This window comes from Pseudomonas huaxiensis, from assembly GCF_003231275.1.
Taxonomy (GTDB): domain Bacteria; phylum Pseudomonadota; class Gammaproteobacteria; order Pseudomonadales; family Pseudomonadaceae; genus Aquipseudomonas; species Aquipseudomonas huaxiensis.
The window spans coordinates 1-46555 of sequence record NZ_QKVL01000042.1; the positions used below are offsets into that span (position 1 = coordinate 1).

Annotated in this window: 35 protein-coding genes and 1 pseudogene; 15 read left to right on the forward strand and 21 right to left on the reverse strand. The window is 64.0% G+C overall.

Going from position 1 to position 46555, the window contains the following annotated elements; translation table 11 throughout:
* Positions 1 to 94: 94 nt before the first annotated feature.
* The 9 genes from DM374_RS27230 to DM374_RS27270 form a co-directional block, all read right to left on the reverse strand.
* Positions 95 to 2188, reverse strand: coding sequence for an HlyD family efflux transporter periplasmic adaptor subunit (locus DM374_RS27230; RefSeq protein ID WP_110972675.1), 2094 nt, complete (start codon positions 2186 to 2188; stop codon positions 95 to 97).
* A complete protein-coding gene (locus DM374_RS27235; protein WP_177431612.1) occupies positions 2189 to 3535 on the reverse strand; it encodes an efflux RND transporter periplasmic adaptor subunit in 1347 nt (448 codons plus the stop codon). It lies immediately after the preceding gene.
* Positions 3522 to 4280, reverse strand: coding sequence for an efflux RND transporter periplasmic adaptor subunit (locus tag DM374_RS27240; protein ID WP_110972677.1), 759 nt, complete (start codon positions 4278 to 4280; stop codon positions 3522 to 3524). The genes DM374_RS27235 and DM374_RS27240 overlap by 14 nt, the downstream gene beginning before the upstream one ends.
* A complete protein-coding gene (locus DM374_RS27245; protein ID WP_110972678.1) occupies positions 4261 to 5796 on the reverse strand; it encodes a TolC family protein in 1536 nt (511 codons plus the stop codon). The genes DM374_RS27240 and DM374_RS27245 overlap by 20 nt, the downstream gene beginning before the upstream one ends.
* A 161-nt stretch (positions 5797 to 5957) precedes the next feature.
* Positions 5958 to 17261: a VCBS domain-containing protein gene (locus DM374_RS27250; protein WP_110972679.1), complete on the reverse strand. Its 11304-nt coding sequence runs from the start codon at positions 17259 to 17261 to the stop codon at positions 5958 to 5960.
* A gap of 307 nt (positions 17262 to 17568) precedes the next feature.
* Positions 17569 to 17988 (reverse strand): hypothetical protein, encoded by a 420-nt coding sequence (locus DM374_RS27255; RefSeq protein WP_110972680.1) that lies wholly within the window; start codon positions 17986 to 17988, stop codon positions 17569 to 17571.
* Positions 17989 to 18148: 160 nt separating this feature from the next.
* Positions 18149 to 18568, reverse strand: coding sequence for a hypothetical protein (locus DM374_RS27260; RefSeq protein WP_110972681.1), 420 nt, complete (start codon positions 18566 to 18568; stop codon positions 18149 to 18151).
* 304 nt (positions 18569 to 18872) lie between these two features.
* On the reverse strand, positions 18873 to 19181 hold the full coding sequence (locus tag DM374_RS27265; RefSeq protein ID WP_157969756.1) for a hypothetical protein: 309 nt from the start codon (positions 19179 to 19181) through the stop codon (positions 18873 to 18875).
* Between the two features lie 402 nt (positions 19182 to 19583).
* Positions 19584 to 20468, reverse strand: a complete 885-nt coding sequence (locus DM374_RS27270; RefSeq protein ID WP_110972683.1) for a DMT family transporter — start codon at positions 20466 to 20468, stop codon at positions 19584 to 19586.
* Between the two features lie 267 nt (positions 20469 to 20735).
* Between DM374_RS27270 and DM374_RS27275 the strand changes: the two genes are divergently transcribed.
* Positions 20736 to 21224 (forward strand): GNAT family N-acetyltransferase, encoded by a 489-nt coding sequence (locus DM374_RS27275; RefSeq protein ID WP_110972684.1) that lies wholly within the window; start codon positions 20736 to 20738, stop codon positions 21222 to 21224.
* Positions 21225 to 21263: 39 nt separating this feature from the next.
* On the opposite strand, the gene DM374_RS27280 is transcribed toward DM374_RS27275, so the two are convergent.
* From DM374_RS27280 to DM374_RS27290, 3 genes are all read right to left on the reverse strand, one after another.
* Positions 21264 to 21548, reverse strand: a complete 285-nt coding sequence (locus tag DM374_RS27280) for a DUF6555 family protein (protein ID WP_110972685.1) — start codon at positions 21546 to 21548, stop codon at positions 21264 to 21266.
* 81 nt (positions 21549 to 21629) lie between these two features.
* The gene (locus tag DM374_RS27285) at positions 21630 to 22103 is read right to left on the reverse strand and encodes a hemerythrin domain-containing protein (protein WP_110972686.1); all 474 of its coding nucleotides are present in this window, start codon (positions 22101 to 22103) and stop codon (positions 21630 to 21632) included.
* Positions 22104 to 22312: 209 nt separating this feature from the next.
* Positions 22313 to 22705, reverse strand: coding sequence for an NUDIX hydrolase (locus DM374_RS27290; protein WP_110972687.1), 393 nt, complete (start codon positions 22703 to 22705; stop codon positions 22313 to 22315).
* Positions 22706 to 22936: 231 nt separating this feature from the next.
* Here DM374_RS27290 and DM374_RS27295 point away from each other — a divergent pair, with 231 nt between their 5' ends.
* From DM374_RS27295 to DM374_RS27305, 3 genes are all read left to right on the forward strand, one after another.
* Positions 22937 to 23821: a LysR substrate-binding domain-containing protein gene (locus tag DM374_RS27295; protein WP_110972688.1), complete on the forward strand. Its 885-nt coding sequence runs from the start codon at positions 22937 to 22939 to the stop codon at positions 23819 to 23821.
* Between the two features lie 90 nt (positions 23822 to 23911).
* The gene (locus DM374_RS27300; protein ID WP_110972689.1) at positions 23912 to 24838 is read left to right on the forward strand and encodes an AEC family transporter; all 927 of its coding nucleotides are present in this window, start codon (positions 23912 to 23914) and stop codon (positions 24836 to 24838) included.
* Positions 24839 to 24977: 139 nt separating this feature from the next.
* A complete protein-coding gene (locus tag DM374_RS27305; protein WP_110972690.1) occupies positions 24978 to 25505 on the forward strand; it encodes an Ltp family lipoprotein in 528 nt (175 codons plus the stop codon).
* Positions 25506 to 25660: 155 nt separating this feature from the next.
* Here DM374_RS27305 and DM374_RS27310 read toward each other — a convergent pair whose 3' ends face one another.
* Both DM374_RS27310 and DM374_RS27315 read right to left on the reverse strand, forming a co-directional pair.
* The gene (locus DM374_RS27310; RefSeq protein ID WP_110972691.1) at positions 25661 to 26347 is read right to left on the reverse strand and encodes a retron system putative HNH endonuclease; all 687 of its coding nucleotides are present in this window, start codon (positions 26345 to 26347) and stop codon (positions 25661 to 25663) included.
* A gap of 6 nt (positions 26348 to 26353) precedes the next feature.
* Positions 26354 to 27679, reverse strand: a complete 1326-nt coding sequence (locus tag DM374_RS27315; RefSeq protein WP_110972692.1) for an AAA family ATPase — start codon at positions 27677 to 27679, stop codon at positions 26354 to 26356.
* 167 nt (positions 27680 to 27846) lie between these two features.
* On the opposite strand from DM374_RS27315, the gene DM374_RS27320 reads away from it, so the two are divergent.
* Together DM374_RS27320 and DM374_RS27325 are read left to right on the forward strand one after the other, a co-directional pair.
* Positions 27847 to 28491, forward strand: a complete 645-nt coding sequence (locus tag DM374_RS27320; RefSeq protein WP_110972693.1) for an MBL fold metallo-hydrolase — start codon at positions 27847 to 27849, stop codon at positions 28489 to 28491.
* Between the two features lie 105 nt (positions 28492 to 28596).
* The gene (locus tag DM374_RS27325) at positions 28597 to 29292 is read left to right on the forward strand and encodes an OmpA family protein (RefSeq protein ID WP_110972694.1); all 696 of its coding nucleotides are present in this window, start codon (positions 28597 to 28599) and stop codon (positions 29290 to 29292) included.
* Between the two features lie 106 nt (positions 29293 to 29398).
* Here the strand turns inward: DM374_RS27325 and DM374_RS27330 are convergent, their stop codons facing one another.
* From DM374_RS27330 to DM374_RS27340, 3 genes are read right to left on the reverse strand one after another with little or no spacing between them, the layout of a single operon-like run.
* On the reverse strand, positions 29399 to 30292 hold the full coding sequence (locus tag DM374_RS27330) for an acyltransferase (RefSeq protein WP_110972695.1): 894 nt from the start codon (positions 30290 to 30292) through the stop codon (positions 29399 to 29401).
* 3 nt (positions 30293 to 30295) lie between these two features.
* A complete protein-coding gene (gene pta, locus DM374_RS27335; RefSeq protein ID WP_110972696.1) occupies positions 30296 to 32392 on the reverse strand; it encodes a phosphate acetyltransferase in 2097 nt (698 codons plus the stop codon).
* A 32-nt stretch (positions 32393 to 32424) separates the two neighbouring features.
* Positions 32425 to 32751: a DUF3565 domain-containing protein gene (locus DM374_RS27340; protein ID WP_110972707.1), complete on the reverse strand. Its 327-nt coding sequence runs from the start codon at positions 32749 to 32751 to the stop codon at positions 32425 to 32427.
* On the opposite strand from DM374_RS27340, the gene DM374_RS27345 reads away from it, so the two are divergent.
* From DM374_RS27345 to DM374_RS27355, 3 genes are all read left to right on the forward strand, one after another.
* Positions 32720 to 33205 (forward strand): FKBP-type peptidyl-prolyl cis-trans isomerase, encoded by a 486-nt coding sequence (locus DM374_RS27345; RefSeq protein WP_095158582.1) that lies wholly within the window; start codon positions 32720 to 32722, stop codon positions 33203 to 33205. The two genes, DM374_RS27340 and DM374_RS27345, sit on opposite strands and share 32 nt — an antisense overlap.
* Before the next feature lie 146 nt (positions 33206 to 33351).
* Entirely contained in the window at positions 33352 to 33834 is a 483-nt protein-coding gene (locus DM374_RS27350; protein WP_110972697.1) for a glutathione peroxidase, read from the forward strand.
* A gap of 153 nt (positions 33835 to 33987) precedes the next feature.
* On the forward strand, positions 33988 to 35091 hold the full coding sequence (locus DM374_RS27355) for an NADH:flavin oxidoreductase (RefSeq protein ID WP_110972698.1): 1104 nt from the start codon (positions 33988 to 33990) through the stop codon (positions 35089 to 35091).
* Here DM374_RS27355 and DM374_RS27360 read toward each other — a convergent pair.
* Positions 35060 to 36277, reverse strand: coding sequence for a glycosyltransferase family 4 protein (locus tag DM374_RS27360; RefSeq protein ID WP_110972699.1), 1218 nt, complete (start codon positions 36275 to 36277; stop codon positions 35060 to 35062). The two genes, DM374_RS27355 and DM374_RS27360, sit on opposite strands and share 32 nt — an antisense overlap.
* A gap of 269 nt (positions 36278 to 36546) precedes the next feature.
* Here DM374_RS27360 and DM374_RS34535 point away from each other — a divergent pair.
* Together DM374_RS34535 and DM374_RS34540 are read left to right on the forward strand one after the other, a co-directional pair.
* A pseudogene (locus tag DM374_RS34535) lies at positions 36547 to 37233 on the forward strand (PAS domain-containing protein); the annotation flags it as partial.
* Positions 37234 to 37362: 129 nt separating this feature from the next.
* The gene (locus DM374_RS34540; RefSeq protein ID WP_371929317.1) at positions 37363 to 37770 is read left to right on the forward strand and encodes a methyl-accepting chemotaxis protein; all 408 of its coding nucleotides are present in this window, start codon (positions 37363 to 37365) and stop codon (positions 37768 to 37770) included.
* 48 nt (positions 37771 to 37818) lie between these two features.
* Here the strand turns inward: DM374_RS34540 and cysZ are convergent, their stop codons facing one another.
* Complete coding sequence (cysZ, locus tag DM374_RS27370; RefSeq protein ID WP_110972701.1) at positions 37819 to 38547, reverse strand: sulfate transporter CysZ; 729 nt, start codon at positions 38545 to 38547, stop codon at positions 37819 to 37821.
* A 338-nt stretch (positions 38548 to 38885) separates the two neighbouring features.
* Between cysZ and trxB the strand changes: the two genes are divergently transcribed.
* Positions 38886 to 39848 (forward strand): thioredoxin-disulfide reductase, encoded by a 963-nt coding sequence (gene trxB, locus DM374_RS27375; protein WP_095158575.1) that lies wholly within the window; start codon positions 38886 to 38888, stop codon positions 39846 to 39848.
* 60 nt (positions 39849 to 39908) lie between these two features.
* Here the strand turns inward: trxB and DM374_RS27380 are convergent, their stop codons facing one another.
* Together DM374_RS27380 and nadC are read right to left on the reverse strand one after the other, a co-directional pair.
* Complete coding sequence (locus DM374_RS27380; RefSeq protein WP_110972702.1) at positions 39909 to 41303, reverse strand: amino acid permease; 1395 nt, start codon at positions 41301 to 41303, stop codon at positions 39909 to 39911.
* Between the two features lie 352 nt (positions 41304 to 41655).
* Positions 41656 to 42504: a carboxylating nicotinate-nucleotide diphosphorylase gene (gene nadC, locus DM374_RS27385; RefSeq protein WP_110972703.1), complete on the reverse strand. Its 849-nt coding sequence runs from the start codon at positions 42502 to 42504 to the stop codon at positions 41656 to 41658.
* Positions 42505 to 42759: 255 nt separating this feature from the next.
* On the opposite strand from nadC, the gene DM374_RS27390 reads away from it, so the two are divergent.
* From DM374_RS27390 to ampE, 3 genes are all read left to right on the forward strand, one after another.
* Entirely contained in the window at positions 42760 to 44949 is a 2190-nt protein-coding gene (locus tag DM374_RS27390; protein ID WP_110972704.1) for a DUF1631 domain-containing protein, read from the forward strand.
* Between the two features lie 80 nt (positions 44950 to 45029).
* Complete coding sequence (ampD, locus tag DM374_RS27395) at positions 45030 to 45590, forward strand: 1,6-anhydro-N-acetylmuramyl-L-alanine amidase AmpD (RefSeq protein WP_110972705.1); 561 nt, start codon at positions 45030 to 45032, stop codon at positions 45588 to 45590.
* A 2-nt stretch (positions 45591 to 45592) separates the two neighbouring features.
* On the forward strand, positions 45593 to 46426 hold the full coding sequence (gene ampE, locus DM374_RS27400; protein ID WP_110972706.1) for a regulatory signaling modulator protein AmpE: 834 nt from the start codon (positions 45593 to 45595) through the stop codon (positions 46424 to 46426).
* The last annotated feature ends 129 nt before the right edge of the window (positions 46427 to 46555 follow it).

Here is a 46555-nt window from a genome sequence, read left to right on the forward strand (position 1 = left end):
CAGTGAGGTTGCGACCAGCGCTTGCCATACGGCCGCTGCGCGCGGTCCTTCGCAGGCTGCGCCAGCTCCTACAGGGCGATGTCAGATAGGCTATTCAGAACCCACCCTCCCGCAACCCAACCCCCGCCACCCACCGCCCGAAGTCCCCCAGCAAACTTCGCCGCTCCCCCTCGATCTTCAACCGCCCCCGCGTTTCCCGCACTTGCTCCAGCGGTGCATCCAGCGCCACCAGCACCTGGAACAGCGCGCTGCTCGGCACCATCTGCTCCTGCGCGGTGACTTGCACCGGGCCGCCGAAGTGCGCTGACAACATGCGGTGCGCCAGTTGCCCGGCGCGGGTGCTGCCGATCGCCAGCACTCGCCCGCTAACCGGTGCGGTGTGGCCTTCGGGGTAGAAGCGCACCGGGTCGCCCACGGCGATGCGGTGCACCTGGTCTTGCGCGACGTAGGCGTCGATCTGCCAGTGCCGCGGGTCGATGAGGATGCCCAGCGGCTCCTGGCGGTTGACCCACTGGCCCGGCTTCCAGTCGGGGTTGAGGTCGAGCCAGGTGCCGGCGAACGGCGCCTGCAGGTTCAGCCGGGCAATTTCGGTGCGGGTGGCGCGGGTTTCTTCGATTTGCACATTGAGGCGCTGGCGGGTGGCGGCGTCTTCGGCGAGGCCCGAAGGGTCGGCCAGCAGGCCGGACAGCCGCGCTTCATAGCTGCGGGCATTGGCTTCGCTGCTACTCAGGCGCGAGGTGAGGTCGGGCTCGTCGAGGGTGGCCAGCACTTGCCCGGCCTCGACCGTGGCGCTGCCGTGCACCGATTGCAGCCGCGCCGGATAAGGCGCGTAGACCCGCCACTGGTGTTCGGCGCGAGCCACGCCAACGGCGTCGATCTGGCTGTGCCAGGGAATCGCCAGCCCGGCCAGCCCCAACAGCAGCAGGCCGTTGAACAGCACTTTGCGCAGGCGCGGGATGCGTGCGCGTTCGCGCCACCAGTGGCCCAGTTCGCGCATCACGGGCAGGGCGATGAACCACGACAGTTCGACCATGAACAAAATGATCCCCAGCAGTTTGAAGAAGAACAGGTACACCGCCACGGCGATGCCGAGAAACAGCACCAGGCGGTACAGCCAGGTGACGATGGCGAAAGCCACCAGCGCACGCCGCTGGCCGGTCGGGAATGGCTCCGGCCAGGGCTCGTCGAGGCCCAGCAGGTTGCGCCGCAGGGCGACCCGGGCCAGCGCCGAGGCGCGTTCGTGCAGGTTGGGAAAGTCCAGCAGGTCGCTGAGGATGAAGTAGCCGTCGAAGCGCATGAACGGGCTGGCGTTCAGCGCCAGCGACAACAGCCAACTGGTGGTGGCGAGGTAGAGCAGGGCGTTGCGCAGGGCGCCGGGATCACACAGCGCCCAGCCTAGGGTGGCCAGGCCCGCCAGCGACAGCTCGGTGATGATCCCCGCCGAGGCGATCGCCAGGCGCTGGCGCGAGCGTTGCAGTTTCCAGCTCTCGCCGGTGTCGGTGTAGAGCATCGGCCAGAGCACGACGAAGGCGATGCCCATGTGCCCGACCCGCAAACCGAGGCGGGTGGCGACCAGGGCGTGGCCGAGTTCGTGGAGGGTCTTGGCGACGATCAAGGCCAAGGCGAAGCTGAACAGGCCTTCGGTGGAAAACGACTCGACCACGGCATGGGTGAAGCTGTCCCACTGCTGCATCACCAGGATGATGCCGATCACGCTGAGGACGATCACCAGCAACCCGGTCAGTGGATGGAACACCCAGCTCAGGGCGTCGGCCAGGCGTTGCAGGCCGGCTTGCGGGCGCAGCAGCGGGATGCGGAAAAACAGGTAGTGATGCAGCCACCAGCGCCAGCTCGACCAGATGCGTTCCTGGCTTTTCGCTTGCAGCCGCGCCAGTTGCGCGGGGCCGGGGCGCAGCAGTTGGTGCTGGTCGAGGAACTGGCGGAAGTCGAGGACTTGTTCGACATCGGGCTTCAATGCGGTGTCGTCGGCGATCTTCTGGCTGATCTGCCGCGGCGTGCCGCCCCAGCGCAGCAGGCATTCGAATTCCAGCCAGCCGATGCGGTAGAAGCGGTTGAGCACGGTGTCCTGGATCACCCAGGCCGGCTCGCCGCTGCTGCCGTTGGCGGCTTCGCTCAGGCGCAGGTCTTCGCGCAGCGGCGGCAGGGGCTGGTCGGCGGGTTCGAGCATTTACCAGCCGCTCCAGGCACGCAACGTCGCTAGCGGACGGCGCAGCAGGTAGTAACCCAGCAGCACGTGGCCGCTGTAGAGCTTGGCCGTGCCGTGCAGGCCAAGGCGGGCGTGCTCGGGGTGTCCGTCGATGCTCGCCAGCAGGCGATAGGCAACCACGCCTTCGTCACTGGGGCGGGCCTGGTAGCTGGTTTCGAGGATCGTGCCCTTGAGCGGGCTCAGTGGGTAGGCGGTGAGGAACAGCGTCACCTCGGCGCCCGGCTCCAGGGCGATGGCGTCGGCCACCGCGAGCTGGATCTGCATGGCCGGTTGCGTCGGGTCGGCGACCTGCATGATGCGCTCGCCGGTCACCACCGGTTTGCCCAGCCAGTCGTTGGGGTCGCTGAACACCGCGACCCCGGCCCGTGGCGCCAGTACCTGGGTGCGGCGCAACTGCGCTTGCACGGCAGCGAGTTCGGCGCGGCGTTGCTGGGCACGGCCGTCGAGCAGGGTCAGTTCGCCCTTGCTTTGCGGGTTGTCGAAGGCGCGCTGGCTGGCGGCGAGCAGCTCGGCATCGGCTACTGCGACTTCTTTGCCGAGCACGTCGGCGCGGCTGCGCAAGGTAGTTTCGTCAAGGCTGAACAGCGGCGTGCCGGCTTCCACCGGCTGGTTGGGGCGGACCTGGATCTGCGCGATCACGCCGTCGATCGGCGAGCTGATGATCTGCGCCTGACGCGAGACGATCTGCGCCGGCGCCAGTGCGGTCTGTCGTACCGGAATCAGCAGCACGCCGACCAGCACCAGCAGGCCCAGCAGCAGGCGCTTGCGGTCCAGGCGCCAGCGACCCAGGCGCTTGCGCCGGGTCAGCGCGCTCCAGCAATAGGCCCACGTGCCGGCCAGGCCGCCGATCTGCTGGCGCAGCACTTGCGGGGGCGGCTCGTCGAGCAGCAGCAGGAGCACGCCGAGGCGGCGCTCTTCGCGGTCGTGCACGGGAATGCACCAGACGCCCGCCGGCCACCATTCGCTCCAGCCGTCGCCGATGTCTTCCGGGGGCTGGGTGGTTTCGGCGGTGAGCCACGCGGGCTCGTGGCCGGGCACCTGCTCGGCGATCCAGCGGCTGGCGCGGTTCAGCCACACCAGGTACGGCGAGTCTTCGGTGGGTCGGGCGAGGCCCGAGACGCTGAGCAGTTCCAGCGTCTTGTCATGGCAGGCGAACACCAGTGCCTGGTGAAACGGCAGGATCGGGTAGAGGTCGTTGGCCATGCTGAACGCCAGGGCGTTCAGTGAATCAGCGGCCTGGGCCTTGTCGCGCAGGGAGTCGAGTTGCAGCAGCAGGTGCGGGTGGGGCAACGGCTCATTCATTGTCATGGTTGAACCGCGCGGTGCCGCTCATGCCGGCCATCAGGTCGGGGTATTTCTCGTCCAGCCGCGCTTCCAGCTCCACGGTCTGGGCCACAGCGTCGACCCGGGCGTTGATCACGCTGACCTTGGCCGGGTAGGTCTTGCCGGTTTCATGGATGGTGACTTGCAGGGGCAGCCCAGGCTTGAGGTTTTTCAACTGGCTGGAGGGCACGTTGAGACGCACTTTCAAAGCGCCGTCGCTGACCAGGTCGAACAGCGGCGTGCCGGCGCTGACGGTCTGGTAGGGTTTGACGTAGACCTTGGCGACATGCCCGGAAAACGGCGCCAGCACCTGGCAATAGCCGCTCTGCGCATCGCCCATGGCGCGGGCACCGTCGGCCTTGAGCACTTCGGTGTTGGCCATGGACACTTCGATATCGCCGACGGCGTCGAGTTTGCGCAGTTGTTTTTTCGCTTCCAGGTTTTGCTTCGCCATCGCAAGTTCTGCGGCGGCGACTTTGCTGCGGGCCTGGGCTTCGTTGCAGTTGAAGCGGGCGAGCACGGCGGACTTGCCGACGTGCTCGCCAAAACCGGCGCTGAGTTCGCCGAGGGTGCCGTTCATCTGGCTGGAGAGGGTGGTTTCCAATTCCGCCGCCAGCAGCACGCGGACGGTGGGCGCGGCAGCAGCGGGTATTTCGTCGGCCTGGACGCCGAGGCTGGCCAGGGCCAGCAACACGGCGAGACTGCGAGGATCAGCGACCGGCTTGGGCATTCGGGATTCCTTGTTGGCTAATGAGCAGGCGCTGGCGCTCCTGGTCATTGAGGGTGTTCTGGATTTCCCGGGCGAGGGTCTTGATGTCGTGTTTGTCGATTTCGCTAGGTAGCACGTCCAGGCCCACCGAGTTGTACAGCCGGCCCCAGGCTGCCTGGGCGCTGGAGAACGCGGCTTCGCGCTGGTAGCGGGCGAGCAGGTAGCGGCCTTCGGCGCGGATCACTTCCAGCTCCGAACCGAGGGCGCCGGTTTTCGCTGCGGTGGCGTAATCCAGCAGGCTGCGGTCGACCCGCAGGCTGTCGTCGGTGAAGGCCACTTCCTGGCGCGCCAACTGGTAGCGCAGCGCGCCGACCCGCACCTGGGTGAGGATCGCCATCGACAGGGCGACGCGGCGGGCGTCGTCGGTTTCGCTCTGGGACTTGGCGGCGTTGTTGATCGACGGCAGTTGCAGCAGGCGCAACAGGTTCATCGAGACTTGCAGGCCGGTGCCCATCCAGTCGCTGTTGTAGAGGTATTTGTTGGAGTCGTACTTGTAGCCGAAATCGACGCTGACGTTCGGCCACAATTGCGCCTTGGCGATGTCCAGGTCTTTCTGGTTGACCCGCTTGCGGTACCACTCTTCCATGATTTCCGGGCGGTTCTGCAGCGACAGTTGCTCAAGCTGCGCCATGCTCTGGTGCAGTTCCGGCAACGGTGCTTCGGCGGTGTCGGCCAGGACCATTTTCGAGCCCGGTGGCAGCGACATCAGTGCGGCCAGTTCGGCGTTGGCAAACTCCAGGTCCTGGCGGCGCACGGTCAGCAGGTAGATGGAATCGAGCAGGGCGCGCTGGTAGGCGAGGATCTCCTGACGCGGCAGCAGGCCCTTGTTTTCCGCTTCCCGGGCCGAGGTCAGGGCGCGGTGGGTGCGCATCAGCAGCTTGTCGACTTCCGGCATCAAGCGCTGGGCGCCGAGGGCGCGCCAGTAGGCGTTGCGCACGTCTTGCAGGACGTTCTGCGCGACCTTGCGGCGGCGTTCTTCGGCCATCAGGATCTGGTCGGACTTCTGCTGGGTGCGGTAATAGGCGACGCCGAAATCCAGCAGGCTCCAGCTCAGGCCCAAGCCGTAGAGTTCGCGGTAGCGTTCTTCTGAGGTGGACGGCCGCAGGCTGACCTGGCGGTCCTCGATGCCGATGGAGGTGCCGCCGGAATCGTTGTTACGTCCGGCGTAACCGGCGGAGGCCACCAGGCGCGGCAGCATCTCGTGGCTGGAGACGTCGCGCAGGTCGGAGGCCAGCGCGCTTTCCATCAGTTTGAGGCGGTAGTCGAGGTTGTACTTCAGTGCGCGGGCGGCCGCTTCGTAGAAGGTGATCGGTGCCGTGACCGGCTCCTGTTCGCCATACATGCGGGTCTGGTCGGCGAGGATGCGCTGGCGGTTTTCTTCTTCACTGGGCGGCTTGGTTTCCAGCGAGGAGCAGGCGCTGAGCAGCAGCGCCGACGCGAGGGCGGTGACGTAAAACCGGGCTGCGGGTTTTGGCATGTTCAATCCTTTGCGATCACCAAAGACGGGTTTTTTGAGCGGGTTGGGGCAGGGACGGCCCTTCGCGAGCAAGCTCGCTCCTACAGGATCGGCGGCGATAAACCTGCAGGAGCGAGCTTGCTCGCGAAGGGCTTGAAGCCGCCCCAAAAAATACAGATTCATCAGCGCCCCCCCTTGTGCTTGCGCTCGGCAGCATTACGCAATTGCGCACTGAAGCCGCGAGCAGGGCGGGGCTGTTCAGGTTCGACGTGGGACGGGTTGTGGGTCATTTCCGTGATGTCGCTGGCAAACAGCGACGGGTCGCTCAGCAACCCGTCGGCGCTGAGTCCGGTGCGGCCTTCGCGGCCCATGATCCAGGCCATGTCCTGGTCGCTGGCGGTGCGGCTGTCGCGGACCGACTGGGACACGAACTGGCCGGGTGTCAGGCCCAATCCTGCGCCCAGCGATTCGCTCTGCATCGCCATCACGCTGGACAGGCGCATGCGGTTGCCGTCGGTGCCCCACTCGGCCACCTTCTGCAGTTCTTCGTCGCGCTCCACCACCGGGGTGATGAAGATCGCCGGGGTGCGGTCGAATAGCGCCGGGTTCGGCGTGCGCGGGAGCTCCTGGTACGGGAAGTTATCCACACCCGGCGCCGGGATGAACGGCGTGGCGATATCAAGGGTGATCACCAGCTCGGCCTGGTCGGTGGCGCCGGCGAGGTCCTGCACGGTGTAGGTGAACACGTCGCGCAGTACCTGGCCGAGACCGGCGGCGGCGAGCACTTCCGGGTTGTTCTGGTCGATGCTGTAGGTGTAGCTGCCGTCGGCATTGAGGATCAGGGTGCCGTAGCGGCCCTGGATCGGCTGGCCGACCACGCCGGCATTGCCGGTACCCGCCTCGGCGCCGGTACGGATTTCCGAGACGTGCAGGCCATCGCCGCCATCGACATCGCTGTCGTTGGGCAGCACGTTGCCGCTGGTTTGCGGCGCTGGCGTCTGGTCGCTGGCGACGTTGCTGTCATCGCGGGCCACCGGGGCGTCGTTGGCACCCTGGATGATGATGGTCAGGCGGGCGTCGGCGGTGGCGCCGGCGGTGTCGCGCATGCGGTAGTTGAAGGTCTCGCGCAGGGTTTCACCCGCCGTGCGCAGCGCCTGGACCAGCGGGTTGGCATTGTCGAGGGTGTAGGTGTAGCTGCCGTCGGCATTGAGCAGCAGTTGCCCGTAACGACCGATCAGCATCTGGCCGGCCGCCGCTGACTGGCCGCTATCGTTGCTGACGCTGACCACCTGTTTGCTTTCGCCGTTGGCGACGCTGTCCACATCGGTGTCGTTGTCCAGCACGTTGCCAGTGGCATTGCTGCCCGGCGTGCCGTTGGCCACGCCACCGGCTTCGACGGCGGTGCCGCTGTCGTCGCGGGCGACCGGGGTGTCGTTGCGGCCATCGATGGTGATGTGCAGTTCGGCCTGGCTGGTGTCGTTCCAGCGGTCGGCGAGGGTGTAGCTGAACACTTCGCTGAGGGTCTGGCCGCTGACGCGCAGGGCCTGCACTTCGGCGAGGCTGTTGTCGACGGTGTAGGTCCAGCTGCCGTCGGCGTTGATCACCAGTTCGCCATAGCGTCCGCGCAGCACATTGCCGAGACTGCCGGTGGTGCCGCTTTCGTTCAGTGCGCCGGTACGGATTTCGGTGACGTGCAGCGGATCGAACTCGGGGTCGGTGTCGTTGGCCAGCACGTTGCCGCTAGGGTTGAGCCCCGGCGTGCCGTTGTTGCTGCCGCCGGCCTCGATGGCGGTGGCGCTGTCATTGACGCCGGTTGGCGCGTCGTTGACGCCGCGCACGAAGATATGGATCTGCGCCAGATCGGTGAGCCCGCCGCGGTCGGTGACCTCATAGGTGAAGTACTCGTTGAGCAGTTCCACCGGGCCGAGGCTGCGCACCAGCGGGTTGCTCGAGTCGACGATGTAGGTGTAGCTGCCGTCGGCGCCGATGATCAGTTGCCCGTAGAGGCCGTTGACCAGGGTGCCGTTGGTGTTGGTGGTGCCGCTGTTGACCTTGTCGAGCGTACCGCCGGCGGCTTCGGTGCCGAAGCGGATGCCGGTGATCTGCAGTGCATCGCCCTGGTCCACGTCCGTGTCGTTTTCCAGCGCATTGCGGGTCGGGTTGACGCCGTTGTTGCCGCCGTTGTCGGCCACGGCGACGGTGGTGTCATCGCGGGCGACCGGGGCGTCCCAGGCGCCGTCGATGCGGATGCTCAGTTGCGCCACATCGGTGGCGCCAGCGGTGTCGCGCATGCGGTAGGTGAAGGTTTCCACCAGGCTGTCGCCGACTTTCAGCGCCTGCACCGTGGCCAGGTCGTTGTTGAGCACGTAGCTGTAGCCGCCGTTGGCGTTGATGGTCAGGGTGCCGTACAGGCCGGCGATGCTCTGCCCGCCGCCGAGGGTGGTGAAGGTGCCGCCCGCAGCTTCGCTGCCGGTGCGGATGTCGGTGACGGTCTTGCTGTCGCTGGCATCCACGTCGCGGTCGTTGGTCAGCACGTTGCCGGTGGGGTTGACGCCGGGCGTGCCGTTGCCGGTGCCGCCGGCTTCGACGGCGACGGCGCTGTCGTCCACGGCCAGCGGGTTGTCGTTGGCGCCACGGATGACCACGGTCAGGGTCGCCGAACTGCTGGCGCCGGCCAGGTCGCGGATCTGGTAGGTGAAGACTTCCCGCAGGATTTCACCGCTGGTGCGCAGGGATTGCACCAGCGGGTTGTCGTTGTCGACCACGTAGCTGTAGGTGCCGTTGGCATCCAGGGTCAGGGTGCCGTAGAGGCCCTTGAATGGTGTGCCGACGGTTCCGATCTGGCCGCTTTGGCGCACGCCGGTGACTTGCAGTACGTCATTGCCATCGACGTCGAGATCGTTGGCCAGCACGTTGCCGCTCGGGTTGGTGCCGGCGGTGCCGTTGTTCAGGCCGCCCGCTTCGACGGCGATGGCGGTGTCGTTCTGCGCCACCGGCGTGTCGTTGCGGCCCTGGATGTTGATGGTCAGGGTGGCGCGGTCTTCGGCGCCGGCGGCGTCGATCACCGTGTAGCTGAAGTCGTCGACCAGGCTGTCGCCGTCGCGCAGGGCCTGGACCGCGGCCATGGCGTTGTCGAGGCGGTAGCTGTAGCTGCCGTCGGCATTGAGGGTGAGCCAGCCGTAATTGCCGCGCAGTTCCTGGCCGAGAATACCGTCGGTGCCGCTGCCGGTTTCCGCGCCGGTGCGCACCGAGGACACGGCGCGGGTCTCGCCGTAGTCGTGGTTGGGCAGGTCGCCCGGCACTTCGCCGCCGTCGACATCGGTGTCGTTGTCCAGCACGTTGCCGCGCGGATCGACGCCGGGCTGGTTGTTGTTCAGGCCGCCGGCCTCGATGGCGGTGGCGCTGTCGTCGTTGGCCACCGGGGCATCGTTGCGCCCGCTGATGAGTACGATGATTTCCCCGGCATCGAACTGCGCCGGCGAGCCGTTGTCGGCCTGGGTGTAGGTGAAACGCTCCAGCAGCAGGTCGCTGGCCACGCGCAGGGCCTGCACATCCGGGTGATCGTTGTTGAGCACGTAGGTGTAGGTGCCGTCGGGGTGGATGGTCAGGCTGCCGTAGCTGCCGAACACCTGGGTCCCGCCCGGCGCCACGCCGATGGCCATGCCCGGCTCGTTGATCCCGCCGGACTTGATCAGCACCACGCTGATGGGGTCGCCCTCGGGGTCGTGGGTCACGGCGGTGACGTCGCCGCTGGGGTTCAGGCCTGGCGTCTGGTTGTTCACGCCGCCGGCCTCGACGGCGACGACGATGGTGTTCTGGGCCACGGGTGGGTCATTGACGCCGTAGACGGTAATCACCAGTTGCGCGGTATCGGTCAGGCCGGTGGTGTCCACCACGCGGTAGGTGAAGTACTCGGTGACGGTCTGCCCCGCCGCCAGCGACTGCACGATCGCGTTGGTGCTGTCGACGTCGTAGGTGTAGGAGCCGTCGGCCCCGAGGACCAGCCGGCCATACAGACCGTTGACTACCACGCCACCGACCAGGCTGCTGCCCGGAGGCACGGTGATCAGTACGTCGGTCTGCGGGTTGTAGGTGGCTTCGCTTTTGTTGATGACACCATTGACCTGCAGCCGGGTATTGGGCCGGTCGTTCTGGTCGACGTCGCTGTCCACACCGTTGCCGCCCGGCTGGCCAGGCGTGCCGGGACGACTGGGGAACCAGATCACGTTGCCGGCCGGGTTGCTTTCGGCAGCGTTGCCATTTGAGCTGGCTGCCTGCGCCCGGGCGGCATCGTCACTGGCCACCGGGTTGTCGTTGGCGCCCTGGATGACGATGCGCAATTGCGCCACATCGTCCAGGCCGCCGGCGTCGGTGACGCGGTAGCTGAACACTTCGCTCACCTGCTGGCCGGCGCTGAGCCGTTCCACCACGGTGTTGTCGTTGTCGACCACGTAGCGGTAGCTGCCATCGGGGTTGATGGTGAGGGTGCCGTACTGGCCGGCGATCACCGTGGCGCCGCTGACCTGAGTGAAGCCGCCGGGGTTGAGTTCGGGGGCTGGGCGGATGCCGGTAACGGTCTTGGTCTCGCCATTGGCCACGCTGTCGACGTCGGTGTCGTTGGTCAGCACGTTGCCTGTGGCGTCGCTGCCCGGCGTGCCGTTGAGTACGCCACCGGCTTCGACGGCGGTGCCTTCGTCATCCACCGCCACCGGGGTGTCGTTGGCGCCGCGGATGGTCACGGTGAGGGTGGCGCTGTCAGTGGCACCGGCGATGTCGCTGACCACGTAGTCGAAGCGCTCGACGAGGGTTTGTCCGTTCAGGCGCAGGGCTTCTACCGCCGGATTGCTGTTGTCCACGCGGTACTGATAGGAACCGTTGCTGCCGACGATCAGGTTGCCGTACTGGCCGGTGATCACCACGATCCCGACATCCGGCAGGCTGGTGGCGTTGCCGTTGGCCGGGCCGACCGAGACCACGTGCAGGCGGTCGGCGTTGGTGGCGATATCGACGTCGGTGTCGTTGCTCAGCAGGTTGCCGCGCGGGTCGATGCCTAGGATGTTGTTGCGGGTGCCGCCGGCTTCCTGTGCGGTGATGACGTCGTCCACGGCAATCGGCGCGTCGTTCACCGGGGCGAGGATGATCTGCAAACTGTCGGTGTCGGTCAGGGCATCGGCGGCGGTGCCGGGGATGCCGTCGCCGTTGGCGTCGCCGTAGTTGCCGAGGTCATTGCTGACCACGGTGAGGGTGTCGGTGCCGTTGAAGTTGGCGTTGCCCAGGTAGCGCAGGCTGGCGAGTGCGGCGTTGAGGTCGGCCAGATTGCCGGTGAGGGTCAGGCTGGCGCTGTTGGCGCCTGTCACGCTGACGCCCGGCAGGCTGTTGGTCAGCGACAGGGTGCCGTGGAGCACGGTGAGGGTGACGCTGATGGCGCGCCCGGCGACGTCCGGGTCGCGGTTGGCGTCGATGTCGGCGACGCTGATGCCGCCGATTGCCAGCGGTACGTCCTCGAAGCCGTTCTGGGTGCCCGGCAGGCTGTTGACCGGCGCGTCGTTCTGCTCGACGTAGCCGGCGTTGGCGCTCTGCGCATCGGCGTCACCCAGGCTGATGATGATCTGCCCGAGGGCGCCGCCGTCACTGTCGATGCGTACCCGCAAATCGCCCAGCGGTTGTGGATAACTGACCAGGCCGGCGGGCGCGTCGATGCGGTACACGCCCAGCGGCAGCACGCCGAAGTGGTAGCGGCCGTTGGCGTCGGTGACGGTGCTGAATTGCAGGTTGTCAGCGGTGGTACCGAGGTTGCCGTCGAGGCCGGCCCAGGTCAGGGTCACGGTCTGTCCGGCCAGGCCCGGGCCATCGGGAGTGGTGCTGGCGGTGGCCGAGGCGGTGTCGTCCCACAGGGTGCCGCTGATGATGCCGAGGCCCGCGTTGTCGCGCAGGATGTAGCGGTTGGGGCCGACGCCGCTGCCGGTGCGTTCGCCGTCGATGCTGCCGTCGCTGCCCACCGCCGAGCCGCCCCAGCCGGTGAAGGTTTCCGGCAGGCTGGTCCAGGTCAGGGTGGCGTCGCTGCTGGCGGTGACTGCGGCGTTGGTCAGGGTCACCTGGTAGCGCACGCTGACCTGGTCGCCGACGTTGAGTTGGGCGAAGTCGACGCTGATGCCGCCGCTGGTGCTGAAGCTCACACCGGCCGGCAGGTTGCCGGGACCGTAGGCGACGCCGTTGATGCTGATGCTGAACACGCGGTAGTCGGTGCCGCCGCCGAAGCTGTCGCGCAGTTGCGCATCGTAGGCCGGCAGGCCGCCATTCTGGGTGAAGTTCAGTTGCACGGTGGCGGTGCCGGTGGTGCCGCCGGGGTTGGGGTCGAAGCCGACGATCTGTTTGTCGAGGCCGTTGAAGGACGGCTCGACGATGCGCTCGAACAGGGTGTCGCTGCCGGCCCGGGCGATGCCGTTGACGTGCTCGCTGGCCTGCACGCCGAGCACGGCGCCGGCGCTGTTGCTGGCCTGGTTGTTGACCCGCACGTTGAATTCCAGCACCACGCTTTCGAGGTCGTCGTCGAAGCCGTTGCCGTTGACCACGTTGCCGAGGTTGAAGGTCACCAGCTGGCTGCCGTCGCTGTTGGTCACCACGCTGACCCGCGTCGGGTCGAACACGCCTTGCGGCGCCAGGCCGGTCAGGCCCGGAGTAATTGGCAGGGTTTCGCTGCTGTGTTCGTTGCCGTCGATGTTCAGGCTGCCGCCGACGATCAGGTTGGCGTCGCTGATCAGCCCGCCGTTCGAGACGAAGGCGATGCGCAGGGCATTGCTCAGGGCGTCGGGGCTGATGAATTGCAGGCCGTTGGCCAGGGTGACCTGCACCGAGTAATTGGGGTTGTTGCCTTCGGGCACCACCACCACTACGCGGTAGCGGATCACCTCGCCGATGGTCACCGCCTCCTGGGCGGCGGTGGTGGGCGAGGGCGCGGGGGTATCGGTGAGGCCGCCAACGCGGGAGATCTGGATCGCCTGGGCCACCGGGATCACCAGTGCCGAGAGGTTGCGGTAATCGTTGAGCACGCCGCTGTTGAGCAACCCGTCAACGCCATTGCGCTCGCCACTGTTGCCGCCGTCGAGGCTGGTCCACTGCACCGTGGCGATGTTGCTGAACGATGCCTGGGACGCGGCGGTGGCATTGACCACGCCGGTCAGGTTGAGAACGATGCTGCCGCCCTTGGCGATGTCGATATTGGCGCCGCTGGCGGTGCGCAACTGGCCGCCGACAATCTCGAAATCCACCCCGCCATTGTTGGTGGCGCCGTTCTGGTAGAGCACGCCGGTGAGGGTGACGTTATTCAACTGGCTCGGCAGGTTGTCCAGCAGGCTGATGTCGAAGGCATCGAAATCGTTGCCGCTGTTGCCATTGCGCAGGGTGATGGTGAAGGTCACCACGTCGCCCTGGTCGTAGCCGCCCTGGCCGGCGGTGGAGGTCAGCACCTGGCTGATCTGCAGCGTCGGTTCGCGCAGGGTCACGGTGGGCTGGCCGCCGCTCAGGGCGACGGTGCGGTCTTGCGCGGCGCTGCCGTTGGGCGTGTCGCCGTCGGGGTCGCTGTAGAACAGTTGCGCGCTGTTTTGCAGCGACTTGTTGGCCTGGTTGCCGATCACGTTGCTGGCGACCAACTGCACGCGAATGACGAAGCTGTTGTTGTCGGTGCGGTTGTCGGCAGCCGCGCCGGCGGCGCTGAAGGTCCAGCGCGCATCCGCGCCATCGTCGCCGAGGGCGCCGCCCTGGCCGGCGAAGGTGCCGACGGTGACGCTGCCGGCGAAGTCCGCGGCGAGGCTGCCGCTGCCTGCGCGGGTGGTGATCAGTTGGTAACCCTGGCCGCCGTTGAAACTGGTGTCCAGGCGCAGGCCGGGCGGAATCAGGTCTTCGATGCGCAGGGTCTGGGTGGTGCCTTCGGGCAGGGTGATGAGGATGTCATAGCGCATGCTCTCGCCCACCACCAGGTCGCTGCCGGTGGTGTGGCTGGCGCTGGAGTCGCCATTGTCGAGGCTGCCGTCGGCGAAATTCTTGCTGATGACCGGCGCGGCGATCTGCTGGCTGGCGAGGTCGGTGAGGTCTACCGGGGTGAAGTCGCTGCCGCCGTTGACGCTGGCGTAGTTGCTCAGGGTCGCGGTGCTTTGCAGGCTGCGCCCGGCATCGATGCTGTCGCTGACCACGACGTCGTAGCTGATCACCACCAGGTTGGCGCCACTGCTGTCGGCGGCGGTGCCGTTGCGTCCGGCCAGCAGGGTGGCCTGGCCACCGGCGTCGAGGAAGGTGATCTGCTGGCCGTTGACGCTGTAGTCGACCCCGGCCACCAGCGCGGTGCCGTCGCCCCGGTAAATTTGCAGGTTGGCCGCGGCCAGGCTGCCGCCGACGAAACTCAGGCCCGCAGGCAGGGTGATGCCGGTGGTGACGTCGTAGGCGCCGCCGCCACCGCTGTTTTCGATAGCGGTGGCCAGGCGCAGGCGGTCGCCGCCGTCGATGCCGCTGACGTTGCCGTCTACCGCTGCAAGGTCGGTGACGCTGCCGTTGAACGGCCTGCCGCTGGTGCCCGGTGGGTTCCAGCTTCCGGTGGTGTTGCTGACCGTGCCGTTGGACGACGACACCACGCCGTGCTTGATCGACAGCACCGGCTCGGCGATGGAAACGATCACCGCCACGTCCGAGGAAATCAGCGTGCGGTCGGTGAGGGTGGTCTGCTGGCTCGACTGCGCGAGCACGTCCAGCGAGCGCTGGTCGGCGAACGGCTGGTCGCCCACTTGCAGGGTGAAGCGCACGACGATGCGGCTGCCGTTGGTGTCGGCGGTGACATGGCTGCCGAAGTCGAAGGTGACCGAGTTGCCGATGCCGCTGGTGACACTCACCAGGCTGCCGCCGTTGGTGTTGCCGGGGCCGATCTGCCATTGCCCGGCGTTGTCGCCGACGCTCCAGTTGACCGCGGAAACGTTGAACAGCGGCAGCGGCAGGTAGGCGGTGAGCTTGAACTGCTCGTAGTCGCCGGTGACCAGATCGTAGCTGAGTTCGAAGGTGACTTCATCGCCGGGGCGCAGTTCGCCGTTGGCGGGCGGCGTGCCGTTATTCACTTCCACCAGTTCGATATCGACGGTGTTGGTCGGGATCACGCTGGTGCTGGTGGAGTCGTCGGTCTGGCTCTGGCCGGTGAGGTTGAAGATGTCGTGCAGCAGGGTGCCTTCGACCACGGCGCTGTTGCCCAACTCGTCGCCTTCGTTGATCTCGTTGTGCGGTGCGCCAGCCGGTGGCGTATAGGCCTGGCCGACCACGGCGGAATAGCTGAGCACGGCCAGCACCGCGCCTTCGCGGCGGTCGTCGAAGGCCAGGTCGCCATTGAGCCAGCCGCGCAGGTTGGAAAACGCATTGCGCAGCGACTGGGCAATATCGAAGGCCATCGCGGTGCTGCCGTCGGCGTTGGTCACCACGCTGGTGACCAGGGCAATGGTCTGCGGTACGCCGGCCAGGGTCACGGTGATGGTCGGGGTGCCGCTGAGCGTCTGGCCGTCGCTGAGCAGGTCGCGGACGATCAGTTGCCCTTCGTTGAAGAAGTCGCGGCCAAAGGCGAAGTAGTCGGAAATCGCCAGGGTCAGGTTGTAGCGCAGGGTATCGCCGGGGGTGATGCCGGTCTGGCCGATATCGGTCTGCAGGTTCACCTCTTTGAGCAGGGTGATGGACTTGGCGATGAAATCGGTGGGCCGTCCGGTGCCGGTGAAATCGATGTTGTCACCGGGAGTGGCGACGTCACGCGGGTCCAGCGGCACCCATTCGCCGGCGGCGGTGGGCGCGCCCAGGGTGATGGTGCGCGGCGCGCCGGTGACCGGATCGAGCACGGGCTTGCCGGTGGCGTCGACGTCCGGCACATAGAAATTGACCACGGTGTCGGTGGCTGCGGCGAGGCTGTCGTACTCGACGCTGAAGCTGCTGATGAAAATATCGTCGGCGGCGATCAATGAGGCAATGGCGGTCGGGTCGGTGACCACGGTGCCGTCGTTGAGGGTGATGGACGTCAGCCGCCCGCCGGCGCCGGGGGTGATGGCGGTGACCTGGACGTTGTCCGGCAGCGGCTGGGTGACCACCACATGGGTGAGGGTCTGGCCCGGTGCCGGGGTCACGGTGACGGTCAGGGTGCGGCCGTAGTTGGGGCCGGTGGCCGTCTCGCCCTCGGGGGTGGTGAGGGTCTGGTCGAGGGTGATTACCGTCGGGTGCACGACGAACGCCGACGAGCCGCTGCCGATCAGGCTCGGGTCGTTGGTCGGGTTGTCCAGCGCGTCGTTGCCGAACTGGAAGCCGCCGCTGGCGCGGATGGTCAGGTCGGGGTTGCCGTTGGAGAAGTTGGTGTCGGCCAGGTTGCTCAAGCTGGCGGTGACCTGCACCGGGATCACCGGCTGGTTGGTCGAGACGCTGGCGAACGGCAGTTCGACCACCACCAGTTGGTCACCGGCGCGCAGGCCGAAGGTGCTGGCGTTGATCAGCAGGGCGTTGCCGCTGGCGTCCTTGGCCAGCGGGTGGGTGGCATTGCCGGCGGCGTCGAAGGTGACCACGTGGGTCACCAGCGTCTGGCCCAGATAGCTGGCTGAAATGAATTTGACGCCGTCGTCGCCATCCTTGCCGGTGCTCGGCATGAACAGGTTGATGAACGGCGCGTAGCCTTCCTGGCCGGAGCTGTTGGTGAAGTTCACGGTGAAGGTGAAGGTATCGCCGAGCAGCACGTCGCTGCCGCCGCTGGGCAGGCTGACGGTGGGCGCGGCATCGGCCAGCAGGCCGTCGAAACTGGCCAGGGCGGTGGCGCTCAGGGCGATGTCCTTGTCGATCACGCCGACCCGGGTTTCCAGGGTCCAGTCGCCACCTGCGGCGGCGCTGCCGGTGTCGTTGCTGGAGGCGGCGACGTCCGCGCCGGTCCAGCGCGCCAGTTCGCTAACCAGGGTCTTGCCCGCCTCGCCGGCACCGACGCTGCAGCCGTAGAGCTGGATATCGGCGCCGGCGCTGAGGTGGTCGCTCCACTGCTGCAGGGTCTGGCCGAGCGGGTCGATGTTGTCGGCGCTGACCGTGCGGTTGCCGAGGGTGAACTGCCCGGCGGCGCCGTGGGACAGCACCTGCACCGAGTCGACCTGGCCCAGTTGCGCCAGGGCCGCGGAAATCGCCGCCAGCCCGTCCTCGTTGCTGTTGACCACCAGCGCACTGACGTTGTCGGGCAACTGGGCCAGCAGTTGTTCCTTGTTCTCGATCCGGCTGTCCAGCACCAGCAGGCTGCGCGCCGCTGACGGCGTGGCTTCGCTGGCGGGACGGGCTTCGGTCTGGGTGGCGTGCGGGCTGGTGTCGTCGGGGCGGGCCGGGTCGCTGTGCTGCGAATCGGAGGCCGCAACTGCGGCTGCGCCATCGAAGAGAATCCGCGGTTCGAGCGCCAGGGCCTGGCGTTGCGGACGAAAATGCAGCGACGTGGAGCGAGAGGAACCTGGCATAGGACAAGTCTCAAAAAAGCGTGGTAATACATTCCGTTGTAAACACAGCCCACTCTGGACCAGATGAGACTAGGAGTATTTCCGCAAATTTCCAATGACTTGGCGCACGATTCTGGTGCGCGTGAGAACGGGTGCTCAATTTGGCTGCGAGGCCCGTGGCGTGGCGGTTTTGGACGAACGAGTGAGTTCAGGATTTAGGGTGGGGCGGGGGAGATTTTTTGTCTCGTTATGAGAGGGGGTTGGTGGAAGGCGCTTGTTAAAAGAGCGAGTAAGGCCACCCTTCGCTCGCCGACAGGTGGCCTTCCTGCTACTTCGAGTGGTCCGTGTCTTGTCCGCCAAAGATATTGGAACGGCTGATGGAACTGGTGCCGTCGCTGTTGGTGGTGTCTTGCCCGCGGAAGGTGTTTTCGCGGCTGGTTGAACGGCGTCCGTCGCTGTAATCGGTGTCTTGCCCGCCAAAGATGTTGGAGCGGCTGATGGAGCTGGTGCCGTCGCTGTTGGTGGTGTCCTGCCCGCCGGAGGCGTTTGCGCGGCTGGTTGAACGGCGTCCGTCGCTGTAATCGGTGTCGTGCCCGCCAAAGATGTTGGAGCGGCTTATGGAACTGGTGCCATCGCTGTATACACAGTCCTGTCCGCCAGAGGTGTTCGCCCGACAGGTGTCGGCGAACGCCTGGGACAAAGGCGAGGCGAGCAGGACTGCACTCAACAGCACAACCTTGAGTTTCATCGGTGTTTCCTTACGAGGGGCTCTGGATCAATGGGAGGTTTTCAGGACCGTGAGAGCCATGGGCGAGGGCTCTGTTTCTCGCTTCATGACCACGTTGCGCCAAGTGTATCGAGTGAATGACGGCCTGCCGGGAGCAATGCGGCAGGCCGTGGGCAGACCGCTACTTGGAGTGGTCCGTGTCTTGTCCGCCAAAGATATTGGAACGGCTGGTCGAGCTGCTGCCGTCGCTGTTGGTGGTGTCTTGCCCGCCGAAAATGTTCTCGCGGCTGGTTGAATGGCGCCCGTCGCTGTAATCGGTGTCTTGCCCACCAGAGATATTCGACCGGCTGGTGGAGCTGGTGCCGTCGCTGTTGCTGGTGTCCTGCCCCCCGAAGATGTTTTCGCGGCTGGTTGAACGGCGCCCATCGCTGTATTCGGTGTCTTGCCCGCCAAAGATGTTGGAGCGGCTGGTGGAGCTGGTGCCATCGCTGTACTGACAGTCCTGTCCGCCGAAGATGTTCTCCCGACAGGTGTCGGCGAACGCCTGGGACAAAGGCGAGGCGAGCAGGACCGCACTCAACAGCACAACCTTGAGTTTCATCGGTGTTTCCTTACGAGGGGGCTCGTGATTTACGGGAGGTTTTCGGGCTCGCGCAGGTCATTGGCGAGGGCGCTGCCGGAGCGGAAGTGGCAGCTTGCTATTACAGACTGGGATGTCGGAAACAAGTTTCTGCGGGCGGGAGGTTTTTTTGCTGGGGAGATGCGCTAGGCGATGGTCTTGTGATGCCAATGCCGGCCTCATCGCCGGCAAGTCCGGCTCCCACAGGTATTGAGTCCGGCCTTGAGAGTGCGGCTGGCCCGAACCTTGTGGGAGCTGGCTTGCCAGCGATTTGGCCGACGGCGATTTATCGGCCGGCATCCCCTCGGCCAACCACCTGCTGCACTGACTCCAGCACCGCCTGCGCCGCTTCCAGCATGAATTGGGTGTTCCAGATCAATGGCTCGGCCCGGCAGTCGGCTTCTTCACTGGCGTGGTAATTGGACTCGGTCGCCGAGCGCAGCAACCTCGACAACTGTTGCAGGCCGTTTTCAACATCGGAAGGGGGGCAGGCGACGATCTGCGGGATCTTCATATCCACAGAGGCATCGGCAGGCGGCGGCTGGGTGGTTTGATGGAGGACAAGAATAGGTGGATCTGGAACGATCTTTTTCATTGGATATATCTCGCAGTGGCGCTACCACGAGTTGCTGTCAAACAAACAGGTGGCAGCTATACGCGGGTTGACAGACCGGAGCGAGACAACCCGGCGCGCACGAATGCGCCCCGCGTACAGCCGCCATAACACGGTGCTCAGACGTAATACGCCTTGCAGGTGAAATTGCCACTGAAGGATGTTCGCTGTCGGTCTGTCAAAACCGGTCGTTGGGAGTCAACGACGGGGCAAGACTAGGCAGTGATCCCCCAGCACGCAATGGCAGATAAGGCGCGGGAGTATGCTTGGGAAATCACCTACGAGAAAGTCGGAAATTGCGCTCTTAACGCTGCGTCATGCATCACTGTTCGAAGGAAAAAGCCGTTGCCGCCGGGGCATTGGTTTTCGCCACCTGAATGCTCGTCAGCCTCGCTGCCTCCCAGCCAACGCCAATCCGACACCCCCCAACACCACCACCGACGCCCCCACCAACCGCAACGAAACCGGCTCACTCAACACCATCACCCCGCCCAGCGCAGCAATCACCGGCACGCTCAACTGCAGGGTCGCCGCCTGTTGCGCGCTGATCTGTTTGAGGACGCCGTACCACACCGCGTAGCCAGCGCCCGAGGCGAGGATGCCGGAGCCGAGGGCATACAACAGGCCGGCGGAGCCGATCCGCAGATGCCCGGCTAACACCGCCGCCAGCGCCGGCACCAGCAGCAGTGGCAGGGCGCGGGTGAAGTTACCGGCGGTGTCCCTCACCGGGTGGGTCGAGCCCTTGCCAATCAGCGAGTAGGCGCCCCACGCCATGCCCGATACCACCATGGTCAGTGCGCTGACCGGCGCAGGGGCATTGGCGCCGGGCAGGAGCAGGGCAGTCAGCCCGGCAAAGGCGATGAGCATGCCCAGCAGCACCCGCGGGGCGACACCGTCACCCCGCAGCCAGGAGACCGCGAACATGGTGATCTGCACCGCGCCGAACAGGATCAGCGCCCCAACGCCAGCGCCGAGTTGCACGTAGGCAATGGAAAACAGCCAGGCATAGAGAAACAGCGCCAGCGCACCTTTCCAGCTACCGCCCAGTGGCGTGCCGGGGTGGCGCAGCCTGACCAGCAGCAACAGGAAGGCCGCACCGCTGAGCAGGCGCACGGCGGTGAAGCTGTGCGGGTCGATGGCGTCGTTGACCAGGGCCAGGCGGCAGAAGATCGAATTGGCGGCGAAGGCCAGCAGGGCGAAAGCCGCAGGGCCGATCCAGTGGGTGGAGGCGGGGAGGGCTACAGCGTCCGTCGTCTTGTTGTTATTCATCTGAACGGGTCGGTCCTGTTGCATTGAATGCATCGAATGCCTGTTTGTCAGGCGCTTCGTGCAATTGATAGCGGACATTCGCGACGCTTACAAAGAAGTTTTTCGTCGTCGGCCACAGCACTTTCCTGCCGATAGTGCTTTGGTCGCAGGAGTGCGGGAGCGGCGCCAGCGCCGGCAAATCTGTATGGCAGGCGGGTCGCTGATCTGTGTCTAACGCCCCAGGGCAAGCTGCGCGAGAATCGGTAACTCCGACCAAGGTACGACGCGATGAACGACATTCCCGGTGATCTCGATTTCTCTGGTTTCACGGTGCGCCGGCTTGAACCGGGTGATCGCGAGATGGTTTGCCGTCATCGCGAAGCGATGTTTCTCGAGGCCGGCGGCGATGCGCAGAACCTGCGGCGGATGACGGAGCACTTTCGGCCCTGGCTGGAACCACGCCTGGCGGACGGGCGCTATTACGGGTTCGTGGTGCTGGACGGCGGTGAGCCGGCGGCGGCGATCGGGTTGATGAGCATCGATTGGCCGCCGCATCCGGCGCACCCGACTGTCGATCAGCGCGGGTATGTGCTCAATGTCTACGTCGAGCCGGAGTATCGGCGCCGTGGGCTGGCGTCGAAGTTGATGCGGCTGGGAGAGGCGGAGTTCGCGCAGCGCGGGCTGGGGTTTGCGATTTTGCATGCCACCGAGGCGGGGCGGCCGCTGTATCAGGCGCTGGGCTGGGCGGGGACTGCGGAGATGGCGAAGGGGTTGTGATGAGGGCCGCGTGGCGGCCCTTCGCATGCTATGCGTTGCTCAATCCGACTCGGCGAATTTCTTCGGGTCGACCGGCGTTGGTACGAATTCCTGGCCCTGGCCGGAAACCCGCCACCTGACATTGGCGATGCCGTAGCGCTCGGCCATGGGCCGGCTGACTTTCTTGATCTTCTGCTGACCAAAACGCGGGATCACACCCACCCCGGCATCGCAGCTCGCCCAGTGCCAGGCCTCGACGTTGTCCATGTGCTCAAGGCGGATGATGAATGAGCGCTGCTGTCCCTGAAGCTCGTAGTCGATGACGTACAGTTGCGGTCCTGCCATTGAAATCCCCTCCATTGTCTCTGCCCGTGAGCCAGGGACTCACGGGGCATTTCAAGTTCGAATCCCTGCGAAGCGAACGCTCTAGGCCGAGGCCTGGCTGCGGAAGGCTTTTTTGTACTCTGCCTTCATTGCTTCCATCTGCGCACCCAGCTCATCCAGCTTCGCCTTGCCCAGCAGCTTGCGGGCCTGCGGGAACATCTCTTTTTCCTCTTCCTCGATATGGTGTTCGAGCAGTTCCTTGACGACCTTCACCCGCCCGGAAAACTCCAGCGTGCCCGGGTCGGTCTGCTTCAGGTCGGGCAGCACCAGGGAGTCCACGGTGCGGTGTTCTTCCTTGGCTTCGTAGTACATGACGTCTTGTTCCTTGCCGCCCTCGGACTTGAACGCCGGGTAGAGGATTTCTTCTTCGAGCTGAGTGTGCAGGGTGATTTCCCGCTCCAGTTTGGCCAGCAGCTCGGTGCGCTTCTTGACGCCGCGCTCAGTGGATTCGCTCAGTTCGGTCAGCAGGGCCTTGACCCGTTGGTGATCGCCTTCCAGCAAGTCGATGGCATTCATGTTTTTCTCCAGGCATAAGACTGGCACCGGCGAGGGTGGCGTCGGTGCTGGGTTATCCTTGGGGGTGTTGCGAAAGCCGTGCCGCTTTCGGCTGCGAACTTATCTATTGAAAATCATGGGGTTACAGATAGATGGCGAAATGCCGCGTCTGCAATTTGCATGACTGACCGCCAGGCCACCGTGCAAAGTGCAGCGCGCGACCCGCTCGATCAGACGGTCAGGGCGGGGAGCTGGCGGCTCATCAACGCGGAGGCGGTTGGCGTTAGCAGGGTGGCGGTGAGGGCATCGCGCCGGACCCACTTGCAGGCGACGATTTCGTTGTCGGCCACCGCGTCGGCGTAGTCGCCGAGCTGGGCGGTGAAGATGTGATGGAGGACGCCGTCGACTTCCAGGGTGCAAAGCTGCAACAGGCCCAGGCTGCGGATAGAGGTTTCCTCTTTCAACTCGCGGGCGGCGGCGTCGATGGGGTGTTCGCCGGACTCGATCGTGCCCCCGGGAAAATTCCACTTGCCGCCTTTTTTCCGCACCAGCAGCACCCTGCCGCTGCGCAGGCAAATGATGGTGGCTCTGGCCTTGAGGCTTCTGCGGTTTTTCCCTGGCATTGGCGTGTCCCGTTTGGCGATTTTCCGGGACGGGATGTCACTCACACGTCAAGCACCACCCGTCTTCTGTCGAGACTTTCATTGAGCATAGCGAGTTCAAATCAATCGTCACGATTCTGAGCGACGTATCGCATGCCAATTCGCGACAGCCGGTAGGACAAAGACGCGCAGCGCAGACGCATCGCCAGTGGATTGCTAACCTGTAGCGACTTTTCCCACGGACCTTTTCCCATGTCATTGCGTGCCCTGCGAACCCTGGTTGCCATCGCCCAGCACGGCTCGTTCGCCCGCGCCGCCGACGCGGTGCACCTCACGCAATCGGCGGTAAGCCTGCATATCCGTGGGTTGGAGGAAGAGTTCAATGCGCCGCTGTTCGACCGCTCGCGGCGCTTGCCGGTGCTGACCGAGGCCGGGCACCTGGCCCTGGAGCGGGCGCGGGAAATCCTCGCGCTGTACGACAGCATCGCCGCCGAACTCGGCGAAGACGGCGAGTTGCGCGGGCGCCTGCGGGTGGGGGCGATTCACACCACGCTGGCCGGGCTCTTGCCCAAGGCCCTGGCCGCGCTCGGCGCCGAGCACCCGCACCTGCGGGTCAACGTCGCCTCGGGCATGTCCGCCGAACTGGCGACGAGGGTCGAGGCAGGTGAGCTGGACGCGGCGGTCACCACCGAGCCGGTCAAGCCGCACCCTTATGGCTTGGTCAGCACGCCGTTGTACGAGGAAGGGTTCTGGATCATTGCGCCGCTGGCGTTGGCGCAGGTCGAGCCGCGGCGTTTGCTGCAAGAGCAGCCCTTCATTCGTTTCGACCGCCGGGCCTGGGCCGGACGCACCATCGAGCGGGAGTTGCGCCGCTTGCGCCTGCGGGTGCGGACCACCATGGAGCTGGACAGCCAGGAGGCGATTATCCAGATGGTCGCCAGCGGGCTGGGGGTGTCCATCGTGCCGTCGTCCCGTCGCAACCTGGAACGTCTTGGCCTGCTGGCCCTGATGCCGTTCGGTGATCCGCAACGGACCCGCCAGGTGGTGTTGATCGAGCGCGAAGACCGGCCGAGGGGCCGGTTGGCGGCGGCTCTGGCCCAGGCCGTGCGCCGACAGGCTGCGCTGACCGATGAGTAAAACTTGAGGATGGCTCAAGAATTCATCGTTTTTAATCAAGCATCCGGGTCTTTATCGTAGCGCTTATCCCTTGGTGCCCCGGAGTGCGCGATGACCCTTTCCCTGCTGTTGGCGCTGTTGCCCATCGCGTTGTTGATCGCCCTGGGTGCATGGCTGCGCCATAGCCAGTTTCTCGCCGACGGCTTCTGGCCCCAGGCCGAGCGCCTGGGTTACTACGTGCTTCTGCCGGCGCTGTTTCTTCACGGCCTGTCCACGGCCAGGCTCGATGGCGTGCCGGTGCAAGGCATGGTGCTGGCGCTGGTGTCGTCCACGGTGTTGGTCGCGGCGTTGCTGGTGGCGTTGCGGCGTTGTTTCAGTGTCGATGACGCGGCGTTCACCTCGGTGTTCCAGGGCGGCGTGCGGTTCAACAATTACGTTGGCGTTTCGGCGGCGGCGGGCTTGTTCGGGGCGCAGGGCATCGCCCTGGCGGCGGTGGCCAACGCCGCCATCGTGCCGACCGTGAATATCCTCTGCGTGCTGGTGTTCGCCCGTTACGGCACGGCGGGTCGGCTGTCGTTGGGCGGGGTGGTGAAGCAACTGGCGTTGAACCCGCTGTTGATGGCCTGCGCCGGCGGCATCTTGCTGCATGTCACCGGGTTGGGCTTGCCGCTGGCGATCGAGCCGTTGCTGAAGACGCTGGGCCAGGCATCGCTGCCGCTGGGTCTGCTCTGCGTGGGTGCGGCGCTGGACCTGCGCGCGGTGCGCAGTTGGCTGCGTCCGGTGGGGATGTCGTCGGTGGCGAAATTCATGGTCATGCCGCTCATTACCCTCGCGGCCTGCCACCTGTTCGGCCTCAAGGGTGAGGCGGCGGTGGCCGCGCTGCTGTTCCAGGCGCTGCCGACCGCTTCGTCCTCCTACATCATGGCCCGGCAACTGGGCGGCGATGCGCCGTTGATGGCGGGGATTATTGCCGGGCAGACGTTGCTGGCTGCGCTGGCGTTGCCGTTGGCAGTGAGTGTGTTGTTGCCGTGGATTTGATTCGCCGGGTGCATGGCCTGTAACTCGTTCCGACGGGGTGATAGGCTCTTGCGCCGTGATTACTGGCATGGCGTTCATTTTCAGGCGTTGTCGCAGACTGCAGAAGAAACGGCGGCGCCCGGTTCAGGAGAAAAGTGCAATGGACTTTGTGAAAACCGTTACGACGGCTGTGTTGTTTGCTGCGATGCCTGTTTGGGCAACTGATCTGACGGTGCCGCAGTCGAATGCGATCAGGGCCGCAGCAAGTTATCTGGAAAGTCAGCCTTTTTCGAAGAAAAGACTCATCGACCAACTTTCTTCGCCGCAAGGAGCGGATTACGATGTGGCCGATGCATCTTTCGCTGTGAACAGCCTGAAGGTTGACTGGTATAAACAGGCGGTGCTTGCGGCAAAGAGTTATCTCGAAAGCCAGGGGTTCTCTCGATATAGGCTGATTGACCAAATGTCCTCGCCCGCCGGAAGTGGTTTTGAGCTGGCCGACGCCAAGGCAGCAGTCGATAGCTTGAACGTAGACTGGAACCAACAGGCAGTGAGGTCCGCGAAGAGCTACATGGAATCGCAGGCTTTCTCTTGCAAAGGGCTTATCCGGCAACTTTCCTCCAGTGCTGGGAGCGGCTACACCGAGAGTCAGGCAACATTCGGGGCGAAACAGGCGGGTGCTTGCTGACGGCCGATATCGCTGAATAAACGAAGGTTCTGTAATCGACCGGTTACAGAGCCGTAGCGCGTGATGATGCCGTCGTCCTTGCGGTTGGTGCCTAAGGGCGGCACGACTGCTTGGATAGCTGACGTGGTCGGATCAGAGCAGAGGGCATCCGACGCTCAAGAGGTTTGCAGAAAATGCCTGATGGTTGAGGCGTAAGGATCCCACCGGGTCGCTTCGATTTCGCCTCTCAAATAGTCATTGCGTTCCTCTTCCTCCCAGGAAGCGAGCTCTTCAAGGTCTTGATCCTTGAACTTCCGGTAACTTTTAAGAGCGTTTGCGCGAGCGCCGGCGAGAGCACGATCGTCCAGGCCGAATACACGGACGGTTTCCTTCGCCATCACAAGCGCCTGCCCCTTGAGCCGGGTTTTTACCCGTACTTCCCCGGTCGAATGAAAGTACAAATAGTCATCGACGTCATGTTCGTCAGGCTTGATCAGGTGGTCGGGGTTGTAAGGCGGCGCAAACTTGCGATCCTTGAAGTGGCCACAGTGATCATTGGCACCGCATGCCAGAAACAGGTTGTTCCATTCGAAGGTCAGTTGCGGATACCCGAGGGCTCGGTTCTTTCTTCGGAAATGCTCGATATGCCCTTCATGGTAAATGGCACTCTCACAGTAAGCGCAGCGCACACCCTGTTCGTGGGCAACCTCTGCGCGTAACCCCGGATCACTCTGCAATTGAACCAGCGTTTGGCGTAGTTCCCGTTTGCAGTGGCCTCCAAATTCCTCCCAGGTGTGTACCCGATAGTCATAGGTGGCGAGACACGTAGGGGCTCGGATGGCGGTTCGATCAAGCGTGAGCATATTCACTCAATCCTTTCGGTCGGCATTTTTCCGCAATTTGAACTCCTGAAAGCGGATCAGCCGATCAGCATCGAGCATCACCTGGTGTTTGGGGCCATAGAAGGCCGCCAATTGGGTTCGCAAAGCCACGCCGTCATTGTCCTGATAACTGCCATCCTCGATTTTGGCGGTGTAGTCAGCCAGCCATTTTGCTTCAGCCACTGGCGGGACTGGATTGACGCCCATGATCTCGTTGAGTGCGACCGCGCTCTCTATCCCTTTGATCTCCTGATGAGGGCTGGTCGCATGCCATTGCCCGTCACGATCCTGGAAGACCACCCGAATGTTTTCACTGCGGACTGTCGAAAGCACTTGAGGGCTATGGGTACTGACGATGAACTGAACCTGTGGAAACGCCTTGCTCAGGCTGGCGATCACACGTTGTTGCCAAGCCGGGTGAAGGTGCAGATCGACTTCGTCGATCAAAACGATTCCGGGTGTTTCCAGAGGGGCTCTTTCCTTCAGATGGCCATTCAGGCGTACACATCGCAGTGCCAGGTCAGCGGCCAGCGTGATCATTGCGCGCACGCCATCGCTGAGTAGATCAAGCGGTAGCGCCCCGTGATCGGGGTGGGACATGGACAGCTTCTTGAACGTCAGGCTGTAGTGGAAGTTGCTCCAACCCTCTTCGGTAAGAACCTCGTTTACTGCGGTGCTGATACCTTGCAGCCGTGCGCTCAAGTTGGAATTTTCGTAGCCACTCTGTTGCTGTTGTTGCAGTGCTGCATAGGTGGCTTGCTCCATCCACTTTTGCAATTGGCCGAAGTTTGAGAATACCGAAATACAATCTTCGTAACCCGCCGTGCGGCTTTCAGTCAGTACGGGTTTATTGCTGAGATTGTTGCGGCTGACCCACAAGCGCCGGGAACTGTAATAACAAATAACCGGAAGAACGACGTCCGAAGAAGTTCGTAGCATGGACTGGAATTCCCGGCCCCATACAGCCAGTGGCTCGGCTTCCTTGGTGGTCGTGCGGCTTTTCGGGCCTTGCAGCGCACGTTGCCACTGCACATCGGGAGTGATCATTTGCGCATTGATGACGACCGGGAATTGAGATTCGTTTTCGAAACCTTCTCCAACTCTTATGAAGCGGGCATCCGTACGTTCGATGTGCTTCGAAATACCATGATCAAACGCTCCGACAAAGGGTCCGAATGCAGCCACGATTGCTTCCAGCACTGAAGTTTTGCCTTGCCCGTTGCGCGCCGCAATAACGGTCAACTTCGGGTGAAAGTCGATTTCAAGCTCAGGGAACCGGCGATAGTTTTTCAGGCTTAGTTTGGTCAGATTCATGAGCAGTCTTCTGGCTGTGTGCTTAGCGTGGCCATCTTTGCGCAAGCCAGGAGATGCCTGGCTCAGAGGGTTGGACGAATCGCAGCATAGTAGCAGTGGACAAGGCGAGTTGATTTTCAATTTTGGTTACCGATTAGAATTACTGCCTGTTCACATCGGAATGAACCATGAATCCCGCACCCACCACGCTTATCCGCGAAACCTTCCCCGTCGGTCCGTTGCAGTGCAACTGCACGATCATCGGGGATCCTGTAACGAAAAAGGCGATTGTCGTCGACCCGGGTGGTGATCCCGAGCTGATCATGAAGCGCCTTGATGCCCACGGTCTCAAGGTGGTCAGCATCATCCATACCCACGCCCATCTCGATCACTTCCTGGCATCCGGGCAGTTGAAGGAGAAAACCGGTGCCACGTTGCACCTGCACAAGGACGACCAGTTCCTGTGGGACAACCTGGAAATGCAGTGCCGCATGTTCGGCGTGCCTTACGTCCCGGTGCCGTCGCCGGACCGCTGGCTGGCGGATGACGAGGAGCTGGCGTGCGGCTGCGGCGTGGCGTTGCACACGCCCGGGCATACGCCGGGGTCGATGAGTTTCTGGTTTGCCGACGCCAAATTGTTGATCGCTGGCGACACCCTGTTCCGTCGTGGGATTGGTCGCACCGATTTGTGGGGTGGTGACCAGGCGACTATCGTTCGTTCGATCAGAGAGCGGTTGTACAGCCTCGATGAGGAGGCGACGGTGGTCGCCGGGCATGGTCCCGACACCCGCCTGGGCGAGGAAATGCGCCAGAACCCGTTTGTGCGGGCCTGACCCTCGGCGATTGCTTGTAGGGAATTTTTCCTCTTGGCCGCGTTCCAAGGCTGGCATAGGACCGATAGCGTCCGCTGCCTAAACGAATTACTGCAGGAGCTTTCCATGTTCACCATGCGTCGTTTGATTATCGTCGCTACCGTCGCCGCCTTGGTGTCCGGTTGTGCCGGCCAGAACCCCTATGACAACCAGGGCGGTCAGGCACAGGAGTCCTCAGGGATGAGCAAAACCGCCAAGTACGGCGGCCTGGGTGCATTGGCCGGCGCTATCGCCGGTGCCGCGATCGACCACAACAACCGCGGCAAGGGCGCGCTGATCGGCGCTGCCGCAGTAGGCGCTGCCGCCGCAGGTTATGGCTACTACGCCGACAAGCAGGAAGCCGCGCTGCGCGAAAGCATGGCCAACACCGGTGTTGAAGTTAAGCGTGAAGGCGACCAGATCAAGCTGATCATGCCGGGCAACATCACCTTCGCCACCGACTCGGCGAACATCGCCCCGAGCTTCTATTCGCCGCTGAACAACCTGGCGAACTCGTTCAAGCAGTTCAACCAGAACACCATCGAAGTCGTCGGTTTCACCGACAGCACCGGCAGCCGCCAGCACAACATGGACCTGTCGCAGCGTCGCGCGCAGGCGGTCAGTACTTACCTGACCTCGCAGGGTGTCGATTCGTCGCGGGTGAGCGTGCGCGGCATGGGCCCTGACCAGCCGATCGCGAGCAACGCCGATGCCAACGGGCGGGCGCAGAACCGTCGGGTCGAGGTGAATCTGAAGCCGATTCCGGGGCAGAATTATCAGTAATTGCTGATGGCCTTAATCGCCGCGGTTCGGCGTCCCGACAAGCCGGCTCCCACAGTGTCCTGAGGGCACTGATCAACCTGTGGGAGCCGGCTTGCCGGCGATGCATTCAGGATGATTTCAACTTCTCCAACCGCCCATCCTTCACTTCCCACAAGCGGTTGATCCAGCGCTGGAACTCCGCCCGATACACCTCATCCTGGTCATAACTGCGACCCAGGAAATCCTCCGGAATCGCCAGTTCCTCGAACTGCACCTCGATCCGCCGCACCCGTCCGCACAACAGATCCCAGAACCCCGGCGCGCCTTCGGGGTAGTGGATGGTCACGTCGATGATCGACTCCAGTTGGTCACCCATCGCATCCAGCACGAAGGCGATGCCGCCGGCCTTGGGCTTGAGCAGGTGCCTGAACGGTGACTGCTGCTGGCGATGTTTGGCCGCGGTGAAGCGGGTGCCCTCGGCGAAGTTGAAGATCGCCGTGGGCTTGCCACGGAATTTCGCGCAGGTCTTGCGGGTGGTTTGCAGGTCTTTGCCGCGTTTTTCCGGGTGCTTGTCCAGGTACGCCTTGCTGTAGCGTTTCATGAACGGAAAGCCCAGCGCCCACCAGGCCAGGCCAATCACCGGGACCCAGATCAGCACCTGTTTGAGGAAGAACTTCAGCGGCCGGATACGCCGGTTGAGCACGTATTGCAGCACCAGGATATCGACCCAGCTCTGGTGGTTACTGGTCACCAAGTAGCTGTGTTGATAGTCCAGCCCGGCCAGGCCTTCGACCTGCCAGTGGGTGTTGCCGATCAGGTTCATCCAGGCCTTGTTGTTGCTGATCCAGGCTTCATGGATATGCCGCATCAACTCGTCGGTAATCCGCTGCGCCGCCGCGAACGGCAGGCACAGCTTGAACAGGCTGACGATGAACAACGGCGTGCAGCAGACAATGGTGTTGAGCCCCAGCAGCGCTGAGGCGATTACCCCGCGTACCGGCGCGGGCAGGGAAGCGAGCATGGGTCAGTCGTCCATCGAGCGGTTGGCCTGGATTGCGGTCAGGGCGATGGTGTAGACGATGTCGTCCACCTGGGCGCCCCGTGGCAGGTCATTCACGGGTTTGCGCAGGCCCTGCAGCATCGGCCCGAGGCTGACGCAGTCGGCGCTGCGCTGCACCGCTTTGTGGGTGGTGTTGCCGGTGTTCAGGTCGGGGAACACGAACACCGTGGCGCGACCGGCTACCTTGCTGTTGGGCGCCAGTTGCCGGGCGATGTCCAGGTTGGCGGCGGCGTCGTACTGCAACGGGCCGTCGATCAGCAGGCCGCGCTGGGTTTCCTGGGCGAGCAGGGTCGCTTCGCGGACCTTTTCCACCTCTTCGCCGCTGGCCGAATCACCGCTGGAATAGCTGATCATCGCCACCCGCGGTGCGATGCCGAAGGCTTCGGCGGAGTCAGCGCTTTGCAGGGCGATTTCCGCCAGTTCCGCAGCGCTCGGGTGCGGGTTCATCACGCAGTCGCCGTATACCAGCACCTGCTCCGGGAACAGCATGAAGAACACCGACGACACCAGGCTGCAACCCGGTGCGGTCTTGATCAATTGCAGCGCGGGACGGATGGTGTTGGCGGTGGAATGAACCAGCCCGGACACCAGGCCGTCCACTTCGTCCAGCGCCAGCATCATGGTGCCGATCACCACCGGGTCTTCGAGTTGCTGCTCGGCCATCGGCGCGTTCAGGCTCTTGCTCTTGCGCAGGCTGACCATCGGCTCGACGTAGCGCTCGCGGATCAGGTCCGGGTCGAGAATCTCCAGGCCTTCCGGCAGGGTGATGCCTTGGGCGCGGGCCACGGCCTGGACGTCATCCGGCTTGGCCAGCAACACACAGCGGGCGATGCCGCGGGCCTGGCAGATGGCGGCGGCCTGCACGGTCATCGGCTCGGCGCCTTCGGGCAGGACGATACGCTTGTCGGCGGCCTGGGCCTGCTGGATCAGCCGGTAGCGGAACACCGCCGGCGACAGGCGCATCTCTCGCGGCGTGCCGCAGCGCTGGTGCAGCCAGTCGGCTTCGAGGTGGCTGGCCACGAAGTCGGTGATGATCTCCGCGCGCTCGCGGTCGTCCACCGGGATTTCCTTGTTCAGGCCGCTGAGCTGGTTGGCGGTGTCGTAGGAGCCGGTGCTCACCGAGAGGATCGGCAGGCCGGCGAGCAGGGCGCCCTGGCAGAGTTCGAGGATGCGTGGGTCGGGCTTGCTGTCGCTGGTCAGCAGCAGGCCGGCCAGCGGCACGCCATTGATTGCCGCTAGGCTGACGGCGAGGATGATGTCGTCGCGGTCGCCGGGGGTCACCACCAGGGTGCCGGGCTTGAGCAGCGGCACGGTGTTGGCCACGGTGCGGGCGCAGAGGATGATCTTGTTCATGCGCCGGGTTTCGTAGTCGCCGGCGTTGAGCACCTGGGCGCCGAGCAGGTCGGCGACGTCACGGGTGCGCGGGTCGTTGAGCCCTTCCTGGAACGGAATGCAGCCGAGCAGGCGGAAATCGCCGCTGCGCAGCAACGGCGAATGCTCGCGCAGACGGCGGGCGAACTCGCTGATGCTGTCGTCGCTGCGGACCTTGTTGAGGATCACGCCGAGGACTTTCGGGTCCTTGGGACCGCCGAACAGTTGCGCTTGCAATTCGACCCGGCCGGACAGCTCGGCGAGCACGTCGTTTTCCGGCGCCGAGACCAGGATCACCTCGGCGTCGAGGCTCTTGGCCAGGTGCTGGTTGACCCGCGCGGCATAGCTGGCGTGCCGGGTCGGGACCATGCCTTCGACCACCAGCACGTCCTTGTCGACGCAGGCCTGTTGATAAAGGGTGATGATTTCTTCGAGCAATTCATCCAGTTGGCCGTCGCCGAGCATGCGCTCGACATGGCCCAGGCTCAGCGGCTTGGGCGGCTTCAGGCCGTGGGTGCGCGAAACCAGTTCGGTGGAGCGTTCAGGACCGGTGTCGCCGGGGTGCGGCTGGGCGATCGGTTTGAAGAAGCCGACCTTCAGGCCCGCCCGCTCCAGCGTGCGAACCAGGCCGAGGCTGATGGAAGTCAGGCCGACGCCGAAGTCGGTCGGCGCGATGAAAAAAGTCTGCATGCGAGCTTCTCGAAATGAGCTGTGCAAAAGAGTCAATTGACAAGGGTATCGCTATCGACCCCCTGAGCGCACCAGCCGCAGGCAAAAGGCTGGCCGATGCGGCGTTGACGCTCGGCGGCGTCGAGCACCCAGGCACGTGATTGCCAGGGCGGCTGGTGGCGCAGGTGTTGGGTGTGAGCGCAGGACAATTCGGCAACCCAGTGGCCGTCTTCGTCCTGATGAAACCCGGTAATCCGGCTGACCCGTTTGTCCGGGTTGCGTTCGCTTTCAGGCGAGGCGTTGGTTACACTTGCCCGTTCAACATTCTTATGCAAAAGGTCTCGCCCCATGCTGATTGCCGCCAATAAGGCTGTCTCCATCGACTATACCCTGACCAACGACGCTGGTGAGGTCATCGACAGCTCCGCCGGCGGCGCCCCGCTGGTGTACCTGCACGGTGCCGGCAACATCATTCCAGGCCTGGAAAAAGCCCTGGAAGGCAAAGGCGCCGATGAAGAACTGGACGTCACCATCGAGCCGGAAGACGCTTACGGCGAATACCTGGCCGAGTTGGTCAGCACTTTGAACCGCAGCATGTTCGAAGGTGTCGACCAACTGGAAGTTGGCATGCAGTTCCACGCTTCGGCGCCGGATGGCCAGATGCAGATCGTCACCATTCGCGACCTGGACGGCGACGACGTTACCGTCGACGGCAACCACCCACTGGCTGGCCAGCGCCTGAACTTCAAGGTCAAGGTCGTCAGCATCCGTGATGCCAGCGAAGAAGAAATCGCTCATGGCCACGTCCATGGCGAAGGTGGCCATCACCACTGATTTTCTGCGCTAAGCTCAGAAAGTCGCGAAGGCGCCTAGGCCCTTCCGTCGTGCAACCCGCAAGGGGGCATGCGGCAGGCCGGGCGCCTTTTTAGTGGGCCGCATTCGTGCGGTGACCGGCAGGGATCTGTAGAGGGGAGTTCGTCATGAGTGCATTTCACGACCTGAAGTTGCAGGCATTGGATGGCAATGATCTGTCGTTGGCGCCGTTCAAGGGGCAGGTGGTGCTGGTAGTCAATGTCGCCTCCAAGTGCGGTCTGACACCGCAATACGCTGCCCTGGAAAATCTCTATCAGCAGTACAAGGACAAGGGCTTCAATGTGCTGGGCCTGCCGTGCAATCAGTTCGCCGGACAGGAGCCGGGCAGCGAGGCGGAGATCGCCGAGTTCTGCAGCCTCAACTACGGCGTGAGCTTCCCGCTGGGCAGCAAGCTTGAGGTCAACGGGCCGCACCGGCATGCGCTGTATCGGCTGCTGGCAGGTGAGGGCGCCGAGTTTCCGGGCGACATCACCTGGAACTTCGAGAAATTCCTGGTGGGTAAGGATGGTCGCGTGCTTGCGCGTTTTTCGCCGCGTACTGCGCCGGATGATCCGACGGTGGTGCAGGCGATCGAGAAGGCGCTGGCTTAGGCTTTTTGCTGTTCTTTGTGGCCGAACCGCAGCGATTAGGCCACAAAGACCACCACCAGACCTTTACCGCCAAATCACCCAAATCAATAGTACTGGGCCCTCCCTCACCCCCACCCTATCCTCAAGCGCTCTTGCCACCCCACGGAGCGCCACATGTCCGCCAACCCATTGTTCACGCCCTTCCAACTGGGCGCCCTGGAGCTGCCGACCCGCGTGGTCATGGCGCCGATGACCCGCACCTTCTGCCCCGGCGGTGTGCCCCACGCCAAGGTGGTGGATTACTACCGTCGCCGCGCCGCAGCCGGTGTCGGCCTGATCATCACCGAAGGCACCACGGTCGGGCACAAGGCTGCCAATGGCTACCCCAACGTGCCGCGTTTCTACGGTGAAGACGCCCTGGCCGGCTGGAAGAAGGTGGTAGAGGCCGTGCACGCCGAGGGCGGGCGCATCGTTCCGCAACTGTGGCACGTGGGTAGCGTGCGCCGCATCGGCACCGAACCGGATGCCAGCGTGCCGGGTTATGGTCCGAGCGAAAAGCTCAAGGATGGCCAGGAAGTGGTCCACGGCATGACCCACGAAGACATCCAGGAGGTCATCGCTGCCTTCGCCCACGCCGCCCGCGACGCCAAGGCCATCGGCATGGACGGCGTGGAAATCCACGGTGCACACGGTTATTTGATCGATCAGTTTTTCTGGGAAACCAGCAACCGCCGCGACGATGAATACGGCGGCGACCTGGCGGGCCGTTCGCGCTTCGCCATCGAGCTGATCCAGGCCGTGCGTGCCGCTGTCGGCCCGGATTTCCCGATCATCTTCCGCTTCTCGCAGTGGAAACAGCAGGACTACAGTGCGCGCCTGGTGACCACGCCCGAGGCGCTGGAGGCTTTCCTCAAGCCACTGTCCGACGCTGGCGTGGATATTTTCCATTGCTCGACCCGGCGCTTCTGGGAACCTGAGTTCGACGGCTCGCCGCTCAACCTGGCCGGCTGGACCCGCCAGCTGACCGGCAAGCCGACCATCACGGTTGGCAGTGTCGGGCTCGACGGCGAATTCCTGCAGTTTATGGTGGACACCGACAAAGTCGCGCAGCCGGCCAGTCTGGAAAATCTGCTGCAACGCCTGAACAACCAGGAGTTCGACCTGGTGGCGGTCGGCCGTGCGCTGTTGGTGGACCCGCAGTGGGCGGCCAAGGTGCGCGATGGCCGCGAAGCAGAGATCCTGCCGTTCAGCCGTGAGGCGCTGACGAGCCTGGTTTGACCTGCAAGCCGTGGTCGCTGTGAGTCGCCTGCTCGGGATGCAGCGGCTCGCAGGCGTCGCGCAGGTGTCCTTCAAACTGCTCGATGATCGCCGGCCAGCCCTGGCGGCTGGCGTGCTGGCGGGCATTGAGGCGGACCCGGCGCAGGGTTTCGCGGTCTTCCAGCAGCCAGCAGGCCGCGTCGATGAAGCCGGCGGCGTCGCCGGGTATGGCCAGTGCGCCGTTGTGGCCGTGGCGGAGATGCTGGCCCGCCGCAGCTTCGTCGTACGCGACCACGCCCAACCCTGAGGCCAGGGCCTCCAGCACCACATTGCCGAAGGTCTCGGTCAGGCTCGGGAACAGGAATATATCCCCGGAGGCATAGTGTTCCGCCAGGTGTTCGCCGCGTTGCGGGCCGCAGAACACGGCATCCGGCAACTGCTCCTGCAACGCCGCCCATTGCGGACCGTCGCCGACGATCACCAGGCGCATGCGCCGCTGTGGATACTTTTGCTGCAACACCTCAAGGGTGCGTCCGAGCATGCCCAGGTTTTTCTCCGCAGCCAGGCGGCCGACGTAGAGCAGGGCAATATCGTGTTCGCCCAGGCCCCACTGTTCGCGCAGGGCCGGGTTGCGTCGCGCCGGGTTGAACAGGCAGCCGTCGACGCCGCGCGACAGCAGCGTCAGGCGCTCGAAGCCACGGCGTTCCAGGTTCAGGTGCTGGCTCGGGCTGGGCACCAGGGTGCTGTGGGTGCGGTGATGGAACCAGCGCAGGTAATGGGTCAGCGCGCGGGCCAGCAAACCCAGGCCGTACTGGGTGGAATACTGCTGAAAGTTGGTGTGAAAGCCGCTGACCACGGCAATCCCCAGGCGCCGCGCGGCACGCAGAGCGCTCAGGCCCAGCGGGCCTTCGGTGGCGATGTAGAGCACGTCCGGCCGGTCCCGCCGCCAGCGTCGCAGCAGCTTGTGCATCGACACTTGTCCCCACTGCAACCCCGGATAACCAGGCAGCGGCCAGCCGCGGCACAGCAGTTGGTCACTGTCGGCCTGCCCCGGCAGGTCGTCGCTTTGCCGCGGGCGCACCAGCTCGACCCGGTGGCCGCGCTGGCGCAGGCCTTCGCTGAGGCGGCCAAGGGTATTGGCCACGCCGTTGATTTCCGGTGGGAAGGTTTCACTGATCAGGGTGATATGCAGCGGGAGCGTTGTCATGATGGCCAGTCTCCGGCGACCAAATTGCGCGGGTATGACATTCTGGTGACGTATCCGTGACGCCCGATCCCTGGCGTTTCCGGTCCACGAAATATTCCCCTTTTACGACTCAAGAATGACCATCTGTCAGCCGATAGAAATGACATTCCGAATGACGATTTCGCTCCAGGAGAGCGTTGATGTTCAACAGCAAATTGAAAAAAGAAGTTCTTGAATTACGCGAAGAACTGATGTCCCTGGAACAGGTAAAAGGCAGCCTCGACAGTGAAATGCTGGTGCTTCAACTAGACCCCAACGGGCGTATCGAGTCGGTGAATGGCAATTTCGAAAGAGAGATGCTGTACAACAGTTCGCAACTGATCGGTCGGCATATCGAGGAGATCGTCCCCGATCACGTCAAACCGCTGGATTTCTACCAGCGCATGCGTCACGCGCTCAACCGTGCTGAACACCTCAACGGCGCCTTCCGCCTGCTGCGTGGCAATGGCGAGGAAGCCTGGTTGCGTTCGATCCTGCAGCCGGTGAAGAACAGTGAAGGCCGCATCAAGTACTTCACCCTGCACTCCAGCGATCTGACCCGCACCATCGAAAGCTCCCGCGAGCACGAAAGCCTGATCAAGGCGCTGATGCGCTCCACTGCGGTGATCGAGTTCAACCTCAATGGCGAGGTGCTCAGCGCCAACGACCGTTTCCTGCGCACCATGGGTTACACCCTTGAGCAAGTGCGCGGTAAACACCACCGTATGTTCTGCGAGCCGGAGGAATACAACTCCGCCACCTACCAGGCGTTCTGGGAGAAGTTGCGCCGTGGCGAATTCGTCGCCGAGCGCTTCAAGCGCATCGATGCCCATGGTCGTACCGTATGGCTGGAAGCCTCGTACAACCCGATCATCGACGCCCATGACGTGCTGTACAAAGTGGTCAAGTTCGCCACCGTGATCACCGAGCAGGTCAACCAGGAAGCTGCGGTCGCCAAGGCGGCCGACATTGCCTACAGCAACTCGATCGCTACCGACGAGAGTGCACGCCGTGCCACGGAAGTAGTGACCCAGACCGTCGAAGTGATGCGCGGCCTGGAAACCTACATGCAGGACGCTGCCAGCGGCATCGAAGCACTGGACAAGCAGTCGCAGATCATCGGTTCGATCATCAAGACCATCAGCGACATCGCCGGCCAGACCAACCTGCTGGCGCTCAACGCCGCCATCGAAGCGGCCCGCGCCGGTGAGCAAGGACGCGGCTTTGCGGTGGTCGCCGACGAAGTCCGCCAACTGGCCTCGCGCACCAGCAGCGCTACCGAGGAAATTGCCCGGGTGGTGCAGCAGAACGAACAACTGGCCAAGGCTGCGGTGGACATCATCGACAGCAGCAAGCGCCAGGCCGAACAGGGCCTGGCCCTGGCCGGGCAGACCGGTACGGTGATCGTCGAGATTCAGGACGGCGCGCAGAAGGTGGTGAATGCGGTAGGACAGTTCTCCAACCAGCTCAAGTAAGGGCGGGAGAACGATGGCCGGTGCGCAAGGCACCGGCCATGGGCGGGATCAGGTGCGCTCGCGCACCCAGAACAGCGTGGCGCCCGCCACCGCTGCCGGCATCATCAGGATGTTGACGAACGGCACCATCAGCGCCAGATAAGTAATCCCGCCAAACCCCAACGACTGCCAGCGCTTCTGTCGCAGCCAGGCGAGCATGTCCTGCCAGCTCATCTTGTTGTTGTCCGCCGGGTAGTCGATGTACTGGATCGCCATCATCCAGATCCCGAACAGTAGCCACAGCGGCGCGGCAACGATATTCACCACCGGGATCAACGACAGGATGAACAGCCCCAGCGCCCGCGGCACGAAGTAGCCGAGCTTGCGCATTTCACGGCCCAGGGTGCGCGGCACCATGGCGGTCAGTTCGCCCCAACTGAAGGGCGGGAATTCATCCTTGCCACGCAGCACCACTTCGACCTTCTCCGCGAGGAAGCCATTGAAGGGCGCGGCGATGATGTTCGCCAGCAAGGTGAAGGTGAAGAACACCATCAGCGCCACCAGCACCACGAACAATGGCCACAGCACATAGCTGAGAAAGCTCAGCCAGTGTGGCAGGGTGGGCATCAGCGCATCGACCCAGAGGCTGAACTGATGGCCGGCGAGGTAGATCAGGCCGACGAACAGCAGCAGGTTGATCGCCAGTGGCAGCAGCACGAACGCCCGTAATCCGGGGCTCAGGACCAATTTCAGGCCCTCGCGCAGGTACTGTGGGCCGGAAAGGACAGGGGCTTGCATATAAGGCTCCGAGCGATGGAAATCGCGCCGACCTTACCGAGTTTGCCGACGCGACGAAAGCCGCCTGAGGGCGGCGCAACGGGCTGTAACAAATCCTCGGGAAAGTCGCCAATAGGAAATGGACCACGCGATGAAGGGGCATATAGATGAAGTCTATAAGGTGGATTGTTTAAGGATATTTCCTTAATCTTTGCCCCCTCGCTACAGTGCGCACATTGGTTTTCAGGACCTGCAGCCATAAGCCTTCCCCAAGTGCTTTGCAGGTTCTTTTTTATTTCCGCCGGTGATTCCGGCGTTATGGGGCCGGCAATGCATCGCCGGCCTGACAGGAGCGTGTCATGTCTGAAGTACGTCATTCGCGGGTCATCATCCTCGGTTCCGGCCCTGCCGGTTATAGCGCTGCTGTCTATGCCGCCCGTGCCAACCTCAAGCCGCTGCTGATCACCGGCATGCAGGCTGGCGGTCAATTGACCACCACCACCGAAGTCGACAACTGGCCGGGCGACCCCCATGGCCTGACCGGCCCGGCGCTGATGCAACGCATGCAGGAACACGCCGAGCGTTTCGAGACCGAAATCGTCTTCGACCATATCAATGAAGTCGCGCTGCAGCAGAAGCCGTTCACCCTCAAGGGCGACAGCGGCACTTACACCTGCGACGCACTGATCATCGCCACCGGCGCCAGCGCGCGCTACCTGGGCCTGCCGTCGGAAGAGACCTTCATGGGCAAAGGCGTTTCCGCCTGCGCGACCTGTGACGGCTTCTTCTACCGCAACAAGCCGGTTGCCGTGGTCGGTGGTGGTAACACTGCTGTCGAAGAGGCGCTGTACCTGGCCAACATCGCCAGCAAAGTGACCCTGATCCACCGTCGCGAAACCTTCCGCGCCGAGAAGATCCTGATCGACAAGCTTCACGCCCGGGTTGCCGAAGGCAAGATCGAGCTCAAGCTCAACGCGACCCTGGACGAAGTGCTGGGCGACAACATGGGTGTTACCGGCGCGCGCCTGAAGAACAACGACGGCAGCTTCGACGAGATCAAGGTTGATGGCGTGTTCATCGCCATTGGTCATACCCCGAACACCTCGCTGTTCGAAGGCCAGCTCGAGTTGAAAGACGGTTACATGGTTGTCGCCGGCGGCCGTGAAGGCAACGCCACCGCCACCAACATCGAAGGCGTGTTCGCCGCTGGCGACGTGGCCGACCACGTTTACCGCCAGGCGATCACCTCGGCCGGTGCTGGCTGCATGGCCGCGCTGGATGTCGAGCGCTACCTGGACGGCCTGCAGAACGCTTCGTTCTGATCGAAAAAAAACCGCGAAGGGCCTGATGGCGCTTCGCGGTTTTTTTATGCCTGAAATTTGTCAGTAGACCCGTTCAAGCCCCGCCGCCGATTCCTTGCCGCGTTTGCGGCAGACGAAAATCCCCACCAGCGACACACCCATTGCCAGCACCAGCGTGCTGGTCGCTTCGGCGCGATGCTCCGGCGTTATCACCAGCACGGCCAGCGCCGCCGAGATAAACACGATCACGCCATAGGTCAGCCACGGGAACAGCCACATCTTCAAGGTGAGGGCATCGCCGTGCAGGCGCCGCATGCGCAGTTGGGAAATGGCGATCGCCAGGTACACCAGCAACGCGATCGCGCCCGAACTGGACAGCAGGAAGTCGAACAGGCTGGCCGGCGTGAAGTGATTCAACGCAGCAATGAACGCACCGACCGACGCGGTGATCAGCACTGCCGTGCGCGGCACGCCGTTGCCGGAGGTTCGCGCCGCCGCTGCGGGGGCGTCGCCACGGCGGGCGAGGGAATACAGCATGCGTGAGGCGATGTAGATCGAGGAATTCATGCAACTGGTCACGGCCACCAGCACCACCAGATCGACGATCAGCTTGGCATGGGGAACGTTGAGCAGTTCCAGCGCACGCTGGTAGGACCCGACGGTTGCCAGTTGCGGATCGCTCCACGGCACCACGGAAATCACCACCATGATCGACAACAGGTAGAACACGCCGATGCGCCAGATCACCGAGCGGGTGGCCTTGGCGATGTTGCGCGAAGGCTCGCCCGATTCGGCTGCGGCGATGGTCACCGACTCGGTGCCGATGAAGCTGAACATGATGGTGATGAACGCACCAACCACGGCGGTCATGCCGTTCGGCGCGAAGCCGCCATGCTCCTGCATCAGATTGATGAGGCCCGCGCTCTCATGGTTGGGCACCCAGCCGCTGAGCGCCATGGCGCCGAAACCGATGAACAGAATGATCGCGGTGACCTTGAGCAAGGCGAACCAGAACTCGAACTCGCCGTACTTCGCCACGCCGAACAGGTTGGTGATGCTCAGCAGGACGACCGAGGCCAGCGCATAGATCCAGGTGTCCACACCGGGGAACCACTGGTTGAGGATATAGCCGGCCGCCAGTGCCTCGATCGGCACCACCAGCACCCAGAACCACCAGTACAGCCAGCCGATGGTGAAGCCGGCCCAGGGACCGATGGCTTTTTCGGCATAGGTGGAGAAGGAGCCGGTGTCCGGGTTGGCCACGGCCATTTCGCCGAGCATCCGCATCACCAGCACGACCAGCGTGCCGGCGGCCAGGTAGGCCAGGATAACGGCGGGGCCGGCGGCGGCGATCGCATGGCCGGAACCGACGAAAAGTCCGGCGCCGATGATCCCGGCGATGGACAGCATGGTGACGTGACGAGGTTTGAAACCGTTGGACAGTTGTCCGCCGCTGGAGTCGTTCAGGCTCGACATACTCTGCTCTTTTGAAGGGATTATTGGAGGCAGAGACGAAGCGACGCCGCGAAGCGTTAGGAAATCAATCAAGCCGCTTCAAGGGACGTGCCTCTACGCGTGTTGTCATGGGCCGGGTCAGGCGTTCCGGCGGGAATACCTTACCTTGAGCGGTTGCGGGGGAATTGACCCGGTTGCGTCCCGGGGCTGTCGGATTACGACATGGAGGAGGGCGGGCATGGAGAACCTTGTGGGAGCTGGCTTGTCGGGGCGCCGAACCGCAGCGATGGCGATGCTGGATTCACCGACGCCATCGCTGCGGTTCGGCGCCCCGACAAGCCAGCTCCCACAGGGGGGGGAATTCCGGGATGGATTACAGGCTCAACCGCATCGACAGGTCCACCGCCTTCACATCCTTGGTCATGGCGCCAATCGAGATGTAATCCACACCGGTTTCGGCGATCACCCGCAGGGTGCTTTCGTTAACGCCGCCGCTGGCTTCCAGCTTGGCGCGGCCGGCGTTCAGGCGCACGGCTTCGCGCATTTCATCGAGGCTCAGTTCGTCGAGCATGATGATGTCGGCGCCCGCCGTCAGCGCCTGTTGCAGTTCGTCCAGGCTTTCCACTTCGACCTCCACCGGCTTGCCCGGAGCGATACGCCGCGCGGCGGTGATCGCTTCGGCGATGCCGCCGCAGGCCGCGATGTGGTTTTCCTTGATCAGGAAGGCATCGAACAGGCCGATGCGGTGGTTGTGGCAGCCACCGCAGGTGACGGCGTATTTCTGCGCCAGACGCAGACCGGGCAGGGTCTTGCGGGTATCGAGCAGCTTGACCTGGGTATCGGCGACTTTGTCGGCCAGCGACTGGGCATAGGTCGCCACACCGGACAGCAGTTGCAGGAAGTTCAGCGCGCTGCGCTCGCCGGTCAGCAGCGAGCGGGCCGGACCCTCCAGATGGAACAGCGCCTGGTTGGCGATGGCGCGCTCGCCGTCCTGGACCTGCCAGTGCACCGCGACACGCGGATCAAGCTGGCGAAAGACCGCATCGACCCACGCCGTACCGGCGATGACACAGTCTTCGCGGGTAATGATGGTGGCCTTGGCCAGGCGTTCAGCGGGGATCAACTGGGCGGTGATATCGCCGTTGCCGACGTCTTCCAGCAACGCGCGGCGCACGTTGGCTTCGATTTCGGCAGTCAGATCGGCGAGGCGTAGGTTCGGCATGACAAGCTCCACAAGCTAAGTGGCCGGGATTATAGGGCAGGCCGGGCGGCGCGTGCAGCAAACGCCGACGGCAGCGCGATGCCGGGCCTTTGGTCGGGGCGGTTGAGCGTTTCATCCCGTGACGGGGTCTACAGATGGCTGTTGTCGCGCCTTTCAATGACTGGCGGACAGGGAAACTTTTCAAGATAATGCGCGCCTAATATTTGGCGTCATGGCTTTGACGATTATCCAAATCCACCCTGCAAGGAGTCCGGGATGCATAAAGACGGGAAGGTGCTGCTGTTTCGAAGCACCGCCAGCCAGGCCTCGCCTGCGCCACTCGCTCGTCTGCCGGTCGCCCTCCTGCATCTGCGTGACAAGGCCGCGCTGCAATTGCGCCTTGCCCTCCAGGTGTTGTTCGACAACGCCGACGACACCCTCTTCGAGATGGCCGACAAGGCCACCAGCAGCAAGGAACAGAACCTCCTTTTCGAAGCCATGCGCGACCTGCGCCACAAGCGCAACAGTATCGAGCGCGGCTTTCTCGACAGTTTCTACGCCGCCTTCATGGAAGTCGGCCACGGCGACCCGCTGGCAGCGCTGCCGGCGCGCACGCCGGCTCACGACACCCTCAGCCTGGTGGCCCGCGATGAACTGGAGCGGACCGTGGCGGTGGACGCCATGGTCGCCCGGGTGCTGGCCCGCGACGGCGTTGCCCTGGGCCAGTTGACCCTGCGCCTGAACAGCGTGCTGGAACAGCCGCTGAATGACCGCAGCAACCCGCTGGGTCCGACCCTGCTGTGCGAATACTTCCTGCGCGCCGGACGCAGCCTTGGCGTGGGGATCAAGGTCAAGCTGGTCCTGCTCAAGCTGTTCGAGCGCTATGTGTTGCGCGAGGCCGACCAGTTGTACGGCGAAGCCAACCAGTTGTTGATCGCGACCGGCATCCTTCCCGAACTCAAGGCCCTGCCGCGGCGTCGAGCCCAGGACCAGGCGGTGCTGGAGCCACGGGCGCCGGCCAACGAGGCGGACGATCCGGCCGACGAAATCGATGCCAACACCCAGGCGGTGTTCTCGTCGTTGCAGACGTTGCTGTCGCCTGAGCGCGGGCGTCTGGCGCCGCGCCGCGCGGCCGGGTTGCCGCCACGGCCGATCAACAGCCGCGACCTGCTGCGGCTGCTGACCCATCTGCAGCAGTACGTGCCCGCCGAGCTGGAGGCGGAGGACTTCGACCTGCGCCATCACCTTGAACAACTGCTGACCCGGCTCAGCGTACAGAGCGGCCAGGGTCGGCAGATCGAGGCGGGCGACGAAGATGTGATCAACCTGATCGCCATGCTCTTCGATTTCATCCTCACCGACCGCAACCTGCCGCGCTCGCTGCGGGTGCTGATCGCCCGTCTGCAGATCCCTCTGCTCAAGGTGGCGCTGCTGGACAAGCGCTTCTTCAGCCGCGCCACGCATCCGGCGCGGCGGCTGCTCAATGAAGTGGCCAACGCCGCCATGGGCTGGGACAAACGCGACGACTACCAGCGCGACAGCCTCTACCTGCGTGTGGAAGTGCTGGTGCAGCGGCTGCTGGACGACTTCAGCGATGACCCGGCGATCTTCACCGAGTTGCTCAACGACTTCCTGGCGTTCAACAACGATGAACGCCGCCGCAGCGAATTGCTGGAACAGCGCACCCGCGATGCCGAGGAAGGCCGGACCCGCACCGAGCATGCCCGGCGCCGGGTGCAGCAAGAACTCAATACCCGGCTGCAAGGTCAGTACCTGCCGCGGATCGTCGTACAGGTCCTGGAAGATGCCTGGAGTCAGGTGCTGCTGCTGGCGTGGCTCAAGCACGGCGAGGACTCGGCGCCGTGGCGCGATGCCCTGCTGACCATGGATGAATTGCTGTGGAGCGTGGGGCCGCTGGCGCGGGCCGACGATCGCACACGCTTGCTGGAGCGCGTGCCCGGTTTGCTCAAGGCGCTTCGCGAGGGCCTGGGCGGCGCGGCGTTCGATCCATTCGCCACCAGCGAATTCTTCGCTTGCCTGGAAACCCTCCACCTCAGCGCCTTCGACTCCACGGGCGAACAGGGCGAGGCCTCGCAGGCCACCGCGCGGGTACTGGTGCGCGATGAACTCAGTCTGCGCGGGCCTGAAGACTGGCCTGCGGGCGACAGCGATGCCCCGCTCGCCGAGGACGACCCGGCGCTGCTGCGGGTCGGGCAATTGCAACCGGGCACCTGGATTGAACTCGACGAAGAAGGCGAAGCGTTGCGTTGCAAGCTGATCGCCCTGTTCGACGACAGCGACCGCTATGTCTTCGTCAACCGTACTGGCCTGAAAGTCCGTGAGTGGACCGCCGTTGGCCTGGCCGTGGCCTTGCAGCGCGGCGAAGTGACGCTGCTGGACGACAGTCTGCTGTTCGACCGCGCGCTGGACTCGGTGGTCAGCCAGTTGCAGTGCCGCCGGCCCTGAGCCATCACACACTTTTTAACGATACAGACGCTGCCGCTGGGGGCATACTTGCGCCGTGCCCTCGTGTTTCAGGACTTTTTATGCAGTTGGATCGCACTACAGGCTGGTTTGCTGGTGTCACCCATTGCCCATCCCCCAATTTCAATGCGCGCCCCGACGGCGAGGCGATCGCCCTGCTGGTGATTCACAACATAAGCCTGCCGCCCGCGCAGTTCGCCACCGGCAAGGTCCAGGCGTTCTTCCAGAACTGTCTCGACCCTTGCGAGCATCCGTTTTTCGAAACCATCAAGGACCTGCGCGTCTCGGCGCATTTTCTGATCGAGCGCGACGGTCATGTCACCCAGTTCGTGTCCTGCCTGGACCGTGCCTGGCATGCCGGCGTCTCGCGCTTTGGCGAGCGTGAAGGCTGCAACGACTTTTCCATCGGCATCGAACTGGAGGGCACCGACGAGCTGCCGTTCACCGATGCCCAATACCGGGCGCTGGAATTGGTGACCCGGCAATTGCGCGCGGCCTGGCCGGCTCTCGATGGCGAGGGTATTCAAGGCCATAGCGATATCGCCCCCGGACGTAAGACCGATCCCGGGCCGGCGTTCGACTGGGCGCGCTACCGCGCCGCCCTGCGTGACAAGGAGGACTGACGATGAATTTCCTGGTGCTGTTGCTGGTGTTATGGGTGGAGAAGTTCTCTGCCCTGCGCGCACGCCTGCAACGCGACGGCTTTTTCCTGACCGAACTGGCGCGCCTGGAGCGCACCGGCAAGACCCATCCCTGGTGGACCCTGGCGATTCTCGTGCTGTTGCCGGTGGCGCTGCTGGCATTGCTGCTGCACGTGCTGGAACCGGTGGCCTACGGACTGCTGGCCTTGCCAGTGCATGTGCTGGTGCTGATATACAGTCTGGGCCGGGGCGATGTGAAAGCGTCGCTCGGCCCGTTCCGCGATGCCTGGCGCCGCGGTGACGAGCAGGCCGCGGTGCATGTGGCCGAGCGCGACCTGAAGGTGATTGCCGACGACGAGAACAGCTTGCTGCACAAGGTTCAGGGCCACCTGCTCTGGGACGCCTGTCAGAGCTTTTTCGCGGTGATCTTCTGGTATGTGCTGCTGGGGCCCGCCGCTGCGCTGGCCTATCGTTTGCTGGCGCTGGCCGCCGACAACGCCAACAACCCGGCCTTGCAGGAGCGCGCCCGACAACTGCGCCATGCCTTTGACTGGGCGCCGGTGCGGGTGCTCGCGGCGAGCTTCGCGCTGGTGGGCAACTTTGTCGCGGTGAGCCGGGTGATGTTGCCCGAACTGCTCAACTGGCATATCGCCGCGCCACGGCTGATCAACATGGCTGGCCATGCTGCTGCGGAACTGCCAGCCACTGCGCCGGTGGGCGCGGAAGGGTTGGCGGGGCTGGATCATCTGTGGGAGTTGCTGCTGCGTTCGGCGGTGTTGTGGTATGCGTTTTTTGCCTTGTGGACGGTGTTGGGGTGAGGCGTTTCGGGGGTGCTTTACGGCCCATCGCGAGCAAGCTCGCTCCTACAGTCGGTTTCGCAAATCTCTGTAGGAGCGAGCTTGCTCGCGATGGTCTCTAAAGCGGCCCCTGGTCCCAATAATGACCCG

Excerpts from the sequence above, each read along its gene's own strand:
- DM374_RS27290 (WP_110972687.1), bottom strand. The coding sequence starts at position 22,705 with ATGCCAGGGAAAAACCGCAGAAGCCTCAAGGCCAGAGCCACCATCATT.
- DM374_RS27300 (WP_110972689.1), top strand. The coding sequence starts at position 23,912 with ATGACCCTTTCCCTGCTGTTGGCGCTGTTGCCCATCGCGTTGTTGATC.
- DM374_RS27235 (WP_177431612.1), bottom strand. The coding sequence starts at position 3,535 with ATGACAATGAATGAGCCGTTGCCCCACCCGCACCTGCTGCTGCAACTC.
- DM374_RS27230 (WP_110972675.1), bottom strand. The coding sequence starts at position 2,188 with ATGCTCGAACCCGCCGACCAGCCCCTGCCGCCGCTGCGCGAAGACCTG.
- DM374_RS34540 (WP_371929317.1), top strand. The coding sequence starts at position 37,363 with ATGCAGGACGCTGCCAGCGGCATCGAAGCACTGGACAAGCAGTCGCAG.
- DM374_RS27245 (WP_110972678.1), bottom strand. The coding sequence starts at position 5,796 with ATGCCAAAACCCGCAGCCCGGTTTTACGTCACCGCCCTCGCGTCGGCG.
- DM374_RS27320 (WP_110972693.1), top strand. The coding sequence starts at position 27,847 with ATGAATCCCGCACCCACCACGCTTATCCGCGAAACCTTCCCCGTCGGT.
- DM374_RS27325 (WP_110972694.1), top strand. The coding sequence starts at position 28,597 with ATGTTCACCATGCGTCGTTTGATTATCGTCGCTACCGTCGCCGCCTTG.
- DM374_RS27355 (WP_110972698.1), top strand. The coding sequence starts at position 33,988 with ATGTCCGCCAACCCATTGTTCACGCCCTTCCAACTGGGCGCCCTGGAG.
- DM374_RS27250 (WP_110972679.1), bottom strand. The coding sequence starts at position 17,261 with ATGCCAGGTTCCTCTCGCTCCACGTCGCTGCATTTTCGTCCGCAACGC.
- DM374_RS27380 (WP_110972702.1), bottom strand. The coding sequence starts at position 41,303 with ATGTCGAGCCTGAACGACTCCAGCGGCGGACAACTGTCCAACGGTTTC.
- DM374_RS27295 (WP_110972688.1), top strand. The coding sequence starts at position 22,937 with ATGTCATTGCGTGCCCTGCGAACCCTGGTTGCCATCGCCCAGCACGGC.
- DM374_RS27315 (WP_110972692.1), bottom strand. The coding sequence starts at position 27,679 with ATGAATCTGACCAAACTAAGCCTGAAAAACTATCGCCGGTTCCCTGAG.
- DM374_RS27255 (WP_110972680.1), bottom strand. The coding sequence starts at position 17,988 with ATGAAACTCAAGGTTGTGCTGTTGAGTGCAGTCCTGCTCGCCTCGCCT.
- DM374_RS27260 (WP_110972681.1), bottom strand. The coding sequence starts at position 18,568 with ATGAAACTCAAGGTTGTGCTGTTGAGTGCGGTCCTGCTCGCCTCGCCT.
- DM374_RS27280 (WP_110972685.1), bottom strand. The coding sequence starts at position 21,548 with ATGGCAGGACCGCAACTGTACGTCATCGACTACGAGCTTCAGGGACAG.
- nadC (WP_110972703.1), bottom strand. The coding sequence starts at position 42,504 with ATGCCGAACCTACGCCTCGCCGATCTGACTGCCGAAATCGAAGCCAAC.
- DM374_RS27340 (WP_110972707.1), bottom strand. The coding sequence starts at position 32,751 with ATGGAGACAGCCTTATTGGCGGCAATCAGCATGGGGCGAGACCTTTTG.
- DM374_RS27390 (WP_110972704.1), top strand. The coding sequence starts at position 42,760 with ATGCATAAAGACGGGAAGGTGCTGCTGTTTCGAAGCACCGCCAGCCAG.
- DM374_RS27270 (WP_110972683.1), bottom strand. The coding sequence starts at position 20,468 with ATGAATAACAACAAGACGACGGACGCTGTAGCCCTCCCCGCCTCCACC.
- DM374_RS27240 (WP_110972677.1), bottom strand. The coding sequence starts at position 4,280 with ATGCCCAAGCCGGTCGCTGATCCTCGCAGTCTCGCCGTGTTGCTGGCC.
- DM374_RS27350 (WP_110972697.1), top strand. The coding sequence starts at position 33,352 with ATGAGTGCATTTCACGACCTGAAGTTGCAGGCATTGGATGGCAATGAT.
- DM374_RS27330 (WP_110972695.1), bottom strand. The coding sequence starts at position 30,292 with ATGCTCGCTTCCCTGCCCGCGCCGGTACGCGGGGTAATCGCCTCAGCG.
- ampE (WP_110972706.1), top strand. The coding sequence starts at position 45,593 with ATGAATTTCCTGGTGCTGTTGCTGGTGTTATGGGTGGAGAAGTTCTCT.
- DM374_RS27310 (WP_110972691.1), bottom strand. The coding sequence starts at position 26,347 with ATGCTCACGCTTGATCGAACCGCCATCCGAGCCCCTACGTGTCTCGCC.
- DM374_RS27360 (WP_110972699.1), bottom strand. The coding sequence starts at position 36,277 with ATGACAACGCTCCCGCTGCATATCACCCTGATCAGTGAAACCTTCCCA.
- DM374_RS27285 (WP_110972686.1), bottom strand. The coding sequence starts at position 22,103 with ATGAATGCCATCGACTTGCTGGAAGGCGATCACCAACGGGTCAAGGCC.
- DM374_RS27345 (WP_095158582.1), top strand. The coding sequence starts at position 32,720 with ATGCTGATTGCCGCCAATAAGGCTGTCTCCATCGACTATACCCTGACC.
- ampD (WP_110972705.1), top strand. The coding sequence starts at position 45,030 with ATGCAGTTGGATCGCACTACAGGCTGGTTTGCTGGTGTCACCCATTGC.
- DM374_RS27275 (WP_110972684.1), top strand. The coding sequence starts at position 20,736 with ATGAACGACATTCCCGGTGATCTCGATTTCTCTGGTTTCACGGTGCGC.
- cysZ (WP_110972701.1), bottom strand. The coding sequence starts at position 38,547 with ATGCAAGCCCCTGTCCTTTCCGGCCCACAGTACCTGCGCGAGGGCCTG.
- DM374_RS27305 (WP_110972690.1), top strand. The coding sequence starts at position 24,978 with ATGGACTTTGTGAAAACCGTTACGACGGCTGTGTTGTTTGCTGCGATG.
- trxB (WP_095158575.1), top strand. The coding sequence starts at position 38,886 with ATGTCTGAAGTACGTCATTCGCGGGTCATCATCCTCGGTTCCGGCCCT.
- pta (WP_110972696.1), bottom strand. The coding sequence starts at position 32,392 with ATGCAGACTTTTTTCATCGCGCCGACCGACTTCGGCGTCGGCCTGACT.
- DM374_RS27265 (WP_157969756.1), bottom strand. The coding sequence starts at position 19,181 with ATGAAAAAGATCGTTCCAGATCCACCTATTCTTGTCCTCCATCAAACC.